General features: G+C 59.1%; 49 protein-coding genes and 1 pseudogene (2 of these 50 only partly in view). 29 read left to right on the forward strand and 21 right to left on the reverse strand.

Translation table 11 applies throughout. The annotated features are described in order from the left end of the window. On the reverse strand, nucleotides 1-491 hold the 5' portion of the coding sequence (locus AB4O40_RS23195; protein WP_056721017.1) for a TetR/AcrR family transcriptional regulator. It extends 148 nt beyond the left edge of the window; only the first 491 of its 639 coding nucleotides appear in the window; it begins with the start codon at nucleotides 489-491; its stop codon lies beyond the left edge, outside the window. A 93-nt stretch (nucleotides 492-584) separates the two neighbouring features. On the opposite strand from AB4O40_RS23195, the gene AB4O40_RS23200 reads away from it, so the two are divergent. Then, a complete protein-coding gene (locus AB4O40_RS23200; protein ID WP_056721015.1) occupies nucleotides 585-1,685 on the forward strand; it encodes an efflux RND transporter periplasmic adaptor subunit in 1,101 nt (366 codons plus the stop codon). Between the two features lie 6 nt (nucleotides 1,686-1,691). Further along, nucleotides 1,692-4,757, forward strand: a complete 3,066-nt coding sequence (locus AB4O40_RS23205) for an efflux RND transporter permease subunit (RefSeq protein WP_056721012.1) — start codon at nucleotides 1,692-1,694, stop codon at nucleotides 4,755-4,757. A 126-nt stretch (nucleotides 4,758-4,883) separates the two neighbouring features. On the opposite strand, the gene AB4O40_RS23210 is transcribed toward AB4O40_RS23205, so the two are convergent. From AB4O40_RS23210 to plsB, 7 genes and pseudogenes are all read right to left on the reverse strand, one after another. Further along, a complete protein-coding gene (locus AB4O40_RS23210; RefSeq protein ID WP_162252400.1) occupies nucleotides 4,884-5,234 on the reverse strand; it encodes a YbaY family lipoprotein in 351 nt (116 codons plus the stop codon). Between the two features lie 271 nt (nucleotides 5,235-5,505). Beyond that, nucleotides 5,506-5,646 (reverse strand): annotated as a pseudogene (locus AB4O40_RS23215) (DUF4197 family protein); the annotation flags it as partial. Nucleotides 5,647-5,695: 49 nt separating this feature from the next. After that, complete coding sequence (locus tag AB4O40_RS23220; RefSeq protein WP_056721008.1) at nucleotides 5,696-6,337, reverse strand: hypothetical protein; 642 nt, start codon at nucleotides 6,335-6,337, stop codon at nucleotides 5,696-5,698. A 237-nt stretch (nucleotides 6,338-6,574) separates the two neighbouring features. After that, nucleotides 6,575-7,264, reverse strand: a complete 690-nt coding sequence (locus AB4O40_RS23225; protein WP_460057866.1) for a DUF4197 domain-containing protein — start codon at nucleotides 7,262-7,264, stop codon at nucleotides 6,575-6,577. 27 nt (nucleotides 7,265-7,291) lie between these two features. Continuing rightward, nucleotides 7,292-7,693, reverse strand: coding sequence for a YbaY family lipoprotein (locus AB4O40_RS23230; RefSeq protein ID WP_056721006.1), 402 nt, complete (start codon nucleotides 7,691-7,693; stop codon nucleotides 7,292-7,294). Between the two features lie 246 nt (nucleotides 7,694-7,939). Further along, entirely contained in the window at nucleotides 7,940-8,284 is a 345-nt protein-coding gene (locus tag AB4O40_RS23235) for a hypothetical protein (protein ID WP_056721004.1), read from the reverse strand. 117 nt (nucleotides 8,285-8,401) lie between these two features. After that, nucleotides 8,402-10,897: a glycerol-3-phosphate 1-O-acyltransferase PlsB gene (gene plsB, locus AB4O40_RS23240; protein ID WP_056721002.1), complete on the reverse strand. Its 2,496-nt coding sequence runs from the start codon at nucleotides 10,895-10,897 to the stop codon at nucleotides 8,402-8,404. Between the two features lie 236 nt (nucleotides 10,898-11,133). On the opposite strand from plsB, the gene AB4O40_RS23245 reads away from it, so the two are divergent. Then, nucleotides 11,134-11,343: a cold shock domain-containing protein gene (locus AB4O40_RS23245; protein WP_007954750.1), complete on the forward strand. Its 210-nt coding sequence runs from the start codon at nucleotides 11,134-11,136 to the stop codon at nucleotides 11,341-11,343. A 92-nt stretch (nucleotides 11,344-11,435) separates the two neighbouring features. Here the strand turns inward: AB4O40_RS23245 and AB4O40_RS23250 are convergent, their stop codons facing one another. The 4 genes from AB4O40_RS23250 to AB4O40_RS23265 all read right to left on the reverse strand — a co-directional run bounded on the left by AB4O40_RS23250 (nucleotide 11,436) and on the right by AB4O40_RS23265 (nucleotide 16,706). Continuing rightward, nucleotides 11,436-11,813 (reverse strand): hypothetical protein, encoded by a 378-nt coding sequence (locus AB4O40_RS23250; protein WP_056721000.1) that lies wholly within the window; start codon nucleotides 11,811-11,813, stop codon nucleotides 11,436-11,438. A gap of 83 nt (nucleotides 11,814-11,896) precedes the next feature. Continuing rightward, on the reverse strand, nucleotides 11,897-12,706 hold the full coding sequence (locus tag AB4O40_RS23255; RefSeq protein ID WP_056720998.1) for a putative RNA methyltransferase: 810 nt from the start codon (nucleotides 12,704-12,706) through the stop codon (nucleotides 11,897-11,899). Continuing rightward, the gene (dapE, locus tag AB4O40_RS23260; RefSeq protein ID WP_057716181.1) at nucleotides 12,706-13,857 is read right to left on the reverse strand and encodes a succinyl-diaminopimelate desuccinylase; all 1,152 of its coding nucleotides are present in this window, start codon (nucleotides 13,855-13,857) and stop codon (nucleotides 12,706-12,708) included. Before dapE ends, AB4O40_RS23255 begins: the two co-directional genes overlap by 1 nt. Nucleotides 13,858-14,114: 257 nt before the next feature. Continuing rightward, nucleotides 14,115-16,706 carry a glycosyltransferase gene (locus AB4O40_RS23265; protein ID WP_223542167.1) on the reverse strand — a complete coding sequence of 864 codons (2,592 nt, stop codon included), beginning with the start codon at nucleotides 16,704-16,706 and terminating at the stop codon, nucleotides 14,115-14,117. Nucleotides 16,707-16,970: 264 nt separating this feature from the next. On the opposite strand from AB4O40_RS23265, the gene tcdA reads away from it, so the two are divergent. Then, nucleotides 16,971-17,783 (forward strand): tRNA cyclic N6-threonylcarbamoyladenosine(37) synthase TcdA, encoded by an 813-nt coding sequence (tcdA, locus tag AB4O40_RS23270; RefSeq protein ID WP_223542166.1) that lies wholly within the window; start codon nucleotides 16,971-16,973, stop codon nucleotides 17,781-17,783. An 81-nt stretch (nucleotides 17,784-17,864) separates the two neighbouring features. On the opposite strand, the gene AB4O40_RS23275 is transcribed toward tcdA, so the two are convergent. The 8 genes from AB4O40_RS23275 to map all read right to left on the reverse strand — a co-directional run bounded on the left by AB4O40_RS23275 (nucleotide 17,865) and on the right by map (nucleotide 27,267). Beyond that, complete coding sequence (locus AB4O40_RS23275) at nucleotides 17,865-18,272, reverse strand: SufE family protein (protein ID WP_056720991.1); 408 nt, start codon at nucleotides 18,270-18,272, stop codon at nucleotides 17,865-17,867. Next, nucleotides 18,269-19,474 carry an aminotransferase class V-fold PLP-dependent enzyme gene (locus AB4O40_RS23280; protein ID WP_056720990.1) on the reverse strand — a complete coding sequence of 402 codons (1,206 nt, stop codon included), beginning with the start codon at nucleotides 19,472-19,474 and terminating at the stop codon, nucleotides 18,269-18,271. The genes AB4O40_RS23275 and AB4O40_RS23280 overlap by 4 nt, the downstream gene beginning before the upstream one ends. An 84-nt stretch (nucleotides 19,475-19,558) precedes the next feature. Continuing rightward, complete coding sequence (gene dapD / locus AB4O40_RS23285; RefSeq protein ID WP_460057857.1) at nucleotides 19,559-20,593, reverse strand: 2,3,4,5-tetrahydropyridine-2,6-dicarboxylate N-succinyltransferase; 1,035 nt, start codon at nucleotides 20,591-20,593, stop codon at nucleotides 19,559-19,561. Between the two features lie 32 nt (nucleotides 20,594-20,625). Further along, nucleotides 20,626-20,934, reverse strand: a complete 309-nt coding sequence (locus AB4O40_RS23290) for an arsenate reductase (protein WP_236709756.1) — start codon at nucleotides 20,932-20,934, stop codon at nucleotides 20,626-20,628. Nucleotides 20,935-21,580: 646 nt separating this feature from the next. Further along, nucleotides 21,581-22,309, reverse strand: a complete 729-nt coding sequence (locus tag AB4O40_RS23295) for a M12 family metallopeptidase (protein ID WP_056720987.1) — start codon at nucleotides 22,307-22,309, stop codon at nucleotides 21,581-21,583. A gap of 164 nt (nucleotides 22,310-22,473) precedes the next feature. Next, nucleotides 22,474-23,673, reverse strand: a complete 1,200-nt coding sequence (gene dapC / locus AB4O40_RS23300) for a succinyldiaminopimelate transaminase (protein ID WP_056720986.1) — start codon at nucleotides 23,671-23,673, stop codon at nucleotides 22,474-22,476. A gap of 67 nt (nucleotides 23,674-23,740) precedes the next feature. Then, nucleotides 23,741-26,443: a [protein-PII] uridylyltransferase gene (locus tag AB4O40_RS23305; RefSeq protein WP_056720984.1), complete on the reverse strand. Its 2,703-nt coding sequence runs from the start codon at nucleotides 26,441-26,443 to the stop codon at nucleotides 23,741-23,743. Between the two features lie 41 nt (nucleotides 26,444-26,484). Next, on the reverse strand, nucleotides 26,485-27,267 hold the full coding sequence (map, locus tag AB4O40_RS23310) for a type I methionyl aminopeptidase (protein ID WP_008057306.1): 783 nt from the start codon (nucleotides 27,265-27,267) through the stop codon (nucleotides 26,485-26,487). A gap of 371 nt (nucleotides 27,268-27,638) precedes the next feature. Here map and rpsB point away from each other — a divergent pair, with 371 nt between their 5' ends. The 23 genes from rpsB (at nucleotide 27,639) to ispD (ending at nucleotide 53,791) form a co-directional block, all read left to right on the forward strand. Beyond that, a complete protein-coding gene (gene rpsB / locus AB4O40_RS23315; protein WP_008052780.1) occupies nucleotides 27,639-28,376 on the forward strand; it encodes a 30S ribosomal protein S2 in 738 nt (245 codons plus the stop codon). Nucleotides 28,377-28,565: 189 nt separating this feature from the next. Next, nucleotides 28,566-29,429 (forward strand): translation elongation factor Ts, encoded by an 864-nt coding sequence (gene tsf / locus AB4O40_RS23320; RefSeq protein ID WP_008052779.1) that lies wholly within the window; start codon nucleotides 28,566-28,568, stop codon nucleotides 29,427-29,429. Between the two features lie 210 nt (nucleotides 29,430-29,639). Continuing rightward, the gene (pyrH, locus tag AB4O40_RS23325; protein WP_056720982.1) at nucleotides 29,640-30,383 is read left to right on the forward strand and encodes a UMP kinase; all 744 of its coding nucleotides are present in this window, start codon (nucleotides 29,640-29,642) and stop codon (nucleotides 30,381-30,383) included. Then, complete coding sequence (gene frr / locus AB4O40_RS23330; protein WP_008000041.1) at nucleotides 30,380-30,937, forward strand: ribosome recycling factor; 558 nt, start codon at nucleotides 30,380-30,382, stop codon at nucleotides 30,935-30,937. The genes pyrH and frr overlap by 4 nt, the downstream gene beginning before the upstream one ends. 13 nt (nucleotides 30,938-30,950) lie before the next feature. Further along, nucleotides 30,951-31,706 carry a polyprenyl diphosphate synthase gene (uppS, locus tag AB4O40_RS23335; protein ID WP_046041127.1) on the forward strand — a complete coding sequence of 252 codons (756 nt, stop codon included), beginning with the start codon at nucleotides 30,951-30,953 and terminating at the stop codon, nucleotides 31,704-31,706. Further along, entirely contained in the window at nucleotides 31,706-32,512 is an 807-nt protein-coding gene (locus tag AB4O40_RS23340; protein ID WP_056720980.1) for a phosphatidate cytidylyltransferase, read from the forward strand. The genes uppS and AB4O40_RS23340 overlap by 1 nt, the downstream gene beginning before the upstream one ends. Beyond that, entirely contained in the window at nucleotides 32,509-33,699 is a 1,191-nt protein-coding gene (ispC, locus tag AB4O40_RS23345; RefSeq protein ID WP_056720978.1) for a 1-deoxy-D-xylulose-5-phosphate reductoisomerase, read from the forward strand. The genes AB4O40_RS23340 and ispC overlap by 4 nt, the downstream gene beginning before the upstream one ends. 53 nt (nucleotides 33,700-33,752) lie before the next feature. Continuing rightward, nucleotides 33,753-35,105 carry a sigma E protease regulator RseP gene (gene rseP / locus AB4O40_RS23350; RefSeq protein ID WP_223542165.1) on the forward strand — a complete coding sequence of 451 codons (1,353 nt, stop codon included), beginning with the start codon at nucleotides 33,753-33,755 and terminating at the stop codon, nucleotides 35,103-35,105. A gap of 74 nt (nucleotides 35,106-35,179) precedes the next feature. Beyond that, on the forward strand, nucleotides 35,180-37,570 hold the full coding sequence (gene bamA, locus AB4O40_RS23355; RefSeq protein WP_056720974.1) for an outer membrane protein assembly factor BamA: 2,391 nt from the start codon (nucleotides 35,180-35,182) through the stop codon (nucleotides 37,568-37,570). 45 nt (nucleotides 37,571-37,615) lie between these two features. Continuing rightward, nucleotides 37,616-38,119 (forward strand): OmpH/Skp family outer membrane protein, encoded by a 504-nt coding sequence (locus tag AB4O40_RS23360; RefSeq protein WP_056720972.1) that lies wholly within the window; start codon nucleotides 37,616-37,618, stop codon nucleotides 38,117-38,119. Between the two features lie 3 nt (nucleotides 38,120-38,122). Beyond that, nucleotides 38,123-39,178: a UDP-3-O-(3-hydroxymyristoyl)glucosamine N-acyltransferase gene (lpxD, locus tag AB4O40_RS23365; RefSeq protein WP_056720970.1), complete on the forward strand. Its 1,056-nt coding sequence runs from the start codon at nucleotides 38,123-38,125 to the stop codon at nucleotides 39,176-39,178. 108 nt (nucleotides 39,179-39,286) lie between these two features. After that, the gene (gene fabZ / locus AB4O40_RS23370; protein ID WP_007978374.1) at nucleotides 39,287-39,727 is read left to right on the forward strand and encodes a 3-hydroxyacyl-ACP dehydratase FabZ; all 441 of its coding nucleotides are present in this window, start codon (nucleotides 39,287-39,289) and stop codon (nucleotides 39,725-39,727) included. After that, nucleotides 39,724-40,500 carry an acyl-ACP--UDP-N-acetylglucosamine O-acyltransferase gene (gene lpxA, locus AB4O40_RS23375; protein WP_056720968.1) on the forward strand — a complete coding sequence of 259 codons (777 nt, stop codon included), beginning with the start codon at nucleotides 39,724-39,726 and terminating at the stop codon, nucleotides 40,498-40,500. Before fabZ ends, lpxA begins: the two co-directional genes overlap by 4 nt. A gap of 2 nt (nucleotides 40,501-40,502) precedes the next feature. After that, nucleotides 40,503-41,633 carry a lipid-A-disaccharide synthase gene (gene lpxB / locus AB4O40_RS23380; RefSeq protein WP_056720966.1) on the forward strand — a complete coding sequence of 377 codons (1,131 nt, stop codon included), beginning with the start codon at nucleotides 40,503-40,505 and terminating at the stop codon, nucleotides 41,631-41,633. Nucleotides 41,634-41,644: 11 nt separating this feature from the next. Beyond that, a complete protein-coding gene (gene rnhB, locus AB4O40_RS23385; protein ID WP_056720962.1) occupies nucleotides 41,645-42,271 on the forward strand; it encodes a ribonuclease HII in 627 nt (208 codons plus the stop codon). A 77-nt stretch (nucleotides 42,272-42,348) separates the two neighbouring features. Beyond that, nucleotides 42,349-45,870, forward strand: a complete 3,522-nt coding sequence (gene dnaE / locus AB4O40_RS23390) for a DNA polymerase III subunit alpha (RefSeq protein ID WP_056720961.1) — start codon at nucleotides 42,349-42,351, stop codon at nucleotides 45,868-45,870. 139 nt (nucleotides 45,871-46,009) lie between these two features. Beyond that, nucleotides 46,010-46,957, forward strand: a complete 948-nt coding sequence (locus tag AB4O40_RS23395; protein ID WP_008052761.1) for an acetyl-CoA carboxylase carboxyltransferase subunit alpha — start codon at nucleotides 46,010-46,012, stop codon at nucleotides 46,955-46,957. Nucleotides 46,958-47,105: 148 nt separating this feature from the next. After that, nucleotides 47,106-48,434 (forward strand): tRNA lysidine(34) synthetase TilS, encoded by a 1,329-nt coding sequence (gene tilS, locus AB4O40_RS23400; RefSeq protein ID WP_056720958.1) that lies wholly within the window; start codon nucleotides 47,106-47,108, stop codon nucleotides 48,432-48,434. A gap of 274 nt (nucleotides 48,435-48,708) precedes the next feature. Continuing rightward, a complete protein-coding gene (locus AB4O40_RS23405; protein WP_056720956.1) occupies nucleotides 48,709-50,340 on the forward strand; it encodes a CTP synthase in 1,632 nt (543 codons plus the stop codon). A gap of 5 nt (nucleotides 50,341-50,345) precedes the next feature. Further along, a complete protein-coding gene (gene kdsA, locus AB4O40_RS23410; protein ID WP_056720954.1) occupies nucleotides 50,346-51,191 on the forward strand; it encodes a 3-deoxy-8-phosphooctulonate synthase in 846 nt (281 codons plus the stop codon). A 156-nt stretch (nucleotides 51,192-51,347) separates the two neighbouring features. After that, nucleotides 51,348-52,637, forward strand: a complete 1,290-nt coding sequence (gene eno, locus AB4O40_RS23415; protein ID WP_056720952.1) for a phosphopyruvate hydratase — start codon at nucleotides 51,348-51,350, stop codon at nucleotides 52,635-52,637. Nucleotides 52,638-52,808: 171 nt separating this feature from the next. Beyond that, nucleotides 52,809-53,087, forward strand: coding sequence for a cell division protein FtsB (gene ftsB, locus AB4O40_RS23420; RefSeq protein WP_007996937.1), 279 nt, complete (start codon nucleotides 52,809-52,811; stop codon nucleotides 53,085-53,087). Continuing rightward, on the forward strand, nucleotides 53,084-53,791 hold the full coding sequence (gene ispD / locus AB4O40_RS23425) for a 2-C-methyl-D-erythritol 4-phosphate cytidylyltransferase (RefSeq protein ID WP_056720949.1): 708 nt from the start codon (nucleotides 53,084-53,086) through the stop codon (nucleotides 53,789-53,791). The genes ftsB and ispD overlap by 4 nt, the downstream gene beginning before the upstream one ends. Nucleotides 53,792-53,881: 90 nt before the next feature. Here ispD and AB4O40_RS23430 read toward each other — a convergent pair whose 3' ends face one another. Then, on the reverse strand, nucleotides 53,882-54,778 hold the full coding sequence (locus tag AB4O40_RS23430; RefSeq protein ID WP_056720947.1) for a LysR family transcriptional regulator: 897 nt from the start codon (nucleotides 54,776-54,778) through the stop codon (nucleotides 53,882-53,884). Between the two features lie 107 nt (nucleotides 54,779-54,885). Here AB4O40_RS23430 and AB4O40_RS23435 point away from each other — a divergent pair, with 107 nt between their 5' ends. After that, nucleotides 54,886-55,998, forward strand: coding sequence for an S-(hydroxymethyl)glutathione dehydrogenase/class III alcohol dehydrogenase (locus tag AB4O40_RS23435; RefSeq protein WP_056720945.1), 1,113 nt, complete (start codon nucleotides 54,886-54,888; stop codon nucleotides 55,996-55,998). Nucleotides 55,999-56,006: 8 nt separating this feature from the next. Further along, on the forward strand, nucleotides 56,007-56,796 hold the 5' portion of the coding sequence (gene fghA / locus AB4O40_RS23440; RefSeq protein WP_056720943.1) for an S-formylglutathione hydrolase. It continues 56 nt past the right edge of the window; 790 of the gene's 846 nt are visible here — the first part of the coding sequence; its start codon is at nucleotides 56,007-56,009; the stop codon falls past the right edge of the window.

Below are 56,796 nucleotides of genomic sequence, written 5' to 3' on the forward strand. Positions count from 1 at the left end.
TTGTGCGGTTTGTCGATGCTCAATGCGCCGCTTTCGTTGACCTTGCTCAACAAGCGTTCCATACCGTGCAGCATGCGCTGAGGCCCGGCCTCGAAGAAGATCAGTGAGAGTTTTGGGTCCTGACTGCCCAAGGCCATGATCAAACGGTGCAGGTTCAGCGATTCGTCACTGTTGATCAGTTGATGAAATCCGCGTGCGATGTTCAGCAGCACGGTTTCCACGGCCACGCCTTCCGGCAGTTCGAAGAACAGCGTCGGCAACTGTTCCTCGCACTTGGCCATCACGGCGGCGGAGAACAGCGTCTCCTTGTCGTTGAAGTGGCTATAGACCGTCAGCTTCGACACACCGGCCTCGGCCGCGACGGCATCCATGCTGGTATTGGCATAACCCTTACTCAGAAACAGCGCTTTGGCCGCATCGAGAATCGCCTGGCGCTTGACCAGATCCTTGGGTCTGCCTGGTCCATTGGGTGCTGAAAGATTGTTTGGCATATTCGTTTTTATTACTGGACTGGTGAGTTTGCTATTAATAACATACTGCTCAGTATAATTATTCAAAGCACCATTAGCGAAAGGTCCTTCACCATGTTCCGCTATGCCTTGCCCCTCGCGTTGCCAGTCACCCTGGCTTTTTTATTGTCTGCGTGCGGTCACGAAGAGGCACCGCAGGTCAGCGTGCGCCCGGCCATGGTGGTCCAGCCAGAGCCTTCGGCGCAGGCCATGGAAAGCTATCCCGGTGAAGTTCGCGCACGGTATGAGCCGGACCTGGCGTTCCGTATCGGCGGCAAAGTCAGCCGACGACTGGTCGATGAGGGGCAGCGGGTCAAGGCCGATCAACCCTTGGCGGAGCTCGACCCCCAGGACGTGCGCCTGCAACTGGAGGCCACCCGGGCTCAGGTCGCCGCCGCCGAAGCCAATCTGAACCTGGTGCGTTCCGAGCGTGATCGCTACAAGACCCTGATGGAGCGCCAACTGGTCAGCCGCTCGCAATACGACAACGCCGAAAACCTCTACCGCTCCGGTGAGGCACGTCTCAAGCAAATCAAAGCCGAATTCAACGTTTCCAATAACCAGGCCAGCTATGCCGTGTTGCGTGCGCCGCAGGACGGTGTCGTGGCCAAGCGCCTGGTGGAGGTCGGGCAAGTCGTGGCTGCGGGGCAAACGGTGTTCACCCTGGCAACCGATGGTGAGCGTGAAGTCTTGATCAGCCTGCCGGAGCAGAACTTCGGCCGTTTCAAGGTCGGTGAGCCGGTGTCGGTGGAGCTCTGGACCCAGCCCGATCAGCGATTCGAAGGGCGTATCCGTGAATTGTCGCCGTCGGCTGATCCAAAATCGCGCACCTTCGCGGCCCGCATTGCCTTCAGTTCCGGCAAGGTTCCTGTCGAACTGGGCCAGAGCGCCCGAGTGTTCGTGCAGGCCGTCGACGTGGTTCCGCTGTCCGTTCCGCTGTCTGCGCTGACAGCGGAAAACGGCGTGACCTATGTCTGGGTCGTCAGTGCCAACAACACCTTGAAGAAAACCCCGGTGCGAATCGGTGCCTTCGGCGAGAAAACCGTACCGGTGCTTGAAGGGCTCAACGCCAGCGACTGGGTGGTGGCCGCCGGTGTCCATGTGCTTCTCGAAGGGCAGCAGGTGCGCCCGGTGGATCGCTCCAATCGCGTGGTCAATCTGGCGGACAAGGAGTAAGCCCCGATGCGCTTCAACGTTTCCGAATGGGCGCTGCGTAATCGCCAGATCGTCCTGTTCCTGATGCTGTTGCTGGCCATCGTCGGCGCACTTTCCTACACCAAGCTCGGCCAGAGCGAGGACCCGCCGTTCACCTTCAAGGCCATGGTGATTCGCACCAACTGGCCGGGAGCGACCGCCGAAGAAGTCTCGCGCCAGGTCACCGAACGTATCGAAAAGAAGCTGATGGAAACCGGCGAATACGAACGCATCATGTCGTTCTCCCGCCCCGGCGAGTCCCAGGTGACCTTCATCGCGCGCGACTCCATGCACTCGGTGGAGATCCCGGAACTCTGGTATCAGGTGCGCAAGAAGATCAACGACATCCGCCATACCTTGCCACCGGGGATTCAGGGGCCGTTCTTCAACGATGAATTCGGCACCACGTTCGGCAATATCTACGCCCTGACCGGTGAGGGTTTCGACTACGCCGTGCTCAAGGATTACGCCGACCGCATCCAGATCCAGCTGCAACGGGTCAAGGATGTGGGCAAGGTCGAACTGCTGGGCTTACAGGACGAGAAAGTCTGGATCGAACTCTCCAACGTCAAGCTCGCCACCCTCGGCTTGCCGCTGGCGGCCGTCCAGCAAGCCCTTGAAGAACAGAACGCGGTGTCCACGGCGGGGTTCTTCGAAACCAGCAGCGAGCGCCTGCAGCTAAGGGTGACGGGGAATTTCCAGACGGTCGACGAGATCAAGAACTTCCCGATCCGTGTCGGTGATCGCACTTTCCGCATCTCCGACGTGGCCGACGTGCGCCGTGGTTTCAACGATCCACCGGCGCCGCGCATGCGCTTCATGGCGCAAGACGCCATCGGCCTGGCGGTGGCAATGAAGGACGGCGGTGACATCCTGGTGCTGGGCAAGGCGCTGGAAGTCGAGTTTGCCCGCGTCCAGAAAAACCTCCCGGCCGGCATGGAGCTGCGTAAAGTTTCCGACCAACCGGCGGCGGTGAAAACCGGTGTTGGCGAGTTCGTGCAAGTGCTGGTCGAGGCGCTGGCCATTGTGTTGCTGGTGAGCTTCTTCTCCCTCGGCGTGCGCACCGGCATGGTGGTGGCCCTGGCGATTCCGCTGGTGCTGGCGATGACGTTCGCGAGCATGTATTACCTTGGCATCGGCCTGCACAAGATCTCCCTCGGCGCGCTGGTACTGGCCCTGGGTTTGTTGGTGGACGACGCGATCATCGCCGTGGAAATGATGGCGATCAAAATGGAGCAGGGCTTCGACCGGGTCAAAGCGGCGAGTTATGCCTGGACCAGCACCGCGTTCCCGATGCTCACCGGTACGCTGATCACCGCGGCCGGCTTCCTGCCGATTGCCACGGCGCAATCGGGCACTGGCGAATACACCCGCTCGATCTTCGAGGTGGTCACCATCGCGCTGTTGGCGTCGTGGGTGGTCGCAGTGGTATTCGTGCCGTACCTGGGGGAAAAACTCCTGCCGGACCTGGCGAAGATTCACGCCGCCAAACACGGTGCCGGTCAACCCGATCCGTATGCCACGCCGTTTTACCAGCGCGTCCGGCGTCTGGTGGAGTGGTGCGTGCGCTGGCGCAAAACCGTGATTCTGGTGACCGTGCTGTTGTTCGTTGCCTCTATCGTGCTGTTCCGCTTTGTGCCGCAGCAGTTCTTCCCGGCATCGGGTCGCCTGGAGTTGATGGTCGACCTGAAACTGGCCGAAGGCGCTTCGCTGAGCAACACTGCCGACGAGGTCAAGCGCCTCGAAGCGCTGCTCAAGGACAAGACCGGGATCGACAATTATGTGGCCTACGTCGGCACCGGTTCGCCGCGTTTCTACCTGCCGCTGGATCAGCAACTGCCGGCGGCGAGCTTCGCCCAGTTTGTCGTCCTGGCGAAAACCATCGAAGAACGGGAAACCCTGCGCAGCTGGTTGATCTCGACCCTCAACGAGCAATTCCCGGCTCTGCGTTCGCGGGTCACGCGCCTGGAAAACGGTCCGCCGGTTGGCTATCCGGTGCAGTTTCGCGTGACCGGGGAGCACATCGAGGAAGTGCGGGCGCTGGCGCGCAAAGTCGCGGCCAAGGTTCGCGAGAACCCCCATGTGGTCAACGTCCACCTGGATTGGGAAGAACCGAGCAAGGTGGTGTACCTGAACATTGATCAGGACCGCGCGCGGGCGCTGGGCGTGAGCACGGCGAACCTGTCGAGGTTCCTGCAAAGCTCCCTGACCGGTTCCAGCGTCAGCCAGTACCGTGAAGACAACGAGTTGATCGAGATCCTGTTGCGCGGCACCTTGCATGAGCGCACCGAACTGTCATTGCTGCCGAGCCTGGCGGTGCCGACCGATAACGGTCGCAGTGTCGCGCTGTCGCAGATCGCGACCCTGGAATACGGCTTCGAGGAGGGCATCATCTGGCACCGCAACCGCCTGCCCAACGTGACCGTTCGCGCCGACATCTATGGCAAAGAACAACCGGCGACGCTGGTGCAGCAGATCATGCCGACCCTCGATCCGATCCGCGCTGAATTGCCCGATGGCTACTTGCTGGATGTCGGCGGTACGGTAGAGGACTCGGCGCGCGGACAGAACTCGGTGAAGGCCGGGGTGCCGCTGTTCATCGTGGTGGTGTTGACCTTGCTGATGCTGCAGCTGCGAAGTTTTTCGCGCACGGCGATGGTGTTCCTGACGGCGCCGCTGGGGTTGATCGGGGTGACGCTGTTTCTGTTGGTGTTCCGTCAGCCGTTCGGTTTCGTGGCCATGCTGGGGACTATCGCGTTGTCGGGGATGATCATGCGTAATTCGGTGATTCTGGTGGATCAGATCGAGCAGGATATCGCGGCGGGGCTCAAGCCTTGGGAGGCGATCATCGAGGCGACGGTGCGGCGGTTCCGGCCGATTGTGCTGACGGCGCTGGCGGCGGTATTGGCGATGATTCCGTTGTCGCGCAGTGTGTTTTTCGGGCCGATGGCAGTGGCGATCATGGGGGGGTTGATTGTGGCCACGGCGTTGACTCTGTTGTTTTTGCCTGCCCTTTATGCCGCCTGGTTTCGGGTTCGCAAAGAGTCGGTTTGAGGGTTTGATCTTGGCGGCCTTCGGGCCGACCAGGTTCATGGTTTTTTGTTGGTTGAGAGGGTAATACGGTTGTCGTTGGCACCTGGGGACAGGCGGCGCCAACGACAACTTCAGCAAAACTGCCGGTTATGCGCCTGGCGAAACACTAACGATGCTCACCACCACATCTTTGACCCACATCATATCCGCGCTCAAATCCACTGGTACAGGTTTCGTGGAGGTGAAGACCACTTGGTCTTCATAGAGGATGTTTGCACTGATGGAGTAGGTGTTCCCGTACTGCAGTTTTGCAAGGTCGTAACTCAATGTGTATTCCATGATGTCGTTATTCACATTGGAATAGATCTCTGTAGCCAGCGTTTTCAGAGCATTTGACTGAGTGGTATCCACTAAGCTGACATGGAGGGACGAGCCAGGTCGAAGGTCAACTTTTTCGAAATAAACCACGTTGCCGGTAATTTCTTTTTCCCTATTCATTTTGATTTCCCTTTCAAAGAATCGTCGGTATTGACGAGTGCTAACCATAGAGTCGACACCACGAATTTTATGTAGGGCAATTCCTGCAATCTGTGACGAAGAGTGTGTTTGATATAGCAGAAACGTTCTTACTTCTACTAAGTCCTTGAGGGGGCGGCCACGGTCCGCGGTAATAGAAAACAACGGAAGACGAAAAAGCCCGCTGACCTTCACAGATTCAGGGGGCTTCTTTGGTATTGCGGACAGATAATAATTACAAGGTTCCAAACACCTACTTCGCCAAACTGGTTGCCGCAGCCGCCGGGTTCTGGCGGATGGTTTCTTCCTGTTTGCCGATCATCTCGAACAAGCCATTCAACGCTTGCTCGGTGACGTAGTTTTCGACGTTGGCATTCGTCGTATCCACTACGCCTGTGGCATGAAATAAGTGGATCTTGCGTCAAGTGTCGATCCGCAGGCTTTCAGGTAGAGGCACCGAAATCTGCAAGATGAACAACATCATTAGGCTTCAGTATCAGTTTCGCTGGATGAAGCCCCAGCGACAGTCGGCGCTGGCCATAGGTCTCAAATGAGCCGACCAGCGTGTAAAGTCGGCCCGGTTTGATCATGGACGGGTCATATTTCAGATAGAAATTAGGCTCCCCGGTCAAGCCGACCCCTTCACACACAAGGGTCTCGTCGTTCTCATCGCTAACGGGTTCAATCAGCTTTACATACAGTTTCGAGTCGGCAGGGTAACCGATCCTCGGCATCCAGGTCTTTTCCACGGCGATGTAGCCCACGGGGCTCAAATAAATGTCTGCATCGTGATCCCCTCCTGCCCAGTGGAATTCTCGCTCTATATCCAGCAAGAGCGCGGTGTTCTGGTGGGAAATTTTTACGTTGATGACATAGCGACTTCCGACGGCATTCAGGTTTGAATCGACACTGACACCAAAATTGATGGGACGTGCCGAGGGTAGTGTGTTACTGCCCCATATGCCGTGAAGGATCGGCACAGTTCTGTTGGTAATGTTTTGTACTCTGATATTGATGTCGCAGCCTTCCGGTACTTCGTAGTCCGGAGGAAAGTGCAAGAGCGCGTTGATTCTATGTTGCGTCATAATGATTTCCTTATCCGTTGGTTCGTCGAAATGACGAGCGCTGAGCGTATCCCCAAAGCAATCAAGCCTTGCGTAGGAAAAACTCTCTGTGAGAAGGCGAATCGCAGACGGATTTGATCAGAAACGTCCTTGTTTCCGGGAAAGGTGAAGGTCAGTTGCGTTCGACAAAACCCGCCTCATCTTCACTGCTATGCAGCGCACCAGTTCAGGCTTGCTACCACAGCAGTTTCTCGGGGCTTAGAGCGTGCCAAACACCTTCTTCGCCAAACTGGTTGCCGCAGCCGCCGGGTTCTGGCGGATGGTTTCTTCCTGTTTGCCGATCATCTCGAACAAGCCATTCAACGCCTGCTCGGTGACGTAGTTTTCGACGTTGGCATTCTTCGCATCCACAACGCCCATTGTCGCTGCTTGCCCGGCGAACGAGTTGTACTGCTGGGCCAGGTCAACCTTGTCGGTGGCTTGCTTGACGATGGGCAGGAACTTGGTGCGGATTTGTTCGCGGCTGGTTTTGCTCAGGTATTGGGTGGCTGAATCGTTGCCGCCGCTGAGGATGCCCTTGGCGTCTTCCACGGTCATTTTCTTCACGGCATCCACAAGGATCGGCTGGGCCTGGATCACGGCGCTTTCCGCCGCTTTGTTCATGCTGGCTTCCAGTTCGTCGACCTGGTCACCCATGCCGAACTGTTTCATCTTGCTCGCGACTTTGCCCAGCTTGCCCGGCAGTTCGATTTTCACGTCGGGGTTGTTGCTGAAGCCGCCCGGGGTGCCGAGTTGTTTGACGGCCAGTTGCGCACCTTGGGTCAGTGCGTCCTTTAGCCCGCCGGTGGCGTCTTTCTGTGACAGGTCGGAGAGGGACAGCGCCAGGGCGTTGGCACAGATCATCAAGCCAGCGCACAGGCCGGCGAAGCGAAGGGTAGGGCGGAGCATGGCAGCTTCCTTTTTCGAAAAAGACACTTAGTAGCGGGCCGGATCGACGCGGACCTTCAGTGGTTGTGGATCGGTTCCGTCCAGGCGCACGGCATGATTCTCGGTGGTGATGAACTTCAGTTTGCCGTCGACTTCAATGCGCGCACTTACCGAGTATCGATGATTGGGTTCTACCTTCAACGGGTCGTAGCTGAGATGGAAGGCCTGTGGCACCTGGCCCTGGACTTGGCCGCGCTGTACGTCGATGACCTTCGCGGGGGCATCGGCGAGTGAAATGTCCTGCAGGCTGACGCTGAGGATCGCCGTCGGCGGCAGGGCGATGCGTTGCAGGTAGAAAACTTCGCCCTCGAGGCTGGCTTTCGGGGCAGGTTGCATGGATTGACAAGCGCTCAGTAAAGCGGCGAGTCCAAGGAGAGAGAGTTTTTTCATGAGGCGGATCCTTGTCATTGGCGCCCGAAGTGGGCCGGCGCCAATGACAATTTAGCGGATTTTTCCGGTAATAACCCCCGGCAATTTTTTGCCTCGCGCGTGAGGGGTTTCTTCAATTATATACTTGAGTATTCAGTCACTTGCGGAGCAAATTTTTTATAGCCGCTCTCATCATTGAAGAAGGTGCGGCTGCCGATAGATGTAGTGGCTCTTTGCTATTATCGGGTGGTTCGATGTGTTTATTAATTAAACAATGAATACAGGTTCGAGGTAGATGTCTTCGTGATGACGAGTGCCATATTGGAAATCGATCGATAGAAGTTCATCGGCCTTGGCGAGAAGCGTCCCGTCGGGAAGAAAAACTTCTGCGACAATTCGGTATGTACCGACAGGGCTTTCACTGGAGTCGCGTTCAATAATGAACTCAAATTCCCACCATTTATGCATCAGCGAGTTTTCTTTGTACGTTTTGATGAGCTTGGATTTATTGTCACTGAGATGTTTGTAAAGACTGGTTTTGGTAGTGTAGTCCGTTTGTATTTCGTATGGGGTTTTGCTGAAAAGAACTTTTCCAGAAATGTGTTTGTTCATCTAGCTATCCTTTTAGTTGAGCCTGGAATAGGCGAGAAGGATGCTAGCTGATCATTGAAGTCTGGTATTTCGCAGAAATACATCCTTTTATTTCTGCGTGGAAACTCAAGTTGTTGTTTATGTGTTCAGCGGGGCTTTTTCCGCCGCACTTTCATTACCGTGCAACGCCACCTGCCGAATCGACAGACGAATCTCTGCCGGCAACACCCGTTTGGCCGCGCCTTCGGCCAGTTCACCGAGCAGTTCGTGATAGCTCAGTTTGCCTGCCTCATCGCGCTTGAGCACGTCGAGGTCGAGCATGGTCTGGATGAAGTGGCGGAACAGGCTCTTGTCGAAGAACTCCGGGGCGTTCAGGCCATGCAGGATCGACAGGCGCTGGGCCATGACCGTGCACAGGTCTTCCAGTTCTTCGGCGCTGATGCTGTTCTGGCCGCTGTTGAGCAGCAGGGACACGGTCATGTAGAAGCGTTGCAAGGTCTGGGCGATGCTTTTCGACAGCAGCGTCAGCAGCACGAAATGCCGCGAGCTTGGCGCCGGGCGCAGGTACAGGTCATTCTCGAAGCGCAGCAGGCCTTGTTCGACGAAGGCCGCCAGCCATTGATCGATTACGGTATCCAGTTCGTCCAGCGACCAGCGAATGAACAACTCCGCTTGCAGGTAGGGATACAGCGCGCGGGTGTAGCGCAGGATCTGTTCACGGCTCATGCGCGAAGCGCTCTGGAAAAAGCTCGCCAGTAGCGCAGGCAGGGCGAAGATGTGCAAAACGTTGTTGCGGTAGTAGGTCATCAGGACGGCGTTCTGCTCGTCCAGATAGAGAATCTTGCCCAGGGCATCGCTCTGCTCGGACAGCAGGTCCATGTCCTTCACATGCTCGATCAGCGCCCGGCCATCGCCTTCCGGCAAGGTGGTGTGCGGCGAGTACGGGACCTTGCGCAGCAGCGCCAGGTACAGGTCCAGCACTCGCGCCATGGCCCGGTCATCCAGCGCCAGCCGGGTGGTCGACAGCAGCGCCAGTGCCACCAGATTGACCGGGTTGATCGCCGCCGCTTCGTTCAAGTGCCGGGCGACTTTCTCGCCGAGGCGGTTGGTGGTTTCGTTGAGCCAGGCGGGTCTGAACTGCGGGCCGAGCTCCTGTTGGCGCCAGTCCGGCTGTTCGCCGTCGAGGAATTCCGCCAGCTTGATCGGCTCGCCGAAGTTCACCGCCACCTGGCCGAAGCGCTGCTTGAGCGCACCAATCACTTTGAAGATATCGAAGATCGACTCTTTCTTCTTGGCCGCACCGCGCAACTCGCCAAGATAGGTTCGACCTTCCAGTACGCGCTCGTAGCCGATGTACACCGGCACGAAGACGATGGGCATGCGCGACGAACGCAGGAAGCTGCGCAGCGTGATCGCCAGCATCCCGGTCTTCGGTTGCAGCATGCGCCCGGTGCGCGAACGGCCGCCCTCGACGAAATACTCCACCGGGAAGCCCTTGGTGAACAGAGTGTGCAGGTATTCGTTGAACACCGAGGTGTACAGCGGGTTGCCCTTGAACGTGCGGCGCATGAAAAACGCGCCGCCGCGACGCAGCAGGCCGCCGATCACCGGCATGTTCAGGTTGATGCCGGCGGCAATGTGCGGCGGGGTCAGGCCGTTGCGAAACAGCAGATAGGACAGCAGCAGATAGTCGATGTGGCTGCGGTGGCACGGCACATAGATCACTTCGTGACCCGGGGCGACCTTCTGCACACCTTCGATGTGATTGACCTTGATGCCGTCGTAGATCTTGTTCCAGAACCAGCTCAGCACCACTTCCATAAAACGGATCGCCGTGTAGGTGTAGTCCGAGGCGATTTCGTTGCCGTAGCGCAGCGCCTGGGCTTTGGCTTTCTCAGGCGAGATGTTCTCGCGCTCGGCTTCGTCGAGAATCGCTTGTTTGACCTGTGGCTGGTTCAGCAGGCCTTTGACCAGGTTGCGGCGGTGGGAAATGTCCGGGCCGATCACCGCGGCCTTCAGGTTGCGAAAGTGCACCCGCAGGATGCGCTGGGCCATGCGCACGGTGCGTTCGTGGCCCTTGTCGTGCTCGATCAGTTCGCGCAGGTGAATCGGCGCGGAGAATTGCACGCGGGTCTTGCGTCCCAGCACGATGACGCTCAGCAAGCGACGCAGGCGCCCGGTAACGGCCCAGCTGTCGGCGAACAGGAGTTTCCATGGGCTGTTTTCGCTGTCTGGCGACTGGCCCCAGAACACACTGACCGGAATGATCTGCGCATCTTCTGCGGCGTTCTGGCTCAGGGCACTGACCAGGCGGGTCAGTGTCGGCGGCGCGCCGCGCTTGTCCTGACGGCCGAGCCAGTCGGGGTCCGGTGTCAGGTAGAAGAACGCGGCAGGTTCCAGCAGGTTGCCCACCGATACCGGCAGTACCGGACGTGGCAGGCCGGCCTTGCTGCATTCGGTGTCGACCACGGCGAGGTCGGTCAGCGAAGGGTTTTGCAGGACGTAGAACACCGGACGACTGCGGTCGAGGTTGAGGGTGAACGACGACTGGTTGATCGTCTCGGAGCGAACCCAGATGTACAACAGTCGGCGCAGGGTGCCAAACACAAGACGGCGGAACGGGGAGCGGGTCATACGGCTTCTGCGTGAGTGAATAAAACCAAGCGTTTGCTCGGGAGGGCGATAGTGTGCCGGATTCGCTTAAAATCGGCAAAAAAGCGGCGAAGTAAACTCCTGTTGAGAGTTTTAACGTCTGTCATATACTCGGCGCTCTGTCGCCGTTGCCCTCATGGGACCGGTATGCGCAGGCTGACGTTCCCGAGGCTTTCCTGCGAAAAGCCCGATCAATAATAAAAAGGGAGTATGAACAAATGGCAACACGCGAAACCGGCAATGTGAAGTGGTTCAACGACGCCAAGGGCTACGGCTTCATTCAGCGCGAGGACGGGGTGGACGTGTTCGTGCACTACCGCGCGATTCGCGGTGAAGGCCACCGTTCGCTGACCGAAGGCCAGCAGGTTGAATACGCGGTGGTGGAAGGGCAGAAGGGGTTGCAGGCTGAGGATGTGGTGGGGTTGTAACTTTCAAGATCAAAAGATCGCAGCCTGCGGCAGCTCCTACAGGTGTACACATAACCTTGTAGGAGCTGCCGCAGGCTGCGATCTTTTTGCTTTTATGCGGTTTTCCAGGTGATTTCTTCTTCACCATCGACACTGATGCGAATCCAGCGGTCCGCTGTCTCTTCACCTTCTTCCTCGACCCAGGTGCCCGGTGCGCAACGCACTTCCACGTTCAGCGCGGCAAACGCAGCGCGAGCGCAGGCGATGTCGTCGTCCCACGGGGTCTGGTCGCTTTCCAGGTACAGGCTGTTCCACTTGCCGACGGCTTTTGGCAGCCAGGTCACTGGCACGTTGCCAGCCGTGCACTTGTAGGTCTGGCCCTTCTGGACCCAATCGGTGCACGGGCCCAATGCCGCACCCAGCCAGGCGGAAATGGCCTTGTGGTCGACGTCGGCGTCTTTCAGGTAAATCTCGATATCGGGTTGGCGCATGGATGTCCTCACTGCGGGTCTGAAAAATCCATTCGCGGATTTAGCCGGTCTTGAGCATTTGCCCGAGACCAAAAGATAGAAAGTTATTGAAGAACGAAATAATCGTAGCGCATCGACACGGTGACCTCGAACGGCTCGGCCTGTTCGATAACGGCAGCACGACGCTCGGCACTGGCGCGCCAGCCGTGGGGCGTCATGGCCAGCAGGTTGGCGCGGTCCTGACCGCTGACCAGCGTCAGCTTGAACGTCAGCGTCTCGCTGTGCGCCAATGCCATGCCTTCCGGCACCAGGTCCAGGTGCTTGTCGTCAATGTACTCGCGCACTTCGTCGTACAGCCGCTCACGCAGTTCCATCAGGTGGCCGCTGGTTGGCCCGACTTTCATCAGGCCGCCGCCAACACTGAGCAGGCGCTTGGCTTCTTCCCAGTCCAGCGGGCTGAAGACACTGGCCAGGAACTGGCAACTGCCGGAAGCCAGCGGCACCCGCGCCATGCTGGCGATCAACCAGGTCAGCTTCGGGTTGCGTTTGCAGGCGCGTTTGACCGCTTCCCGGGAGATGTCCAGGGCATAACCTTCGGCATATGGCAGTGCCTCGGCGATTTGCGCGGTGTAGTAACCCTCGCCACAACCGATGTCCAGCCAGTGCTGCGGTGCATAACCAGCAGCCAGTTCCGCCAGACGCTTGGCCACCGGGGCGTAGTGCCCGGCGTTCAGGAAGTCGCGGCGGGCTTCGACCATCGCCTGGTTATCCCCAGGGTCGCGGCTGTTTTTGTGCTGCACCGGCAACAGGTTCAAGTAACCCTGGCGAGCGCGGTCGAAACGATGCCCGGCGGGGCAGGCCACGCCGTTGTCCACCGCATTGAGCGGCTCACTGCAGATCGGGCACGCAAGCATCAGGCGAGCAACTTGATCAGGGTCTGGTAGTAGATCTCGGTCAGCACGTCGAGATCGGCGGCCAGTACGCGCTCGTTGACCTGGTGGATGGTCGCGTTGACCGGGCCCAGTTCAACCACTTGGGTGCCCATGGTCGCGATGAAGCGGCCATCGGAGGTACCACCGCTGGTGGACGCCTTGGTTTCACGACCGGTGATGTCCTTGATGCTCGCCGACACCGCGTCGAGCAGCGCGCCCGGTTCGGTGAGGAACGGCAGGCCAGACAGCGCCCAGTCGATGTGCCAGTCCAGGCCATGCTTGTCGAGGATGTCGGCGACGCGCTTTTGCAGGCCTTCGACTGTCGACTCGGTAGAAAAGCGGAAGTTGAACACCGCCACCAGGTCACCCGGGATCACGTTGGTCGCGCCGGTACCGGAGTTGACGTTGGAGATCTGGAAACTGGTTGGCGGGAAGAAGTCGTTGCCGTGGTCCCAATGCTCGGCAGCCAGTTCCGCCAGGGCAGGGGCTGCGAGGTGGATCGGGTTCTTCGCCAGGTGCGGGTAGGCCACGTGGCCCTGCACACCGCGCACGGTCAGCTTGGCGCCGAGGGAGCCGCGACGGCCGTTCTTGACCACGTCACCCACCAGGGTGGTGCTCGACGGTTCGCCGACGATGCACCAGTCCAGACGTTCCTTGCGCGCGGCCAGGCGCTCAACAACGGCCTTGGTGCCGTGGTGCGCCGGGCCTTCTTCGTCGCTGGTGATCAGGAAGGCGACTTTGCCCTTGTGATTCGGGTAGTCGGTGACAAAGCGCTCGGAGGCGACGGTCATGGCGGCGAGGCTACCTTTCATGTCGGCGGCGCCACGGCCACAGAGCATGCCGTGTTCGTCGATCAGCGCGTTGAACGGCTCGATCTGCCAGGCCGCCACCGGGCCGGTCGGGACCACGTCGGTGTGGCCGGCGAAGCACAGCACCGGACCGTCGTCCTGGCCGTGGGTGGCCCAGAAGTTATCCACATCTTCGATGCGCATCGGTTCCAGGGTGAAACCGGCATCGCCCAGGCGCTGCATCATCTGCTTCTGGCAATCGGCGTCGATCGGCGTCACGGACGGACGGCGGATCAGGTCGATGGCGAGTTGGAGGGTCGGCGAAAGGTCGGCGTGGGCCGTCATGGAAAACTCCGGAAATCATTAGATATGGGCTTTGGCTTTTAATATGGGGGCGGCGGTTCGACGCTTCGACTTGCTCGCGAATGCGGTGTGTCAGTCAACATACTCCTGGACTGTTACAACGCATTCGCGAGCAAGCCCGCTCCCACAGGAATTGTGTGCGGTCAGTACGACCTGTATCACGCCAAGCCCCGCAAAATGGCGCTTATCTTAAAGCAAAACGGCGACCATTGGCCGCCGTTTAGTGCATCCGCAGAGATTTAGACGACAGGTGCCGTTTCAGGTTCGGCGGTCGGTTTCGGCAGCGACGACAGGAACGCCATGATCAGCGCCGCGACGTACGGCAGCGACTGCACCAGCAGCATGGTGACCCAGAAGCGCATGTCGTTGCTCGGCAGGCCCTGCACCAGGAAGATCCCCAGCGCCGCGCCCCACAACAGCAGCATGATGAACATCTCTTCCCGTGCTTCGGAAATCGCCACCCAGAAGCCGTGGTTGTCGGCATTCTTCGGCGTACGGAAGAACGGAATGCTGCTGGTGAAGAAGCCGTACAGCACCGCTTTGGCGATGGTGTGGGACAACGCCAGACCGGCCAGCGCCGCGCAGAAGGCATCCTTCAAATTCACTCCGACCGCACGACGGTAGAGGAAGATGATTTTGGCGACTTTGAACACGAACAGCGCCAATGGCGGGATTGCGAAGATCAGCAGCGGCGGATCGACCCGTTGCGGCACGATGATCATCGCCGCCGACCACAACAGCGCGCCGACGGTGAAGAAGATGTTCATGCCGTCCGCCACCCACGGCAACCACCCTGCGAGGAAGTGGTAGCGTTGGCCGCGGGTCAGTTCGGTGTCCTTGCCGCGCAGCAGGCTGGCGGTGTGACGCTTGATGATCTGGATCGCTCCGTAGGCCCAGCGGAAACGCTGTTTCTTGAAGTCGATGAAGGTATCGGGCATCAGGCCCTTGCCATAGCTGGTGTGGTAATACGCCGCCGACAGGCCTTTTTCGAATACCCGCAGGCCCAGTTCGGCGTCTTCACAGATGCACCAGTCGGCCCAGCCCAGTTCTTCGAGCACCGAGCGACGGGTCATGGTCATGGTGCCGTGCTGGATGATCGCGTCACGGTCGTTGCGGGTGACCATGCCGATGTGGAAGAAGCCTTTGTATTCCGCGTAGCAGAGCTTCTTGAAGGTGCTTTCGTTCTGGTCGCGGTAATCCTGCGGCGACTGCACCACGGCGATTTTCGGGTCGGCGAAGTGCGGCACCATGTGCTTGAGCCAGTTCGGGTGCACGCAGTAATCGGAGTCGATCACCGCGATCACTTCGGCATCCTTGGCGGTGTGCGGGATCAGGTAGTTCAGCGCGCCGCCCTTGAAGCCGGCCAGCGGTGCGACGTGGAAGAACTTGAAGCGCGGGCCGAGGGTTTCGCAATAATCGCGCACCGGTTCCCAGACCGCCGGGTCCTTGGTGTTGTTGTCGATGATCAGGACTTCGAAGTCCGGATAGTCGAGGTTGGCCAGGGCGTTGAGGGTCTGTTTGACCATCTCCGGCGGTTCGTTGTAGCAGGGCACGTGAATCGACACTTTCGGGCGGTAGCTGGAGTCGCCTTCCACCGGCAGGAACTCGCGCCGGCGCTTGTGCACCCACACCGCTTCGGCCAGTTCATGGGCTTCGGTCAGCAGCACGATAAACACCCCGAGCGCACCGAGGGCGAGCAAGAAGCCCACGGTCAGGCTGAACCAGGTGCTGTATTGCTGGCTGTAGTCGTAACCGATCCACACCAGCACCGAACCGCACAGGAACGCAATGAAGGTCAGGAAGGTGCGACCGCGCTGGCGCAGGGCCGATCCGTCGATCATCAGCAGGGTCAGCGACAACAGCGCCAATACCACCGAGCCAATGGCCAATACGCGCCATTGCGGAATCGCTACCACCGGGCCTTCGAAGTTGAATTTCTGCTGGCGCGCGGCGTTGAACACGCCCCAGTAGGCGCCGACGGAACCTTCGTCGCTGACTTTCCACGGCTGGTCAAACGCTTCGATCACGAAGTAGTTGAAGCCCTGGCGGTTGAGCTTGTTGACCAGGGTTCGCAGGTAGATCGCCTGGTCTGCCGGTGAGGCATCGGCGCCACCGCGCATGCGGCCGTTGCTCGGCCAGCCCACCTCGGACAGCAGCAGTGGTTTTTTCGGGAACATCTTTTTCAAGTCGCGGGCGCGATCCAGGACGAACTGCCCGGCCTTGTCCATCGGGACGAACTCCCAGTAAGGCAAGATGTGCGCGGCGATCAGGTCGACGTGCCTGGCCAGTTCCGGATGTTCTTCCCACACGTGCCACTGTTCGGACGTGGTCACCGGCACTTTCACGGCAGCGCGCACGCGATCGAGCATGACGCTGAGTGCCTGGGCGGTGATTTCCTTGCGGTAAATGGCCTCGTTGCCGACCACCACGCGAACCACGCTGCGCGAGGAATTGGCGATTTCAATGGCGCGGGTGATTTCCCGTTCGTTGCGTTCCTGGTCCGGGCTGATCCAGATCCCCAAGGTCACCCGCAAGCCGAACTCTTCCGCCAGTTTCGGGATGTTTTGCAGGGTGCCATCGACCGAGTAGATGCGGATGTTGTCCGTCAGCTTGCTCATGATCTCCAGGTCGCGACGCATTTGATCGTCGGTCGGGAACTGGTCCTTCTGCGGGAACTGGCCCTGCTGGAAGGGCGAGTACGAGAAACCGGAGATCTGTTCAGGCCAGTTGGGGGCGGTGACCGGGCGATTGATCAGCGCCCAGAAGCCGGTAAACAAGGCGGCGATGGCGAGCACCACGACCAGGTTGAGTCCAAATTTACGCGATGACATAGTTATTTCGGGTTCCAAAGACTGTGGAACGAAGGAACGGTTGGCGGTCGCCAAGGGGCGCGCATCCTACACCGGGCATTCTCTAGTCGTACAGCGGACACGGAATTGCCGGACATTGGGCAATCCAAGTCGGTTTAAGTTCTTTCGTTAGAGCGTGTAGGGCGAATCTTTGTTCGATGTAGTTTTCGTGGATGTTGCCCGTTCATAGCGCAATGATGCTCTTGGGCGCCGACGGCCCTATAATGCGCGCCGGTTTTTGGGGTAATGGTCATGAGTACAGAAGATCCGCGGTTTGCTGGCATCGCCCGTTTGTATGGCATCGAAGGCCTTGAGCGCCTGCGCGCGGCCCATGTGGCGATCGTCGGCGTCGGTGGTGTCGGTTCCTGGGCGGCGGAAGCCATGGCCCGTTGTGGCGTGGGCGAGATTTCGCTGTTCGACCTCGACGACGTCTGCGTCAGCAACGCCAACCGTCAGTTGCACGCGCTGGACAGCACTGTGGGCAAGCCCAAGGTCGAGGTGATGGCCGAGCGTCTGCGCGGGATCAACCCGGGCTGCACGGTGCACGCGGTGCCTGACTTCGTGACCCGCGACACCATGGCCGAGTACATCACGCCGAACATCGACTGCGTAATCGACTGCATCGACAGCGTCAACGCCAAGGCCGCGCTGATCGCCTGGTGCAAGCGGCGCAAGATCCAGATCATCACCACCGGCGGCGCGGGCGGGCAGATTGACCCGACGTTGATCCAGGTCTGCGACCTCAATCGCACGTTCAATGATCCATTGGCTTCGAAAGTACGTTCCACGCTGCGCCGCGACTACGGCTTCTCACGCACGGTGACCCGCCATTACAGCGTGCCGTGCGTGTTTTCCACCGAGCAACTGCGCTACCCAAAACCGGACGGCAGCATTTGCCTGCAGAAAAGTTTTGTCGGTGATGGGGTCAAGCTCGATTGTGCCGGCGGGTTTGGCGCGGTGATGATGGTGACGGCGACGTTTGGTATGGTCGCGGCGACCAAGGCTGTGGACAAGATTGTCGCGGGTGTGCGGCGGCCGGCGGAGCGGGTCAAGCCGTAGGAGCTGCCGAAGGCTGCGATCTTTTGATCTTCAAGAGCTGTTGTGCCCAAAGGCGCCAAGGATCGCAGCCTTCGGCAGCTCCTACGCGTCGCTTAGGCTACGCATTCGCTGAAGCACCGCATTCAAACCATTGCTGCGGGACTCGGACAACTGCCGCCCCAGCCCCAACTGATTGAACCAGTCCGGCAAATCCACCTGCTGCAACTCGGCCGCCGACAAGCCGTTGACCCGCGCCAGCAGCAACGCCACCAACCCGCGAATCAACCGTGCATCGCTGTTGGCGCTGAATTGCCAGTGGCCATCGCGCAATTCGCCCACCAGCCACACCTGGCTTTCACAGCCGTGCACCCGGTTGGCATCACACATCTGCGCCTCACTCAACGCCGGCAGGCGCTCGCCCCATTGCATCAGCAGGCGTGCGCGTTGTTCCCAGCCGGCCGCTTTCTGAAAGGTGTCCAGTGCCGTCACGGCATCGGCGGGCAGGTTCATCGCAATAGCTCCAGTGCCTGATCCAGGGCTTCGAAGAACCGCTCCAGGTCTTCGGAATCGTTGTACAGCGCCAGCGACACCCGAATCGCTCCGGCCAGTTCGAAGCGTTTGAGCAGCGGCATCGCACAGTGATGGCCAGCACGCACCGCGATCCCTTGTTCGGTCAGCAAATGCGCGAGATCGGAGTTATGCACACCCTCGACGGTGAAACTGGCCAGCGCCACTTGTGGCTTGCCCAGCAGGCGGATGCCGTTGCGCGCCTCCAGGCCCTTGAGCAGGCAGGCATGTAGCGCAGCTTCATGGGCGGACACGGCGTCCTGATCGAGTCCGGCGAGGTAATCCAGTGTCGCGCCAAGGCCGATCACGCTGGCAATCGGCGGCGTCCCGGCCTCGAAACCCAGCGGTGCCGGGCGAAAGCGTGCGTCTTGATAATTGGCATCGAGCACCATTTCACCGCCGAACTGCCAGGGACGCAGTTGTTGCAGCGCCGTATTGCGACCGAACAGCACCCCCAACCCATCGGGGCCGTAGAGCTTGTGGCTGGAGAACACATAAAAGTCGCAGCCCAGCGCTTGCACGTCGTGGCGACCATGAACCACGCCCTGGGCGCCGTCGATCACGGTCAGGGCGTTGTGCGCCTTGGCCAGTGCCAGTAATTCAGGCAGCGGCTGCCACGCGCCAATCACGTTGGAAAGTTGACTGACCGCCAGCAGACGCGTGCGTGGGCCGATCAGACCGGCCGCGGCTTCAAGGTCGATCACGCCCTCGGCATCCAGCGGCAGGATCACCAGTTTCAGCTCGCGACGGTGCGCCAGTTGCTGCCACGGCAGCAGGTTGGCGTGATGCTCCAGGGCGCTGATGACAATCTCGTCGCCCGGATTGAAAAGATGTTCCAGGCCATAGGCCAGTAGATTCAGCGCGGATGTCGCACCGTGGGTAAAAATGATCTGCCCGCAATCGCCAGTATTGAGCCATTGCGCAACCTTGCGGCGGCTGTCCTCGAACGCCTGGGTGGCGTGGGCGCCGGGCAAATGCTGCGCCCGATGCACGTTGGCCGCGCCATTGGCGTAGTAGTGCGCCAGGGCATCGAGCAGGGCTTGAGGTTTTTGCGTGGTGGCGGCGTTGTCCAGATAGGTCTGGTCTTGCCGTTGCAGGGCGGCGATAGCCGGAAAATCGGCACGCCAGGGAGAGAGAATCATCATGTGTTCAGCCCTGTGAACTTGGGCGGATGTACACCGGACCTTGTGGGAGCGACGCACCGTCGTTCCCACAGGTGCCTGCGGCACTTAGTTGTGAGCGTGCAGCGCTTCGTTCAGTTCGATGGCCGATTTGTGGGTTTTGCATTCCACGGCACCGGTCTCCGAATTGCGACGGAACAGCAGGTCCGGCTGGCCAGCCAGTTCACGGGCCTTGACCACTTTGACCAGTTGATTGTTCTCGTCCAGCAGCGCCACCTTGGTGCCGGCGGTCACATACAGGCCCGACTCGACGGTGTTGCGGTCGCCCAACGGAATACCGATACCGGCGTTGGCGCCGATCAGGCAGCCTTCGCCGACCTTGATCACGATGTTGCCGCCGCCCGACAGGGTGCCCATGGTCGAGCAGCCGCCGCCCAAGTCAGAACCCTTGCCGACGAATACGCCGGCGGATACGCGGCCTTCGATCATGCCCGGGCCTTCGGTGCCGGCGTTGAAATTGATGAAACCTTCGTGCATCACGGTGGTGCCTTCGCCCACGTAGGCGCCCAGGCGCAGCCGTGCAGCGTCAGCGATACGCACGCCGGCCGGAACCACGTAGTCGGTCATTTTCGGGAATTTGTCTACCGAGAACACTTCCAGCAGTTCGCCGCGCAGACGGGCTTCGAGTTGCAGCTCGGCCAGTTCGCTCAGGTCGATAGCGCCCTGGCTGGTCCAGGCAACGTTCGGCAGCAGCGGGAAGATCCCGGCCAGGTTCAGGCCGTGTGGCTTGACCAGGCGATGGCTCAGCAGGTGCAGCTTGAGGTAGGCCTCAGGGGTGGACGACAGCTGGGCATCTTCGGCCAGCAGGGTGGCGACCAGCGGCTTGTGGCTTTCGGCCAGACGGGTCAGCAGGGCTGCCTGGGCAGCGTCGACGCTTTTGAGCGCTTCGGCCAGTTGCGAGGCCTGGGCGGTGCTGAACGCGATGGCCTGATTGCCTTCGCTGTAACCCAGGATCGGGGCGATAGCGGCGACGATTTCAGCCGATGGCTTGAGCAGCGGGGCGGCGTAGAACACTTCCAGCCATGCGCCTTGACGGTTTTGAGTGCCGACACCGAAGGCCAGGCTGAACAGGGTAGTGGACATGTGTATACCTCTAACAAAATTGAACGGGCTGCTTACTTGAGCGCGGCCGCGTAGATATCTGGCTTGAAGCCAATCAGGGTTCGGTCACCGAGATCGAGCACCGGGCGCTTGATCATCGAGGGTTGTGCGAGCATCAGTTCGATGGCTTTCGTCTGGTCGAGATCGGCTTTGCGTTCGTCGTCGAGCTTGCGAAAGGTCGTGCCTGCACGGTTCAACACCACTTCCCAACCGTGCTCGCTGCACCATTGGGTCAGGTGTTCACGGTCGATACCGACCGCCTTGTAATCATGAAAGTCATAGCTGACAGCGTGTTCATCGAGCCAGGTGCGCGCCTTTTTCATGGTGTCGCAGGCTTTGATGCCGAAAAGGTGCAACGTTTTGCTTGAAACGGTCAAGGATTTGCCCCCTTTGCAGGTGCTGGAAATAATTGGTCCGGGATTATGCCATGGCCTTTCAGTTAAAACGCAAAACCTGTGGGAGCGAGCCTGCTCGCGATTGGGCCATGACATCCAGCATCATGGTTGGCTGATGCGCAGCCATCGCGAGCAGGCTCGCTCCCACAGGGGTTGCGGTGTTTCAGGGCACTCTGTACCTGTGCGACGTAGGTGCAAGGGACACCCGTAGTCTAAGCGGCCAATATGGCACTTCAATGCTGTCGATTTTCCGGGAACCACTGTTTATGCAAACCGCCGCTGGGGCCTTACTCGCCTGGCGACGCTGGGTTTGCATGTGGCAATCGACCCTGAACTGTTTCTGTTTCTGTTTCTGTTTCTGTTTCTGCCGCCGCTGTTGTTCTTCGACGGCCGCAGAGCTCAAGGCGCGAATGATGTCCGAGTATCGCCATCAATTGGAGTTGTACAGCCTCAGCCGTCATCACCAGATGGGTGATGACGTGTTGCGCGAGGTGTTGGGGGGAATTGGACCGAAGTGAGGCCAGGCTTGGAGCGGTAAAGTGAGTTGGTAAGTAATGTCTTGAATCCGGCTGCATTATTGTTTTGGGTAAATCTTGCGCATCAGGCGACGATCATTTTGACTAAGTATCGTATTTTTTTGTACCGACCAATCGCCCGTCGTAAGTTCGTTGGATATGGGGTAGTGCATGATTGAAGTTGGATCGTAGACCGTCGTGCGGGTGAGTTTGTCTTCAAGTAATTTGAATAAGTTGTGATCGACCTCTTCTTTGCTCCACTGATAGGCGGATAAGTAAAAATCATAGACGGCGGGTTTGTTCCATGGAATATCGGCTTTTGGATGTTGATGTTCATGTTGCATCCCCAGCGCATGGCCAAATTCATGTAGAACAGTGGCTTCGAATCCGGGGTGCTCTGGATCCGTGCCGATGTTCATTGTGTTTTCATCAGGACCGCGCAACATGGCATCAGTGCCAATGGCGGAGTAGTTAAGGGGGGGCTCCATGGTGATACGGATATCGCCCTCTGTGCCGTTGACAAAATCCAGTTTGAGATTGATGGAGGGTTGCCATACTTTGATGGCCTTTATCGCTGCCTCACGGTGTGTGCTGGATGGCGGGTTGAGGAAAGCAATTTTCAGCGTTCTGTGGCTAGCCCAGAACTTGGAATGAATGGCGACGCCGCGTTTGTTTCGACCACCTGGTGATGCGGTGGGGGCATTGCTGGGGTTTTCATTGATGGCCGTCTCGTATGAATCTTGCTCATTTAATGGGCCGATAATTTTGCAGGGCTGTTCATTCAGCATTGACTATCTCCTTGTCGATAACTTCCTAAGGTTGAAAAAACGCTTGGGTTCGGCGTGGAGATTAGTTTTTTAGTTATTCGAAGGTAAAGTTTCTGACTATTAGAGAGTGTTGCGCTAGTTGAAGGTCGCCCGCACTGCATTGCACAGTGCGGGTGGTTTTTGAATTATCGATTACGAGTGACAAAATCACGAATGCGCTCGGCAGCCTCGACACACTCCGCCAACGGCGCAACCAACGCCATGCGCACGCGTCCGGCTCCCGGATTGACGCCATCGACATCCCGCGACAGATAAGAACCCGGTACCACGGTCACGTGCTCCTCCTCGAACAGGTCGCGGCAGAACGCAGCGTCGTCACCGGCTACATTCGGCCACAGATAGAAGCTGCCATCCGGCCGCTGTACGTCAATGACCGGGCTGAGGATTTCCAGCACCGCATCGAACTTCTCGCGATACAGCGCCCGGTTGGCGCGCACGTGCACTTCGTCATTCCAGGCGGCAACGCTGGCCAGTTGGGTTTGAACCGGCATCGCGCAGCCGTGGTAGGTGCGGTAGAGCAGGAATCCCTTGAGGACGTCGGCATCACCGGCCACAAAGCCCGAACGCAGGCCTGGCAGGTTTGAACGCTTGGACAGGCTGTGGAACACCACGCAGCGTTTGAAGTCCTTGCGGCCTAATTCCGCGCAAGCGCTGAGCAGGCCTGGTGGTGGAGTCTGTTCGTCGAAATACAGTTCGCTGTAGCACTCGTCCGCGGCGATTACGAAATCGTGTTCATCGGCCAGGGCGATCAGTTTTTTCAGGGTGTCGACCGGGATCAAGGCGCCGGTCGGGTTGCCTGGCGAGCACAGGAACAGGATCTGGCAGCGCTTCCAGATGTCCGGCGACACGGCGTCGAAATCCGGGTTGAAGCCGTTTTCGTCCAGGCACGGCAGGTAATGCGGCTTGGCCCCGGCGAGGAACGCCGCGCCTTCGTAGATCTGGTAGAAGGGGTTCGGGCTGACTACCAGCGCGTCATCGCCACGGTTGACTACGGTCTGGGTGAAGGCAAACAAGGCCTCGCGGGTACCGTTGACCGGCAGCACGTTGCGCGCCGGGTCGATCCAGCCCTTGGGGACATCGAAGCGCCGCTCGCACCATGCCGCGATGGCTTCACGCAGCTCCGGGATACCGAGTGTGGTCGGGTACACGGCCATTTTTTCCAGATTGCTGGCCAAAGCCTCAGCGACAAAGCTTGGCGAACGGTGTTTCGGCTCGCCGATGGACAGCGCGATCGGACGCTTGTCCGGGTTTGGCGTCACGCTGCCGAGCAGGGCGCGGAGTTTCTCGAACGGGTAGGGCTGGAGCTGGGACAGAGCGTTGTTCATCGGGGGCCTCTTTCAATGTGGGAGCGAGCTTGTGGCTAGGGGGCTCCCACAGGGGAAATATGTTGATTCAGATGCTGATGCGCGACAGTTTGATATCAGGTTCCTGGTTGACGCTCAGCTGTTCGACGATCGCATCCTGCAGGCGGCTGCACAGCAGCGGGTCGGACAGCGGCTGATTGTTGGCGTCGGTGATGAAGAACACGTCTTCCACGCGCTCGCCGAGGGTGGCGATCTTGGCGTTCTGCAACGACAGGTCGAACTCCAGGAAGATCGTGCCAATGCGCGCCAGCAGGCCCGGGCGGTCGGGCGCCGTGAGTTCCAGCACCGTCACCGGGCGCTGGGCGTCGTTGTGGATCGTCACCTGTGGCGCAAAGGCGAAATGCTTGAGCTGACGCGGTACCCGGCGCTGGATGATGGTCGGGTAGTTGTCCGGGTTGCGCAGGGCTTCGGTCAGGCCCTCGCGGATCTGTTTTACCCGCGCCGGGTTATCGCCAATCGAGTCGCCGTCGGTGTCGAGCACGATATAGGTGTCGAGGGTGAACTGGCTGCTGGAGGTGATGACCCGGGCGTCGTGGATGTTCAGGTTGAGCTGGTCCATCGCGGCCACGGTCACGGCAAAGAAGTCGTGCTGGTCAGGGGCGTAGATGAAGATCTGCGTGCCACCTTCGAACTCGCGCTGGGTGGTTTCCTTGATCAGCACCAGTGGTCCGCCGTCGGCCGGTTGCTGGAGGATCGCGTCACTGTGCCAGGCGACGTCGCCGGCGGTGTGGCGCAGGAAATAGTCGTCACCCAGCTGCGCCCACAACTGCTCGACGTCGTCCGGGTCGGTGCCGCCGCGCACCAGGATATCCAGGGCGGCGCTCTGGGTCTGGCGGATCTGCTCTTCGCGATCCACCGGGTTCTCCAGGCCGCGACGCAGGGCGCGCTTGGTCTCGGTGTAGAGCTGGCGCAGCAGGCTGGCGCGCCAGGAGTTCCACAGGGTCGGGTTGGTGGCGTTGATGTCGGAGACGGTGAGCACATACAGGTAGTCGAGGCGGGTTTCGTCGCCGACGATCTGGGCGAAATCGTGGATCACCTGCGGGTCGGACAAGTCCTTGCGCTGGGCGGTGGTCGACATCACCAGGTGGTTTTGCACCAGCCACACGATCAGGCGGCTGTCCCACACTGGCAGCTGATGGCGCTGGCAAAACGCCTCGGCATCGACCGCTCCGATGTCCGAGTGGTCGCCATGTCGGCCTTTGCCGATGTCGTGGTACAGGCCTGCCATGTAGATCAGCTCGGGTTTGGGCAGTTTTCCCATGAGCTTGCTGGCCAGCGGGAATTTTTCCGACACCTGGGTGTACTGCAACTTACGCAGGTGCTTGATCAGGTTCAGGGTGTGGGCATCGACCGTATAGATGTGGAACAGGTCGTGTTGCATCTGCCCGACGATGAAACCGAATTCGGGCAGGTAACGCCCCAGGATGCCGTAACGATTCATGCGCCGCAGGTTGCGGTGGATGCCGATCTTGCATTTGAACAATTCGATAAACAGGCTGGTGTTGCGAATATCGTTGCGGAAGTCGTCGTCGATCAGGTGGCGGTGTTCCCGCAGCAGGCGAATGGTGTCGGCGCGCACGCCCTTGATTTCCGGCTGCTGGGCCATCAGCACGAAGATTTCGAGCATGGCGAACGGCGTGCGGCGGAAAACGTTGTCGTTGCGTGCCTCGATGTAGCCGTCATGCAACTGGAAACGCGAGTTGATCGGCTGCGGTGGCGATTCGTCTTCCGGTGCGAGGATGACTTCCTCGAAGTGCTGGATGATCAGGTCGCTGAGCTGGGCGATGCTCATGACCACCCGGTAATACTGCTGCATGAAGTTTTCGATGGCTTGCTTGGCGTCGTCGCCTTTGAAGCCCAGCAGCCCGGCAATGGTGCGCTGGTGATCGAACAGCAGGCGGTCTTCGGAGCGGCCAGCCAACATGTGCAGGGCATAGCGAACCTTCCACAGGAACTCCTGGGAGGAGGCGAGCAGGGCGTTTTCACTCTCCACCAGGAACCCTTCCCCAGCCAGTGCCCGCAGGTTCAGGGTGCCGTACTCGCGACGGGCTACCCACAGAATCGTCTGGATATCCCGCAGGCCGCCGGGTGAGCCTTTGACGTTGGGTTCCAGGTTGTATTCGGTGTCGTTGTACTTGTGGTGGCGAGCCTTTTGTTCGGCACGCTTGGCCAGGAAGAAGTCCTTGCTCGGCCACATGTGCCCGGTACCGGTGACGTCCAGCATGCGCTGGCGCAAATGCTCGGGGCCGGCGATGGTGCGGCTTTCCATCAGGTTGGTGACGACCGTCAGGTCGGCGCGGGCCTCGACGGCGCACTCGTCGACCGAACGAACGCTCTGACCGACTTCCAGGCCGATGTCCCACAACAGCGTCAGAAAACGCTCGATGGAATCGCGGAAAACCTCGTGGTCGGCGCTGTCCAGCAGGATCAGCAAGTCGATGTCGGAATAGGGGTGCAATTCGCCACGGCCGTAGCCGCCGACCGCGACCAGTGCGATGTCGGCGTCCTCGCTCCAGCTGAACTGCTCCCAGGCCTTTTGCAGGATGTTGTCGACGAACCAGGCGCGATCCTCGATCAGCCGGCGAATGTCCCGGCCGTTGCGAAAGCGCGTGTCGAGCACTTCGCGGGCCTGGCGGATCGCCTTCTTGAAGGCCGAGATCGGGCTTGCCTTCAGGGCCAGTTCAGCCTGGAACTGGCCGCGGTCGAAGAGTTCGGGATCCACCTGCGGCATCGATTGGCTTTCCTTTCTATAGGCGATGTACGGTAACGGGATCAGGCCGAAACGCGAGGGATGGTGTCATCGCTGCGCAAGGTGAAGATCTCGTAACCGGTTTCGGTCACCAGCAGGGTGTGTTCCCACTGTGCCGAGAGCTTGCGGTCCTTGGTGATCGCGGTCCAGCCATCGCCCAGTACCTTGGTGTCGGCACGGCCCTGGTTGATCATCGGCTCGATGGTGAAGGTCATGCCAGCCTTGAGTTCCATTCCGGTGCCGGCTCGGCCGTAGTGCAGGATCTGCGGCTCTTCGTGGAACACCTTGCCGATACCATGGCCGCAGAATTCACGAACCACCGAGAAGCCGTTCTTTTCCGCGTGCTTCTGGATGATTTCGCCGATGTCGCCCAGGCGGCAGCCGGGCTTGACGATCTCGATCGCCTTGTACATGCATTCCTGGGTCACCTGGGACAGGCGCTCGGCCCAGACCGGCACGGTGCCGACGTGGAACATGCGGCTGGTATCGCCGTGGTAACCGTCCTTGATGACGGTGACGTCGATGTTCAGGGTGTCGCCATCCTTGAGCGGCTTGTCGTTCGGGATGCCATGGCAGACCACATGGTTGATCGACGTGCAGATCGACTTTGGATAGCCCTTGTAGTTGAGCGGGGCAGGGATGGCTTTCTGCTCATTGACGATGTAGTCGTGGCAGATCTGGTTCAGTTGGTCGGTGGTAACGCCCGGCTTGACGTATTCGGCAATCATTTCCAGCACATCGGCGGCCAGTTTGCCGGCGATACGCATTTTGGCGATATCCTCGGGGGTTTTGAGGGTGACGGTCATACAGGCTCTCTCTGCGCCAGGCGGCGCTTTCTAAACGGAAAGGGCATTGCGCGATCGAACTTCGCGGCCCTGAAAAATGCGATTCTACCAGACGAGCAGCGCAAATCTGCGCCTGTGTGCATCGCTTCTCTCTATAGAATGGTGCATTCTTGGCGGATTCCAAGGGATTGAGCAAAACGCTCGCCAGGATTTCAGAATCCGGGTTCCGTTTTGCCCTGCCTTATGGTATAAAATGCGCCGCTTTCCGGGGATGTCCCGTAAAGCCTAAATCCACACACGTGTCGACACGATGACCTGGGTGCCTTCAGCTGATGCTGCTGGTTGGTCATTGGGATACGTGGAGGCCAAACCCGACTTATTAAGGAACTATCATGTCCCAAGTCAACATGCGCGATATGCTGAAGGCCGGTGTGCACTTCGGTCACCAGACCCGTTACTGGAACCCGAAAATGGGCAAGTACATTTTCGGCGCGCGTAACAAGATCCACATCATCAACCTTGAAAAAACCCTGCCAATGTTCAACGAAGCTCTGACTTTCGTAGAGCGTCTGGCCCAGGGCAAAAACAAGATTCTGTTCGTCGGCACCAAGCGTTCCGCTGGCAAGATCGTTGCTGAAGAAGCAGCACGTTGCGGTTCGCCGTACGTCGATCACCGCTGGTTGGGCGGCATGCTGACCAACTTCAAGACCATCCGTGCTTCCATCAAGCGTCTGCGTGACCTTGAAGTTCAAGCCGAAGACGGTACTTTCGCCAAGCTGACCAAGAAAGAAGCGCTGATGCGCACTCGTGACCTGGAAAAGCTGGATCGTTCCCTGGGTGGTATCAAGGACATGGGCGGTCTGCCAGACGCTCTGTTCGTTATCGACGTTGATCACGAGCGCATCGCGATCACCGAAGCCAACAAGCTGGGCATCCCGGTTATCGGCGTAGTCGATACCAACAGCAGCCCGGAAGGCGTTGACTACATCATCCCAGGCAACGATGACGCAATCCGCGCTATCCAGCTGTACATGGGTTCGATGGCTGACGCTGTCATCCGCGGTCGCAACAATGTTGCCGGCGGCACCGTTGAGTTCGCAGCTGAAGAAACTCAGGCTGCAGCTGAGTAATTGACGCCCTGGCGTTGACTCAGTAAGCAAAAAGGGGGCTTGGCCCCCTTTTTGCCACCTCGAAAACCATTTGTCGGCGCCCACTGCTCTATCTGTAACGTGCGGCAGCTAACAAGGGTGGTTGGGGAAGAATTGATCGCCCGTTCGATCGGGTGGAATGGTTGAAAACCTATCCAAGAGGATTTTGAAATGGCAGAGATTACTGCAGCGTTGGTCAAAGAACTGCGCGAGCGTACTGGCGAAGGCATGATGGACTGCAAAAAGGCCTTGACCAAGGCTGGCGGCGACATCGAGAAAGCCATTGATGACATGCGTGCTTCGGGCGCCATCAAGGCTGCCAAGAAAGCCGGCAACGTTGCCGCTGAAGGCGCTATCGCCATCAAGGCTGACGACAAGGCAGCCGTGCTGCTGGAAGTCAACTCGCAGACCGACTTCCTGGCCCTGCAAGACGACTTCAAGAACTTCGTTGCTGCCTGTGTAGAAAAAGCTTTCGACGAAAAACTGACCGACGCAGCTCCGCTGATCGCCGCTCAGGAATCGGCTCGTGAAGCACTGGTTGCCAAAGTAGGCGAGAACGTCAACATTCGTCGCCTGGTGCGCGTAGAGGGCGACGTTGTCGGCACCTACCTGCACGGTAACAAGATCGGTGTTGCTGTTGTTCTCAAGGGCGGCGATGTTCAGCTGGCCAAAGAGATCGCCATGCACGTGGCGGCAAGCAATCCTGAGTTCCTGCTGCCATCGCAGGTTTCGCCAGAGGCCATCGAGCGCGAGAAGGGTGTTTTCCTGACCCTGAACGAAGACAAGATGAAAGGCAAGCCGGCAGAAATCGTCGAGAAGATGATCGCTGGCCGCATCACCAAGTTCCTGGCTGAAGCCAGCCTGGTCGAGCAAGCTTTCGTCATGAACCCGGAAGTCACCGTAGGTGCCCTGGCCAAGAAAGCCGGCGCTGAAATCGTTTCCTTCACTTACTTCAAAGTAGGCGAAGGCATCGAGAAGCCAGTGGACAACTTCGCAGAAGAAGTTGCTGCCCAGCTGGCTGCCGCCAAGCAATAAGACGGTTTTTTAACTGTCGCCCAGAAGAGGCTGCCCGCTCACGCGCGCAGCCTCTTTTCAGATGGGGTATCAATTTTTATTTGGTTTCCCTTTGGAACTGGCTTACAAAGCCATGTTCCGATGGCGCTGAAGCAGCGCCAAGCTAGATTGAACGCCAGCTGTAAACAGCTCGCAAAGAATTTTTAAAATACGCCGCAGGAGAGATTCGCAATGGCTCAGCAGGGCAGTGGTTATCAGGCTCGCTATAAACGCATTCTACTCAAGCTTAGCGGCGAGGCCCTGATGGGCTCGGAAGAGTTCGGGATCGATCCGAAAGTTCTGGATCGCATGGCATTGGAAGTTGGCCAGTTGGTCGGCATCGGTGTTCAGGTCGGTCTGGTTATCGGTGGTGGCAACCTGTTCCGCGGTGAAGCGCTGAGCAAGGCTGGCATGGACCGTGTCACCGGCGACCACATGGGCATGCTGGCCACTGTGATGAACGCCCTGGCCATGCGCGACGCTCTCGAGCGCGCCAACATCTCGGCCATCGTGATGTCCGCTATTTCCATGGTTGGCGTGACCGATCACTACGATCGTCGCAAGGCCATGCGCCACCTGAACTCCAAGGACGTGGTGATTTTCGCGGCCGGTACCGGCAACCCGTTCTTTACGACGGATTCGGCAGCCTGCCTGCGTGCAATCGAAATCGATGCCGACGTCGTGCTCAAGGCGACCAAGGTCGATGGCGTCTACACCGCTGACCCGTTCAAAGACCCGCATGCCGAGAAGTTCGATCATCTGACTTATGATGAAGTGCTGGATCGCAAGCTGGGTGTGATGGATCTGACGGCCATTTGCTTGTGCCGCGACCACAAGATGCCACTACGCGTATTTAACATGAACAAGCCCGGCGCCCTGCTGAATATCGTACACGGCGGCGCGGAAGGGACCCTGATCGAGGAAGGCGCACAATGATCAACGAAATCAAGAAAGACGCTCAAGAGCGCATGCAGAAATCCGTGGAATCGCTGGCGCACAACTTCGGCCGCATTCGTACCGGCCAGGCGCACCCGAGCATCCTGGAAGGCGTGATGGTGCCGTACTACGGCTCCGACACCCCGATCAAGCAAGTGGCCAACATCACCGTCAAGGACGCCCGTACCCTGCAAGTCGTTGCTTTCGAGCGCAACATGCTGGGTGCCGTCGACAAGGCGATCGGTAGCGCGGGTCTGAACCTGAACCCGACCAACCTCGGCGAACTGCTGCTGATCTCCATGCCTGCCCTGACCGAAGAAACCCGCAAGGGCTTCACCAAGCAGGCTCGTGACGTCGCTGAAGATGCCCGTGTTGCCGTGCGCAACATCCGTCGCGATGCCAACAGCCAGCTCAAGGATCTGGTCAAGGAAAAAGAGATCAGCGAAGACGAGGAGCGTCGTGCGACTGGCGAGATCGACGATCTGACCAAGAAGTTCGTGGCTAAAATCGACGCGGACCTGGCGCAGAAAGAAAAAGACCTGATGGCCGTATAAGGGTCGCGTTTTCATGGAAAAGACCAAGCAGTCTGCACCGTCCGCGGTGCCGCGCCATGTCGCGATCATCATGGATGGTAACAATCGCTGGGCGAAAAAACGCTTTATGCCGGGTGTCGCCGGGCATAAAGCGGGCGTGGATGCGGTGCGTGCCGTCATTGAAGTTTGTGCCGAGGCCAAGGTCGAAGTGCTGACCCTGTTCGCCTTTTCCAGCGAGAACTGGCAGCGTCCGGCCGATGAGGTCAGCGCTTTGATGGATCTGTTCTTCAAGGCGCTGCGTCGAGAGGCCAAGCGCCTCAACGACAACAACATCAGCCTGCGCATCATTGGCGATCGCTCGCGTTTTCATCCAGAGCTGCAGGCTGCCATGCGTGAAGCCGAGGCCATGACGGCCGGCGCCAATCGATTTGTCCTGCAGATAGCCGCCAATTACGGCGGTCAGTGGGATATCGCGCAAGCAGCGCAACGACTGGCGCGAGAGGTCCAGGCCGGACACCTGCGTCCGGAAGACATCACGCCCGATCTGCTGCAGACCTGTCTGGCCACGGGCGACCTGCCGCTGCCGGACCTGTGTATCCGTACCGGTGGCGAGCACCGCATCAGCAACTTCCTGCTCTGGCAGTTGGCCTATGCCGAGCTGTATTTCTCCGACCTGTTCTGGCCGGACTTCAAACACGATGCCATGCGCAATGCGCTGGCCGATTACGCTTCCCGCCAGCGCCGCTTCGGTAAAACGAGCGAGCAGGTCGAGGCTGGAGCCCGGGTTTAATGCTTAAACAACGAATCATCACCGCGCTGATCCTGCTACCGATTGCCCTGTGCGGGTTTTTCCTGCTTGAAGGTTCCGGTTTTGCACTGTTCATCGGGCTGGTCGTGACCCTCGGTGCCTGGGAATGGGCGCGTCTGGCGGGTTTCGCCGCTCAAGCGTTCCGCGTCGGCTATGCCGCTGTGGTCGCTTTGGCGCTGTTCCTCATGTACATCCTGCCCGGCCTCGCGCCTTGGGTATTGGGCGCTTCGGTGCTGTGGTGGGCAGTGGCGACGTATCTGGTGCTGACCTATCCGCGTTCGAGCGAGCATTGGTCCAATGCGGCGACCAAGTTGGTGATCGGCCTGCTGATTCTCCTGCCGGCCTGGCAAGGCTTGGTGCAGATCAAGCAATACCCGCTGGGTAATTGGCTGATCATGGCAGTGATGGTGTTGGTTTGGGGGGCCGATATTGGCGCCTACTTCTCCGGTCGTGCTTTCGGCAAGCGCAAGCTCGCACCGCAGGTCAGTCCGGGCAAAAGCTGGGAAGGCGTGTACGGTGGTCTGGCGTTGAGCCTGGTGATTACCACAATCGTTGCTCTGGTGCGCGACTGGACGGTGGCCGAACTGTTCAAGGGGTTGATCGGTGCCGCGCTGATCGTGTTCATTTCGGTGGTGGGTGATCTCACTGAAAGCATGTTCAAGCGTCAATCCGGGATCAAGGACAGCAGCAATCTGCTTCCGGGTCACGGCGGCGTGCTGGATCGTATCGATAGCCTGACGGCAGCGATTCCGCTGTTTGCGGTGCTGCTGTGGATGGCGGCCCCATGAGCCGCCCGCAACAGATTACCGTTCTGGGCGCGACCGGCTCGATTGGCCTGAGTACGCTCGACGTCATCGCTCGTCACCCGGATCGATATCAGGTCTTTGCCTTGACTGGCTTCACCCGCTTGAGTGAATTGCTGGCGCTTTGCGTGCGCCATGTCCCGCGATTTGCCGTGGTACCTGAAGTCGCAGCTGCCCGTACCCTGCAGGATGATTTGCGCGCGGCGGGTCTTTCGACCCGTGTCCTGGTGGGCGAGGAGGGTTTGTGCCAGGTCGCTTCCGATCCGGAAGTCGATACGGTCATGGCGGCCATCGTCGGTGCGGCGGGATTGCGTCCGACACTGGCGGCGGTCGAGGCTGGCAAGAAGATCCTCCTGGCTAATAAAGAAGCGCTGGTCATGTCCGGCGCGCTGTTCATGCAGGCCGTGCGCAAGAGTGGTTCGGTGTTGCTGCCGATCGATAGCGAGCACAACGCGATTTTCCAGTGCATGCCGCTGGATTATGCCCGTGGCCTTGAGTCGGTCGGTGTGCGCCGGATTTTGCTGACGGCTTCAGGCGGTCCGTTCCGGCAGACGCCAATGGCTGAGCTGGCGCATGTTTCTCCCGATCAGGCGTGTGCTCATCCGAACTGGTCCATGGGGCGAAAAATCTCCGTGGACTCGGCCAGCATGATGAACAAGGGGCTTGAGTTGATCGAAGCCTGCTGGCTGTTCGATGCCAGGCCATCCCAGGTCGAGGTGGTGATTCACCCGCAAAGTGTGATCCATTCGCTGGTCGACTACGTCGACGGTTCCGTTCTGGCACAGCTGGGTAATCCGGACATGCGCACGCCCATCGCCAATGCCCTGGCCTGGCCGGAGCGGATCGATTCGGGTGTGGCGCCGCTGGATCTGTTTGCCATTGCGCGACTGGACTTCCAGGCGCCCGATGAAGAGCGTTTTCCTTGCCTGCGTCTGGCCCGTCAGGCGGCCGAAGCGGGTAACAGCGCGCCGGCCATGCTCAATGCGGCGAACGAGGTGGCGGTGGCGGCATTTCTCGACGAACGGGTTCGTTACCCGGAAATCGCGAGTATCATCGAGGAAGTACTGAATCTGGAGCCCGTAGTGGCTGTGGATGATCTCGATGCAGTGTTCACGGCAGACGCGAAGGCGCGATTGCTGGCCGGACAATGGTTGAGCCGTCACGGGCGGTAAATGCTGTGGATAGTTGGCCCACGCAGCAGCGGATAGGAATGCGGAGAAAGTAGATGAGCGCGCTCTATATGATTGTCGGCACCCTGGTCGCTCTGGGTGTGCTGGTTACCTTCCACGAGTTCGGCCATTTTTGGGTTGCGCGTCGCTGTGGGGTCAAGGTGCTGCGCTTCTCCGTAGGCTTCGGCATGCCTTTGCTGCGCTGGCATGACAAGCAGGGCACCGAATTTGTCGTCGCCGCCATCCCGTTGGGTGGCTACGTCAAGATGCTCGACGAGCGCGAAGGTGAAGTGCCGCTCGATCAGCTTGATCAATCCTTCAATCGCAAATCCGTTCGTCAGCGCATTGCCATCGTAGCCGCGGGACCGATAGCCAACTTCCTGCTGGCGTTGGTGTTCTTCTGGGCATTGGCAATGCTCGGCAGCGAGCAGGTGCGCCCGGTCATCGGCGCTGTCGAGTCCGGCAGTATTGCAGCCAAGGCGGGTTTGAGCCCCGGCCAGGAAATCGTGGCCATTGATGGCGAGGCGACTTCCGGCTGGGCGGCGGTGAATCTGCAACTGGTGCGTCGCCTGGGCGAGAGCGGTTCATTGCAGGTGTTGGTGCGCGAACAAGGCTCCACGACCGATTCTCCTCGTGAACTTGCGCTGGACAAATGGCTCAAAGGGGCTGATGAGCCCGATCCTATCCATTCATTGGGGATTCGTCCGTGGCGTCCGGCATTGCCGCCTGTCCTGGCCGAACTCGATCCAAAGGGGCCGGCTCAGGCTGCCGGCCTGAAGACCGGTGACCGGTTGCTGGCGCTTGATGGCCGTGCTCTGGATGACTGGCAGCAGGTTGTCGATACCGTCCGTAAGCATCCCGATACCAAAATCATGCTGCGGGTTGAGCGCGACGGTGCTCAAATCGACGTCCCTGTGACGCTTGCCGCTCGCGGCGAGAGCAAATCGCCCAGCGGTTATTTGGGGGCAGGGGTGAAAGCGATCGACTGGCCGCCGGAGATGATCCGCGAGGTCAGCTACGGGCCATTGGCAGCAATTGGCGAAGGGGCACGACGCACCTGGACCATGAGCGTGCTGACCCTCGATTCACTGAAGAAAATGTTGTTCGGTGAGCTCTCGGTAAAAAACTTGAGTGGACCGATAACCATTGCTAAAGTGGCGGGCGCTTCGGCCCAGTCGGGTGTTGCTGATTTCCTGAATTTCCTTGCTTATCTGAGTATTAGCTTGGGTGTTCTGAATTTGTTGCCCATTCCGGTACTGGATGGGGGGCATTTGTTGTTTTATCTGATCGAGTGGGTGCGTGGTCGTCCCTTGTCAGATCGGGTGCAAGGTTGGGGGATACAGATCGGCATCAGTTTGGTGATTGGGGTGATGTTGCTTGCTCTTGTCAATGATCTGGGTCGACTGTAACGCTTCGCTGAATTGCGAATCTGCCGCATTTTGCGGCAGTTTGTTTATTGCCAGTTGGAATAAGAAAGGACTTCATGAAACGTCTGCTGCTAACTGCGGTTCTCACCGTATTGATGATCGCCGAAGTTCACGCCGAGTCCTTCACTATCTCTGATATTCGCGTCAATGGCCTCCAGCGGGTCTCCGCGGGTAGCGTCTTTGGTGCTTTGCCGTTGAACGTCGGTGAACAGGCGGATGATCGTCGCCTGGTGGAATCCACTCGTGCGTTGTTCAAAACCGGTTTCTTTCAAGATATCCAGCTGGGCCGCGATGGCAACGTCCTGGTCATCACGGTAGTCGAGCGTCCGTCGGTCGCCAGTATCGAGATCGAAGGTAACAAGGCGATCTCTACCGAAGACTTGATGAAAGGCCTCAAACAATCCGGTCTGGCCGAAGGCGAGATCTTCCAGCGTGCCACCCTTGAAGGTGTGCGTAACGAACTGCAACGCCAGTACGTCGCCCAGGGTCGCTACTCGGCTACCGTCGACACCGAAGTGGTGCCACAGCCGCGTAACCGCGTCGGCCTGAAGGTCAACATCAACGAAGGCACCGTTGCGGCTATCCAGCACATCAACGTTGTGGGCAACACGGTTTTCCCTGATGAAGACCTGATCGACCTGTTCGAACTCAAGACCACCAACTGGTTGTCGTTCTTCAAGAACGACGACAAGTACGCCCGTGAGAAACTGTCCGGTGACCTGGAGCGCCTGCGTTCCTACTACCTGGACCGTGGCTATATCAACATGGATATCGCTTCGACCCAGGTCTCCATTACGCCGGACAAGAAGCACGTCTACATCACCGTCAACGTCAACGAAGGCGACAAGTACACCGTTCGTGACGTCAAGCTCAGCGGTGACCTGAAAGTCCCTGAAGACCAGGTCAAGTCCCTGCTGCTGGTGCAAAAAGGCCAGGTGTTCTCGCGCAAGCTGATGACCACCACCTCCGAACTGATCACCCGTCGCCTGGGGAACGAGGGTTACACCTTCGCCAACGTCAACGGCGTGCCTCAACCGCACGAAGAAGATCACACCGTAGACATCCTGTTCGCGGTCGATCCGGGCAAGCGTGCCTACGTGAACCGCATCAACTTCCGTGGCAACACCAAGTCCGAAGACGAAGTGCTGCGTCGTGAAATGCGCCAGATGGAAGGCGGCTGGGCTTCGACCTACCTGATCGATCAGTCCAAGACCCGTCTGGAACGTCTGGGCTTCTTCAAGGAAGTCAACGTTGAGACTCCGGCCGTGCCGGGTGTCGATGACCAGGTGGACGTCAACTACAGCGTTGAAGAACAAGCCTCCGGTTCGATTACCGCCAGCGTCGGTTTCGCCCAGAGCGCCGGTTTGATCCTCGGTGGTTCGATCACCCAGAACAACTTCCTGGGTACCGGTAACAAGGTCAGCGTCGGCTTGACCAAAAGCGAATACCAGACCCGCTATAACTTCGGTTTTGTCGACCCCTACTGGACCGCCGACGGCGTGAGCCTGGGTTACAACGCGTTCTACCGCACCACTGACTATGACGAACTCGATACCGACGTCGCCAGCTACGCCGTGGACAGCCTGGGTGCCGGTGTGAGTGTCGGTTATCCAATCAGCGAGACTTCGCGTCTGACCTTCGGCCTGAATGCGCAACAGGACACGATCAAGACTGGCGTTTACACCGTCGACGAGATCTTCGACTTCGTTAACCAGGAAGGCGACAAGTACCTGAACTTCAAGGCTTCGGCCGGTTGGTCCGAGTCCACCCTGAACAAAGGCGTTTTGGCGACTCGTGGTCACTCCCAAAGCTTGACGGCGGAAGTCACTGTGCCGGGTAGTGACTTGTCGTTCTTCAAACTCGACTACCGTGGTCAGTTGTTCCAGCCGCTGAGTGAAAACTACACCATGCGCCTGCACACCGAATTGGGTTATGGCGACGGCTACGGTTCGACCGAAGGCTTGCCATTCTATGAAAACTACTATGCTGGTGGTTTCAACTCGGTTCGTGGCTTCAAGGACAGTACACTGGGGCCGCGTAGTACTCCGAGCCGCGGCGCACTCGAAACGGGCAACCCGGGTACTCTTGCTGACCCGGACCAGGATCCACTGCCGTTCGGTGGTAACGTCCTGATCCAGGGTGGTGCAGAGATTCTGTTCCCGCTGCCGTTCGTCAAGGATCAACGATCCCTGCGTACCTCGGTATTCTGGGATGTGGGTAACGTATTCGACTCCAAATGCGAGCAGACGACCAACACCAACCCTGCGTCGAAGTCCAATACGCAGTGTAACGATGTCAGTCTGAGCAACATGGCCAGTTCTGTCGGTGTGGGAGTGACCTGGGTCACCGCACTGGGGCCTCTGAGTTTCGCCCTGGCCATGCCAGTCAAGAAACCGGATGACGCTGAAACTCAAGTGTTCCAATTCTCTCTCGGCCAGACGTTCTAAGCGTCTGACCCAAGATAACGACAATGAATTTTGTAGGAGTGCATCGTGCGTAAGTTGACTCAATTGGTTCTCCTGGCCAGCGTACTGGTCGCTGGTCCGGCGTTCGCCGACATGAAAATTGCTGTTCTGAACTATCAGATGGCTCTGCTGGAGTCCGACGCGGCCAAGAAATACGCCGTGGATGCCGAGAAGAAGTTCGGTCCTCAACTGACCAAGCTCAAGTCGCTGGAAACCAGCGCCAAGGGCATTCAGGATCGTCTGATGGCCGGTGGCGACAAAATGCAGCAGGGCGAGCGTGAGCGTCTGGAGCTTGAATTCAAGCAAAAGGCCCGTGACTTCCAGTTCCAGTCCAAGGAGCTGAACGAAGCCAAAGCCGTTGCCGACCGTGAAATGCTGAAGCAGCTCAAGCCGAAACTGGACAGCGCTGTGGAAGAAGTCATCAAGAAAGGTGCTTTTGACCTGGTCTTCGAGCGTGGCGCAGTGATTGATGTCAAACCTCAGTACGACATCACTCGCCAGGTTATCGAGCGCATGAATCAGCTGAAGTAACCCATGACCGTGACCATTAAGCTCGGCCAGCTGGCCGAGTTCCTCGGCGCCACGCTACGTGGCGACCCCGAGAAAGCAATTACTGGGCTAGCCACCTTGCAGGAGGCTGGCCCAGCTCAGTTGAGCTTTCTTGCAAACCCCCAATATCGCAAGTACCTGGCAGGCAGTCAGGCAGCAGCCCTGTTGCTCAAGGCCGCTGACGCCGAAGGTCATGGCGGGGATGTGCTGGTGGTGCCGGATCCGTATGCAGCCTACGCGCGTGTTTCTCACCTGTTCGATCCCAAGCCCAAGGCGGCAGCCGGGATTCATCCGACGGCGGTGATCGCGGCGGATGCGGTTGTCGACCCGGCGGCGAGTATCGGCGCTTTTGTGGTGATCGAAAGCGGTGCGCAGGTGGCAGCCGGTACGACTGTCGGCGCGCATTGCTTCATTGGCGCTCGCAGCGTGGTGGGCGAGGGTGGCTGGCTCGCGCCGCGAGTGACCTTGTATCACGACGTGCGCGTCGGCAAGCGTGTCGTCATTCAGTCCGGTGCGGTGCTCGGCGGCGAAGGCTTCGGTTTTGCCAATGAAAAAGGTATCTGGCAGAAAATCGCCCAGATCGGTGGTGTGCTGATCGGCGATGATGTTGAAATCGGCGTGAACACGGCTATAGATCGCGGTGCGTTGGCCGATACCGTCATCGGTAACGGCGTGAAGCTCGATAACCAGATTCAGATTGCCCACAACGTTCAGGTGGGCGATCACACCGCCATGGCGGCGTGCGTCGGGATCTCCGGCAGCACCAGAATCGGCAAGCATTGCATGCTCGCCGGTGGCGTAGGCCTGGTGGGACACATCGACATTTGCGACAACGTTTTCATTACCGGGATGACCATGGTGACCCACTCGATTACCGAGCCTGGCGCCTATTCTTCCGGTACGGCCATGCAGCCGGCAGCCGAGTGGCGCAAAAGCGCGGCACGTATCCGTCAGCTCGATGACATCGCGCGACGTCTGCGACAGCTGGAAAAGCAGGCAGGGGAAGTGACCCCTGACGGTAATGCTTCATCAGATGGCTGATACCATTTCCATATCAAGTGCGCGCAGTCGCTAGACTGCGTCCCTGATTTGCTAGTGGAGCGTGCGCCCGTCGCGCGCCCCCAATCTTTACATAGGCTTCCCCCCGAAATGATGGACATCAACGAGATTCGCGAATACCTGCCTCACCGTTACCCGTTCCTGCTGGTGGACCGGGTAGTGGAGCTGGATGTTGAAGGCAAGCGCATTCGTGCCTACAAGAATGTCAGCATCAACGAACCGTTCTTCAATGGTCACTTCCCTGCGCATCCAATCATGCCGGGCGTATTGATCATCGAGGCAATGGCTCAGGCTGCCGGAATCCTTGGTTTCAAAATGCTTGACGTGAAACCGGCCGACGGCACGCTCTATTACTTCGTCGGTTCCGACAAGCTGCGCTTCCGCCAGCCGGTATTGCCGGGTGATCAGTTGATCCTTGAAGCCAAGTTCATCAGCTGCAAGCGTCAGATCTGGAAGTTCGAATGCCAGGCTTCGGTCGATGGCAAGCCTGTCTGCTCGGCTGAGATCATCTGTGCGGAACGCAAGCTATGAGTTTGATTGACCCTCGTGCAATCATCGATCCGACAGCCGTTCTGGCTGACGGCGTCGAGGTCGGCCCGTGGTCGATCGTCGGCGCAGGTGTGGAAATCGGCGAGGGGACAGTCATCGGGCCGCACGTGATTCTCAAGGGCCCGACCCGAATCGGTAAGCACAATCGCATCTACCAGTTTTCCTCGGTGGGCGAAGATACACCTGACCTTAAGTACAAGGGCGAGGAAACCCGCCTGGTGATCGGTGATCACAACGTCATCCGTGAAGGCGTGACGATTCACCGTGGCACCATCCAGGACCGCTCGGAAACGACCCTGGGCGATCACAACCTGATCATGGCCTATGCCCACATCGGCCACGACAGCGTTATCGGCAACCACTGCATCCTGGTCAACAACACCGCACTGGCGGGCCATGTGCATGTGGAAGACTGGGCGATCCTCTCCGGTTTTACCCTGGTTCACCAGTATTGCCACATCGGCGCCCACAGCTTTTCAGGCATGGGTACGGCGATCGGCAAGGATGTTCCTGCCTATGTCACGGTGTTCGGCAACCCGGCTGAAGCCCGGAGCATGAACTTCGAGGGCATGCGCCGTCGGGGCTTCAGCGAAGATGCGATCCACGCGCTGCGTCGTGCCTACAAGATTGTCTACCGCCAGGGCCTGACCGTGGAGCAGGCGCTTGCCGAACTCGCCGAGCCTTCTGCGCAATTCCCGGAAGTAGCGGTGTTCCGCGACTCCATCCAGTCTTCGACTCGCGGCATCACTCGCTAACCATGGCCAATCTGCGTATTGCGCTGGTAGCGGGTGAAGCTTCCGGTGACATTCTGGGTGCGGGCCTCATGCGTGCGCTCAAGGCTCGTCACACTGCCGTCGAATTCATTGGTGTTGGCGGTCCGTTGATGCAGGCAGAAGGCCTGACCTCGTATTTTCCGATGGAACGTCTGTCCGTCATGGGCCTGGTGGAAGTGCTGGGCCGGTTGCGCGAGCTGCTTGCAAGGCGCAAGAAGCTGGTCGCCGACCTGATCGACGCGAAACCCGATGTGTTCATCGGTATCGACGCGCCCGACTTCAACCTCAATATCGAACTCAAGTTGCGCCAGGCCGGGATCAAGACCGTGCATTACGTCAGCCCGTCGGTCTGGGCCTGGCGGCAGAAACGCGTGCTGAAGATTCGCGAAGGCTGCGACCTGATGCTCACGCTGTTCCCGTTTGAAGCCAGATTCTACGAAGAGAAAGGCGTGCCGGTGCGGTTCGTCGGCCATACCCTGGCCGACGCCATTCCACTCCAGGCCGATCGCGCTGCTGCGCGGGCCGAACTTGGCTTGCCCGACGGGCCGCTGGTGGCGTTGATGCCCGGCAGCCGCGGCGGTGAAGTTGGCCGGCTCGGTGCGTTGTTTCTCGATACGGCCCAGCGCTTGCGTGCGCTGCGCCCGGGGGTGCGGTTTGTCATGCCTTGCGCCAGTGCGCAACGTCGTGCACAGCTGGAAGAACTGTTGGCCGGTCGCGATCTGCCGCTGACCCTGCTCGATGGCCAGTCTCATCTGGCCCTGGCAGCGTGCGATGCGGTGTTGATTGCCTCCGGCACTGCAACGCTTGAAGCGCTGCTGTACAAGCGGCCGATGGTGGTCGCCTATCGCCTGGCGCCGCTGACGTTCTGGATTCTCAAGCGTATGGTGAAAAGCCCCTATATTTCGTTGCCGAACCTGTTGGCCCAGCGTCTGCTGGTGCCCGAGTTGTTGCAGGACGATGCCACGGTCGAAGCGCTGGCCCAGACCTTGTCGCCGCTGATCGAGGGTGGCGAAGAGCAGACCCGCGGTTTTGACGAGATACACCGGACCCTGCGTCTGGATGCCTCCAACCAGGCTGCGGACGCAGTGCTGAACCTGATCGGCCAAGTAAAATGAGTAAACCGAATATGCAGATGGGGCTGGATTTCACCTTGGTCGCTGAAATCGAAGAGTTGGTTGCCGGTGTCGATGAAGTGGGTCGCGGCCCGCTCTGTGGCGCGGTGGTGACGGCGGCAGTGATCCTTGATCCGAATCGCCCGATCCTCGGCCTGAACGACTCGAAGAAACTCACCGAAGCCCGTCGCGAAAAGCTCTACGACGAAATCTGCGAAAAAGCCCTGAGCTGGTGCATCGCTCGCGCCGAGGTCGAAGAAATCGATGAGCTGAATATCCTGCACGCCACCATGCTGGCCATGCAGCGCGCGGTCGCCGGGCTGCACGTTCAGCCGAAGCTGGCGATGATCGACGGCAACCGTTGCCCGAAACTGCCGATGCGTTCCGAAGCCGTGGTCAAGGGCGATAGCAAGGTTCCCGCTATCGCCGCCGCATCGATCCTGGCCAAGGTCAGCCGTGATCGTGAAATGGCCGCATTCGAATTGATCTACCCGGGCTACGGCATTGGTGGGCACAAAGGCTACCCGACCCCCGTTCATCTGGAAGCGCTGGCACGGCTCGGGCCGACCCCGATTCATCGGCGTTCGTTTGCCCCGGTGCGTCTGGCGTATGAGGCGCTAGAGAGCGTCGTAGAGAGTTAGTCGCAAGGCTGATTTTTTTTACCAAGGCCCGGTACAATCCGGGCCTTGTTGTCTTCATGTTTACAGACAGGATCACTATGCCGGCTTCATTCGTTCACCTACGCCTGCACACTGAATACTCCCTGGTCGACGGTCTGGTGCGGATCAAACCGCTGGTCAAGACCCTGGTTGGCATGAACATGCCTGCCGTAGCGGTCACCGACCAGAACAACATGTGTTCCCTGGTCAAATTCTATAAAAACGCCATGGGTGCCGGGATCAAGCCGATCTGCGGCGCTGACCTGTGGCTGTCGAACAAGGATCCGGACAACCCGCTGAGCCGGATCAGCCTGCTGGTGATGAACGCCGAAGGCTATCGCAACCTTACCGAGCTGATTTCCCGCGGTTTCATCGATGGTCAGCGCAATGGCGCGGTCATCATCGAGCGCGAATGGGTTGCTGAAGCCAACTCGGGCTTGATCATGCTGTCGGCGGCCAAAGAAGGCGAGATCGGCCAGGCCATGCTCAGCGGCAACCCCGCCGAGGCCGAAACCCTGGCGCGGGAATGGATGGAAGTGTTTCCGGATCGTTTCTATCTGGAAATCCAGCGCACCAATCGCCCCAACGATGAAGAGCAGCTGCACGGCGCCGTGGCCCTGGCCGAGAAGCTCGGTGCGCCGCTGGTGGCGACCAACGATGTGCGCTTCATCAAGCAGGAAGACTTCGCCGCCCACGAAACCCGTGTGTGCATCGGTGAGGGCCGTGCCCTGGACGACCCGCGGCGTTCGAAGAACTACAGCGATCAGCAGTACCTCAAAAGCGCCAAGGAAATGGCCGAGCTGTTCAGCGACATTCCCGAGGCGCTGGAAAACACCGTCGAGATCGCCAAGCGCTGCAACATCGAAGTGAAACTGGGGACGCACTTCCTGCCCAACTTCCCGATCCCCGATGGCATGACCATCGACGAGTACTTCCGCAAGGTGTCCTTCGACGGCCTGGAAGAGCGCCTTAGTGTTCTGCTGCCCAAAGACACCACCGAAGACTACGAAGCCAAGCGTCAGGTCTATGTCGACCGACTGAATTTCGAACTGGATATCATCATCCAGATGGGGTTCCCCGGTTACTTCCTGATCGTGATGGACTTTATCCAGTGGGCCAAGAACAACGGCGTACCGGTAGGTCCTGGCCGGGGGTCGGGTGCCGGATCGCTGGTGGCCTACGTACAGAAGATCACCGACCTCGATCCGCTGGAATACGACCTGCTGTTCGAACGCTTCCTCAACCCGGAACGGGTATCGATGCCCGACTTCGACGTCGACTTCTGCATGGACGGTCGTGACCGGGTAATCGACTACGTAGCCGAGAAGTACGGCCGCAATGCCGTAAGCCAGATCATCACCTTCGGTTCCATGGCGGCGAAGGCTGTGGTCCGCGACGTGGCACGGGTGCAAGGCAAGTCCTATGGCCTGGCGGATCGTCTGTCGAAGATGATTCCGTTCGAAGTCGGCATGACCCTGGAAAAAGCCTATGAGCAGGAAGAGATCCTGCGCGACTTCATCAAGGTCGATGAAGAGGCCGCGGAAATCTGGGAGATGGCCCGCAAGCTCGAAGGTGTTGTGCGTAACGTCGGCAAGCACGCCGGTGGTGTGGTTATCGCGCCGACCAAGCTGACCGACTTCTCGCCGATCTATTGCGACGAAGCCGGTGACGGCCTGGTAACCCAGTTCGACAAGGATGACGTCGAGGCGGCTGGCCTGGTGAAGTTCGACTTCCTCGGCCTGCGAACGCTGACGATCATCGACTGGGCGCTGAAAACCATCAACCGCGACCGCGCCAAGGTCAACGAGCCGCCGCTCGACATCGCGTTCATCCCGCTGGACGACAAGCCGACTTACACACTGCTGCAAAAAGCCGAAACCACGGCGGTGTTCCAGCTTGAATCCCGCGGCATGAAAGAGCTGATCAAAAAGCTCAAGCCCGACTGCCTGGAAGACTTGATCGCACTGGTGGCGCTGTTCCGTCCGGGCCCGCTGCAATCGGGCATGGTGGACGACTTCATCAACCGTAAGCACGGTCGCGCCGAGTTGGCGTATCCGCACTCGGACTACCAGTACGAAGGCCTCAAGCCGGTACTGGCACCGACTTACGGCATCATTTTGTATCAAGAACAGGTGATGCAGATTGCCCAGGTCATGGCCGGTTACACCCTCGGTGGTGCGGACATGCTGCGTCGAGCCATGGGTAAGAAAAAACCCGAGGAAATGGCCAAGCAGCGCGGTGGCTTCATTGAAGGTTGCGCCACCAACAATATCGACGCGGACCTCGCCGGTAACATCTTCGACCTGGTGGAAAAGTTCGCCGGTTACGGCTTCAACAAATCCCACTCCGCCGCCTATGGCCTGGTGTCGTACCAGACCGCATGGCTGAAGGCGCACTACCCGGCGCCGTTCATGGCCGCGGTACTCTCGGCGGATATGCACAACACCGACAAGGTCGTGACCTTGATCGAAGAAGTGCGGACCATGAAGCTGCGTCTCGACGCGCCGGACGTGAACACGTCCGAATTCAAGTTCACGGTGAACGACGAAGGCCGGATCATTTACGGCCTGGGCGCCATCAAGGGCGTGGGTGAAGGCCCGGTCGAGGCGATCACCGAAGCGCGTCTGGCCGGTCCGTTCAAGGATCTGTTCGATTTCTGCGCACGGGTCGACCTCAAGCGTATCAACAAGCGCACCCTCGACGGTTTGATCCGCAGCGGTGCACTGGATCGCCTCGGGCCGTATTTCCACGACGAGCAGAAAGCCTACCAGGCCAACATCGACCGCAATCGGGCGGTGCTGCTGACCGCCATGGAAGAGGCGATCAAGGCGGCCGAACAGACCGCGCGTACGCAGGACAGCGGTCACTCCGACCTGTTTGGCGGTCTGTTTGTCGAAGAAGACGCCGACGTCTACGCGAACCACCGCAAGGCCAAGGAACTGACCCTCAAGGAGCGCCTGAAAGGGGAGAAAGATACCCTCGGCCTGTACCTGACCGGTCACCCGATCGACGAATACGAAGGTGAAATCCGTCGCTTCGCCCGCCAGCGCATCATCGACCTGAAACCGGCGCGTGATACCCAGACTGTTGCCGGGATGATCATCGCCTTGCGGGTGATGAAGAACAAAAAGGGCGACAAGATGGGGTTCATCACCCTCGACGACCGCTCCGGAAGGATCGAGGCCTCGCTGTTTTCCGAAGCGTTCCATTCCGCGCAGTCGCTGTTGCAGACCGACGCGATGGTGGTGGTCGAAGGCGAAGTCAGCAACGATGACTTCTCCGGTGGCCTGAAGTTGCGGGTCAAGCGGGTGATGAGCATGGAGGATGCGCGTACCAATCTGGCCGAAAGCTTGCGCCTGAAGTTGCATGCCAAGGACCTCAAGGGCGATCAGCTACGCTGGCTGGGTGAACTGTTGAAGCGTCACCGCGGCGCGTGCCCGGTCACCATGGACTACACCAGCCCCGATGCGAAGGCCATGTTGCAGTTCGGCGAAGGCTGGCGAATCGACCCGGCGGATGCGTTGATTCAAGCCCTGCGTGACCAGTTCGGGCGAGACAACGTCTTCCTCCAATACCGTTGACGGTCAGTGCTATCAGATTGCCCTGACCTCGACCTGAATTTTTAATCTCGACCTCAACGCGCCTGTCCCTTAAGGTAGGGCGCGAATAGACAACCGGCCGGCCCAAGAACCCTTGGGACTCGACCCAAGACGGACGCCTATGAACCCGAATTTTCTAGATTTCGAACAGCCGATCGCCGACCTGCAAGCCAAGATCGAAGAGTTGCGCTTGGTCGGTAATGACAATTCGCTGAATATCGGCGATGAGATCTCCCGCCTGCAGGACAAGAGCAAAACGCTGACCGAAGACATCTTCGGCAAGCTGACCAGCTGGCAGATCGCACGTCTGGCGCGTCACCCGAAACGTCCGTATACCCTGGACTACATCGAACACATCTTCACCGAGTTCGACGAACTGCACGGTGACCGTCACTTCTCGGACGACGCTGCCATCGTTGGCGGCATTGCCCGTCTGGACGACAAGCCGGTGATGATCATCGGCCACCAGAAAGGCCGTGAAGTGCGCGAGAAAGTTCGCCGCAACTTCGGCATGCCGCGTCCGGAAGGCTACCGCAAGGCGTGTCGCCTGATGGAAATGGCCGAACGTTTCAAAATGCCGATCCTGACCTTCATCGACACCCCGGGCGCTTACCCCGGCATCGACGCTGAAGAGCGCAACCAGAGCGAAGCGATTGCCTGGAACCTGCGTGTCATGGCTCGCCTGAAAACCCCAATCATCGCCACCGTGATCGGTGAGGGTGGTTCCGGTGGTGCACTGGCGATCGGTGTCTGCGACCAGCTGAACATGCTGCAATACTCGACCTACGCGGTGATCTCGCCGGAAGGTTGCGCTTCGATTCTGTGGAAAACCGCCGAGAAAGCGCCGGATGCCGCAGAAGCGATGGGCATTACCGCCGAGCGCCTCAAGGGGCTGGGCATCGTGGACAAGGTGATTGGCGAGCCATTGGGCGGCGCGCACCGTGACCCGGCTGCCGCAGCCGCATCGATCCGCGCCGAACTGAGCTCGCAACTGGCGATGCTCAAGAAGTTCGATAACAATGCGCTGTTGAAGCGTCGTTATGATCGACTGATGAGCTACGGTCTCTGATCGAATACCGATTCGGCCAGCGACGCAAACCACTGTGGGAGCGAGCTTGCTCGCGATGAGGGGATGACAGTCGACGAGTATGTTGAATGTCAGGCCGCTATCGCGAGCAAGCTCGCTCCCACATTTGATTTGTGCATAGGAGGCAGATATGGGGCGGTCCGCATTTGATTTGCCTTCCAGGCTTTTGCTGAATCTGAAACCATGGCGCAATGCTGCGACCTGGCGCATTGCCTTCTCCGGCGGCCTTGACTCCACTGTCCTGCTGTACCTTCTGGCAACACTCTCCAAAACTGAATCCCTGCCGGCGCTGAGCGCCATCCATGTCCATCATGGCCTTCAAGCCGTGGCCGGTGCGTGGCCGGAACATTGTCGTGCCGTGTGCACTGCGCTGGGTGTGCCGCTGCAAGTGGTTCGCGTGCAGGTGCAGCCGGGTGCCAGCCTTGAACGTGCAGCCCGGGATGCGCGTTATCAGGCCTTCACTGAAACCGTTCAGGACAACGAAGTGCTACTGACGGCCCAGCACCGCGACGATCAGGCGGAAACCCTGCTGTTTCGCTTGTTGCGCGGAGCCGGGGTGCGCGGATTGTCCGGGATGCCGCGTCAGCGCCCGTTGGGCAAGGGGCATCTGCTGCGGCCATTGCTTGATGTCACGCGGGCTGAACTGGAGGCTTATGCCAATGAGCATGGCTTGAGCTGGATCGAAGATCCCTCGAACCAGGATCGGCAGTACTCGCGCAATTACCTTAGGCATCAAGTCTTCCCCGTGCTGATCCAGCGCTGGCCGCAAGCGGTGGCGACCATGGCCCGCAGCGCGGCGCATTTGACTGAAGCGCAGGGGCTGCTCGAAGAACTGGCGGAATTGGATCTGCATAAGGCCAGTTCTGCCAGTGAGTTCGCTTGGCTGGGATTGCGATCCCTTGAACTGGCGCCCCTTGCGCAATTGTCTGATGCCCGGCAGCGCAACGCCTTGAGTCATTGGCTCGGACCGTTGAGCCGCTTGCCGGATACTGACCATTGGTCGGGTTGGGAGGACTTGCGCGATGCCACCGGTGATGCCTGCCCGGTGTGGCGGCTGGCCGATGGCGAACTGCATCGGTCGGACGGGCGGATCTGGTGGCTGTCCGGCCACTGGATGCGGCCTCTGCCCGTCGCCGGGGCGTGGCTGGATCCGGCGTCACCGCTGGCTATCCCGGGCAATGGAATGCTTTGGCTCACCGGCCAAATCCCCGATGGCCCGCTGCATATCCGCTATCGTGAAGGGGGAGAGATCATGGCATTGCCAGGCCGCGGCCATCGGGACTTGAAACGTTTGCTCAATGAAAGCGCTGTACCGTCCTTCGTACGCGGCAGATTGCCGCTGCTCTACAAAGACGGGCAACTGCTGGCGGTAGCGAACCTCAAGGGGCTCGATGGTGGTGCACTCGGCGACTGGCATTTGCATTGGCGGCCACTGAACGAAGATCAAGGTTTGAGCTGAAAGGGGCTTTCCGGTAGACTACGCTCCCTTCTTGATACAACTTCTGTGGATTCGCCTGAATTGCAGGAGTTGCCGATTACCAAGCAGTCTTTGCTGGGCGATTCCAAAAAATGTGTAGCGAGCAACGAACCGGTGTTTCATTTTCCGGTCTGTCCCAACGCGGCGGTTTTTTTGAAAGGTGCACTGTGATTAATGCAGGTGATCGGGGGCTTCGGCCTTCCTTCGCTTTCCCCGGCGGCTCGGACCGCTTTAACGCAGACTTCTAGGGTTTTTCATGACGCGCTACATATTCGTCACGGGCGGTGTTGTTTCTTCATTGGGGAAAGGCATTGCATCGGCATCATTGGCGGCCATCCTGGAGGCGCGGGGACTTAAGGTCACCATGCTGAAGCTGGACCCGTACATCAACGTCGACCCGGGCACCATGAGCCCGTTCCAGCACGGTGAAGTGTTCGTCACCCACGACGGCGCCGAGACCGACCTGGACCTGGGCCACTACGAGCGGTTCATCCGCACGACCATGACCCAGAACAACAACTTCACCACCGGCCGTGTCTACGAACACGTCCTGCGCAAGGAGCGCCGTGGTGACTACCTGGGCGCAACCATCCAGGTGATCCCGCACATCACCGACGAAATCAAGCGCCGCATCATCAAGGGCGCGGGCGATGCTGACGTGGCAATGGTCGAGATCGGTGGCACCGTGGGTGACATCGAGTCGCAACCGTTCCTCGAAGCCATCCGCCAGCTGCGTTTCGAAGTCGGCGCCAAGCGCGCGATGCTGATGCACCTGACTCTGGTGCCGTACATCGCCACTGCCGGCGAAACCAAGACCAAGCCTACCCAGCACTCGGTGAAGGAACTGCGTTCCATCGGTCTGCAGCCAGATGTGCTGGTGTGCCGCTCCGATCACCCGATCGATATTTCCTCGCGTCGCAAGATTGCGCAGTTCACCAACGTTGAAGAACGTGCGGTGATCGCGCTGGAAGACGCCGACACCATCTACAAGATCCCGGGCATCCTGCACTCCCAGGGCCTGGATGATTTCGTCGTCGAGCGTTTCGGCCTGCAATGCGGCGGTGCCGATCTGTCCGAGTGGGAAGCAGTGGTCGACGCCAAGCTCAACCCTGAGCACGAAGTCACCATCGCCATGGTCGGCAAGTACATGGAGCTGCTGGACGCCTACAAGTCGCTGATCGAAGCGATGAGTCATGCCGGCATCAGCAACCGTACCAAGGTCAACCTGCGCTACATCGATTCCGAAGACATCGAAAACCAGGGCACCGCGCTGCTCGAAGGCGTCGACGCCATCCTGGTACCGGGCGGCTTCGGTCTGCGTGGCGTTGAAGGCAAGATCACTGCCGTTCAATACGCTCGCGAAAACAAGGTTCCGTACCTGGGTATCTGCCTGGGCATGCAAGTGGCCGTTATCGAGTTCGCACGTAACGTGATGGGCTGGAAAGACGCCAACTCCACCGAGTTCGATCGTGCAAGCGGTCACCCGGTCGTGGGCCTGATCACCGAGTGGGAAGATGCCACCGGCGCTGTCGAAACCCGCACCGAAACCTCCGATCTGGGCGGCACCATGCGTCTGGGCGCGCAGGATTGCCTGCTGGAGCCGGGTTCCCTGGTCCACGGTTGCTACGGCAAGGACGTGATTGTCGAGCGTCATCGTCATCGCTATGAAGTGAACAACAACCTGCTGCCGCAAATCATGGAGGCTGGCTTGAAAATCTCCGGTCGTTCCGGTGATGGCGCACTGGTCGAAGTGGTTGAAGCACCGGATCATCCATGGTTCGTGGCTTGCCAGTTCCACCCTGAGTTCACCTCGACGCCACGCGACGGTCACCCGCTGTTCAGCGGTTTCGTCAAGGCAGCGTTGGCTCAACACCAGAAGAAGGCGTAACCCCGATGGCACAGAAGATCATCCGCGTCGGCGACATCGAGATTGCCAACGACAAGCCCATGGTGCTGTTCGGCGGCATGAACGTGCTGGAAAGCCGTGACATGGCCATGCAGGTTTGCGAAGAGTATGTGAAGGTCACCGAAAAGCTCGGTATCCCTTACGTGTTCAAGGCCAGTTTCGACAAGGCCAACCGGTCTTCTGTGACCTCCTATCGTGGTCCTGGCCTGGAAGAAGGCATGCGCATCTTCCAGGACATCAAGCAAGCCTTCGGCGTGCCGATCATCACCGACGTCCACGAACCGGACCAGGCCGCGGTCGTCGCTGAAGTCTGCGACATCATCCAGTTGCCGGCCTTCCTGTCGCGCCAGACCGACCTCGTGGTCGCGATGGCCAAGACCGGCGCTGTGATCAACATCAAGAAAGCCCAGTTCCTCGCGCCTCAGGAAATGAAACACATCCTGAACAAATGCGTGGAAGCGGGTAACGATCAGTTGATCCTCTGCGAGCGTGGTTCGAGCTTCGGCTACAACAACCTGGTCGTCGACATGCTTGGCTTTGGCATCATGAAGCAGTTCGAATACCCGGTGTTCTTCGACGTGACCCACGCGCTGCAAATGCCTGGTGGTCGCTCCGATTCGGCCGGCGGTCGTCGCGCCCAGGTCCTCGACCTGGCAAAAGCCGGTATGAGCCAGTCCCTGGCTGGCCTGTTCCTGGAAGCCCACCCGGATCCGGACAACGCCAAATGCGACGGTCCTTGCGCCTTGCGCCTGGACAAACTGGAGCCATTCCTGGCCCAGCTCAAGGCTTTGGACGAACTGGTGAAGAGTTTTCCGACGGTAGAAACCGCGTAATCTTCAATTCTCCGGTAAAGTACCGCACGATTTAATGCCCAGGCCCTCGGGCCTGAGCCTTGTCGTCTGCAAGACTGCCCGCTGCACCTCACTTGCCGACGATCAAAGATTTCCTACAGCTGCGTCGTTTTCGTCAACTTTGGAGTGTTTACAACAATGGCTAAAATCGTCGACATCAAAGGTCGTGAAGTTCTCGACTCCCGTGGCAATCCCACCGTGGAAGCGGACGTGCTTCTCGACAACGGCATCATCGGCAGTGCCTGCGCGCCGTCCGGTGCTTCCACTGGCTCGCGTGAAGCGCTCGAGCTGCGTGATGGCGACAAGAGCCGTTACCTGGGCAAGGGCGTTCTGAAGGCCGTAGCCAACATCAATGGTCCGATCCGCGACCTGTTGAAAGGCATGGATCCAAGCGACCAGAAAGCACTCGATCTGGCAATGATCAAGCTCGACGGTACTGAAAACAAAGGTTCCCTGGGCGCCAACGCGATCCTCGCCGTTTCCCTGGCCGCGGCCAAGGCAGCAGCACAGGACCAGGACCTGCCGCTGTACGCTCACATCGCCAACCTGAACGGCACCCCGGGTGTCTACTCGATGCCGGTTCCGATGATGAACATCATCAACGGTGGCGAGCACGCCGATAACAACGTCGACATCCAGGAGTTCATGGTTCAGCCGGTTGGTGCCAAGTCTTTCTCGGAAGGCCTGCGCATGGGCACCGAGATTTTCCACCACCTCAAGGCTGTACTGAAGGCCCGTGGCCTGAGCACTGCCGTGGGTGACGAAGGTGGTTTCGCACCGAACCTGGCTTCCAACGAAGACGCTTTGAAAGTGATCTCCGAAGCCGTGGCCAACGCCGGTTACAAACTGGGCACCGACGTGACCCTGGCTCTGGACTGCGCAGCCAGCGAATTCTACGAAGACGGCAAGTACAACCTGTCCGGCGAAGGCCAGGTGTTCACCGCCGAAGGTTTCGCTGATTACCTGAAAGGTCTGACCGAGCGTTACCCGATCATCTCCATCGAAGATGGCCTGGACGAGTCCGACTGGGCTGGCTGGAAGATCCTCACCGACAAGATCGGCGAGAAGACCCAGCTGGTAGGCGACGACCTGTTCGTCACCAACACCAAGATCCTGAAAGAAGGCATCGACAAAAAGATCGCCAACTCGATCCTGATCAAGTTCAACCAGATCGGTACCCTGACCGAAACCCTGGAAGCCATCCAGATGGCCAAGGCTGCCGGTTACACTGCCGTGATCTCGCACCGCTCCGGCGAAACCGAAGATTCGACCATTGCCGACCTGGCCGTGGGCACCTCGGCTGGCCAGATCAAGACCGGCTCCCTGTGCCGTTCCGACCGCGTTTCCAAGTACAACCAACTGCTGCGTATCGAAGAGCAGTTGAACGGCAAAGCCAAGTACAACGGTCGCAGCGAGTTCCGCGGCTGATTGTTAAATGGTAAATAGTCAGCGGATTGTGTCGAAAAAATCGCAACGGCGACGTTTTTTGCCACTAATCTGATGCCTTATATGCACAAGCCTGGTTCTTCCAGGCTTCGTGCTATCAGAAGCTTCACGTTTTGGCATGGCTGTCTTTTTTCACTGGATACCTGATATTCGATGCGCAGTCCCAATTGGTTGTTCCTCGTCTTGCTCCTGCTGCTGGCTGGCCTGCAGTACCGTCTGTGGGTGGGTAATGGCAGCCTGGCGCAAGTGGCCGAGTTGACTCAGCAGATTGCCGATCAGCAAGCTGAGAACCAGGCGTTGCTGGAGCGCAACCGGGTGATGGACGCCGAAGTCAGTGAGTTGAAAAAGGGCATGGAGACCGTCGAAGAGCGGGCTCGCCATGAGTTGGGCATGGTCAAGGATGGTGAAACCCTTTACCAGCTGGCCCAATGATTAATTCGTTACCGGCCTTCTGGGCCGTGATTCCTGCCGCGGGCATCGGTGCCCGTATGGCCGCGGACCGTCCCAAGCAATACCTGCAACTGGGCGGGCGCACTATTCTCGAACACAGCCTTGGCTGTTTCCTTGACCACCCATGCCTGAAAGGTCTGGTGGTCAGTGTTGCTGTTGACGATCCTTATTGGCCGAACCTGGCGTGTGCGAATGATCCGCGTATTGCCCGGGTCGAGGGCGGCGCCGAACGTTCCGGCTCGGTGCTCAATGCCTTGCTGCATTTGCATGCGCAGGGTGCCGACGATGAGGATTGGGTACTGGTTCACGATGCCGCGCGGCCGAACCTCAGTCGTGACGATCTGGACAAGTTGCTGGCTGAACTGGCTGACGATCCTGTCGGCGGACTGCTGGCGGTTCCGGCGCGGGATACGCTCAAGCGGGTCGACAAACACGGTCGTGTGGTCGAAACCGTGGACCGCAGTGTGATCTGGCAGGCCTACACGCCGCAGATGTTTCGCCTTGGGGCGTTGCATCGCGCACTGGCTGACAGTCTGGTGGCCGATGCCGTTATTACCGACGAAGCCTCGGCGATGGAGTGGGCCGGTTCTGCGCCACGGCTGATCGAAGGGCGGTCCGATAACCTCAAGGTTACGCGTCCTGAGGATCTTGAATGGTTGAGACAGCGTTGGGCTAATCGTCGCTAGTAGATCGCAGCCTGCGGCAGCTCCTACAAAGATCGATTACGTATCACCTGAAGTCCTGTAGGAGCTGCCGCAGGCTGCGATCTTTTGATCTTAAATCCTGTACTCGGGCCTTTGAGCCAACCCCTCCTTCAAAAAGTCCACCAACTTGCGCACCTTCGGCGACAAATGCCGCTGCTGCGGATACAGCGCCCAAACCGCCGTATTCGGTGGTTGATGTGCTTCCAGCAATGAAATCAACGCGCCGCTATTCAAATGCTCCAGCACGTAATAGTCCGGCAACTGACACAGCCCTACGCCTTGCAGTGCGGCATCGAGTACCGCTTGCCCACTGTTGCAACGCCAGTTTCCCTGGACCCTTTGCGAAAATTCCCGTCCGTTCTGTTCCAGTTGCCACAGGTCCGAACTGCCGATTAGGCAGTTGTGGCGGCTCAGTTCCGACAGGCTGTGCGGGCGACCGTAGCGCTCAAGGTAGGAGGGCGATGCACAGAGAAACATGCGGCGCGGTGCGAGGCGGGTGGCGACCAGCCGTGAATCCTGTAAGCGCCCGAGGCGAATCGCCAGGTCGAGGCCTTCGTGTACCAGCTCAAGCTGGCGATTGGTCAGTTCGATGTCGATACGCAGTTGCGGATACAGTCCCATGAAGCGGGTCACCAGCGGCACGATGAAACGCTCGCCGTAAGCCACGGCGCAGGTCATGCGCAGCATGCCCTTGGGTTCGCTGGTCAGGTCACCGACCGCGCGCAACGCCTCTTCGCGGCCGTCCTGTAAACGCTGGCAATGTTGCAGGAAGGTTTGCCCGGCTTCGGTCAGCGTGACCCGACGGGTACTGCGGTAGAGCAGACGGGTTTGCAGGCGTTCTTCAAGGCGTACGATTTGTCGACTGACGTGGGAGGAGGAAACCCCCAGGCGCTGCGCCGCAGCGGTGAACTGGCTGCATTCGGCAACGGCGACAAACTCGTCGATCCCTTCCCAGCGATTTTCGGACATCGAAGATTATCCCTGTACAGCAATAATATTTTGCATTTACATCGATTATTCATCGTTGAGCCATGTATTACACTCCCTGTCTCGTTTTTATTCACTGGAGAGTCATCATGATCAAGTCGCGCGCCGCCGTTGCCTTCGAGGCCAAGAAGCCCCTTGAAATCGTTGAAGTCGATGTCGCCATGCCCAAGGCCGGCGAAGTCTTGCTGCGCGTGGTGGCCTCCGGTGTTTGCCATACCGATGCCTACACATTGTCAGGCGCAGATCCGGAAGGCATTTTTCCGTCAATTCTCGGCCACGAAGGTGGTGCGATCGTGGAAGCGATTGGCGAGGGCGTGACCTCCGTTGCGGTCGGCGATCATGTGATCCCGCTGTACACCCCGGAATGCCGTCAGTGCAAATTCTGCCTGTCGGGTAAAACCAACCTCTGCCAGGCGATTCGCGCGACCCAGGGCAAAGGCCTGATGCCGGACGGCACTTCGCGTTTTTCCTACAAGGGCCAGCCGATTTTCCATTACATGGGCACTTCCACTTTTTCGGAGTACACCGTGCTGCCGGAAATTTCCGTGGCGAAAATTGCCAAGCAAGCACCGCTGGAAAAAGTCTGCCTGCTGGGCTGCGGCGTCACCACCGGCATTGGTGCAGTGCTCAACACCGCCAAGGTGAAACCGGGTGATACCGTGGCCATTTTCGGCCTCGGCGGCATCGGTCTGTCGGCTGTCATCGGCGCCGTAAAAGCCAAGGCTGCCCGCATCATCGCCATCGACATAAACCCGGCCAAATTCGAGATCGCCAAACAGCTGGGCGCAACCGACTGCGTGAACCCGAAAGACTTCGATCGTCCGATCCAGGAAGTCATCGTCGACATGACTGATGGCGGGGTCGATTTTTCCTTCGAGTGCATCGGCAATGTGCAGCTGATGCGCGCGGCACTGGAGTGCTGCCACAAGGGCTGGGGCGAGTCGGTCATCATCGGCGTTGCCGGTGCCGGCCAGGAAATCTCGACCCGTCCGTTCCAGTTGGTCACCGGTCGCGTCTGGCGGGGTTCGGCGTTCGGCGGTGTGCGCGGCCGTACCGAGTTGCCAAGCTATGTGGAGATGGCCGAGACCGGTGAGATTCCGCTGGATACCTTCATCACCCACACCATGGGCCTGGAAGATATCAACAAGGCGTTTGACCTGATGCACGAAGGAAAAAGCATCCGCTCCGTCATCCATTTCTGAGGTCCGCCATGAGCCTGGAAAACATCTCCTGCCAGAAAAGCTTCGGCGGCTGGCACAAGCGCTATCGCCATCGCTCGGAAGTGCTCGGCTGCGACATGGTGTTTGCCGTGTACCTGCCGCCGCAGGCGGAGCAGGGCGGCAAGCTGCCGGTGCTGTACTGGTTGTCCGGCCTGACCTGTACCGATGAGAACTTCATGCAAAAGGCCGGCGCCATGCGCATGGCCGCCGAGCTGGGGCTGATCATCGTCGCACCGGATACCAGCCCTCGCGGTCCTGAAGTGCCGGGCGATCCGGATGGCGCCTGGGACTTTGGCCTCGGCGCCGGTTTTTACCTGAATGCCACCCAGGAACCGTGGTCGCGGCATTATCGGATGCATGACTATGTCGTGCAGGAATTGCCGACATTGGTCGAAGCCCATTTCCCTGCGTCGGACAAGCGCGGTATCAGCGGACATTCCATGGGCGGCCACGGTGCGCTGGTCTGTGCCTTGCGCAATCCGGGGCGTTATCAGTCGGTGTCGGCGTTCTCGCCGATCAACAATCCGATGGATTGCCCGTGGGGGCAGAAGGCCTTCTCCCGCTTTCTGGGAGAGGACCGTTCGAAATGGCGCGAATGGGATGCCTGCGCGTTGATTGCCGAGGTCGATGAAAAGCTGCCGCTGTTGGTCGACCAGGGTGATCGCGACGATTTCCTCGCTAACCAGCTCAAGCCGGAAGCCTTGCAGCAGGCGGCCAAACAGGCGGGTCACCCATTGACGTTGCGTCTGCAACCGGGCTACGACCACAGCTATTTCTTCA

The organism is Pseudomonas sp. S2_F07, assembly GCF_054668325.1.

What these genes read in the sequence shown, in the direction of transcription:
- uppS (WP_046041127.1), top strand. Translation starts at nt 30,951, where the DNA reads ATGGAAAAGACCAAGCAGTCTGCACCGTCCGCGGTGCCGCGCCATGTC.
- AB4O40_RS23235 (WP_056721004.1), bottom strand. Translation starts at nt 8,284, where the DNA reads ATGAACAAACACATTTCTGGAAAAGTTCTTTTCAGCAAAACCCCATAC.
- AB4O40_RS23340 (WP_056720980.1), top strand. Translation starts at nt 31,706, where the DNA reads ATGCTTAAACAACGAATCATCACCGCGCTGATCCTGCTACCGATTGCC.
- AB4O40_RS23305 (WP_056720984.1), bottom strand. Translation starts at nt 26,443, where the DNA reads ATGCCGCAGGTGGATCCCGAACTCTTCGACCGCGGCCAGTTCCAGGCT.
- ispC (WP_056720978.1), top strand. Translation starts at nt 32,509, where the DNA reads ATGAGCCGCCCGCAACAGATTACCGTTCTGGGCGCGACCGGCTCGATT.
- AB4O40_RS23290 (WP_236709756.1), bottom strand. Translation starts at nt 20,934, where the DNA reads ATGAAAAAGGCGCGCACCTGGCTCGATGAACACGCTGTCAGCTATGAC.
- dapD (WP_460057857.1), bottom strand. Translation starts at nt 20,593, where the DNA reads ATGTCCACTACCCTGTTCAGCCTGGCCTTCGGTGTCGGCACTCAAAAC.
- map (WP_008057306.1), bottom strand. Translation starts at nt 27,267, where the DNA reads ATGACCGTCACCCTCAAAACCCCCGAGGATATCGCCAAAATGCGTATC.
- AB4O40_RS23220 (WP_056721008.1), bottom strand. Translation starts at nt 6,337, where the DNA reads ATGACGCAACATAGAATCAACGCGCTCTTGCACTTTCCTCCGGACTAC.
- AB4O40_RS23200 (WP_056721015.1), top strand. Translation starts at nt 585, where the DNA reads ATGTTCCGCTATGCCTTGCCCCTCGCGTTGCCAGTCACCCTGGCTTTT.
- AB4O40_RS23435 (WP_056720945.1), top strand. Translation starts at nt 54,886, where the DNA reads ATGATCAAGTCGCGCGCCGCCGTTGCCTTCGAGGCCAAGAAGCCCCTT.
- AB4O40_RS23230 (WP_056721006.1), bottom strand. Translation starts at nt 7,693, where the DNA reads ATGAAAAAACTCTCTCTCCTTGGACTCGCCGCTTTACTGAGCGCTTGT.
- AB4O40_RS23275 (WP_056720991.1), bottom strand. Translation starts at nt 18,272, where the DNA reads ATGAACCTGCCCGCCGATGCCGTGACGGCACTGGACACCTTTCAGAAA.
- AB4O40_RS23245 (WP_007954750.1), top strand. Translation starts at nt 11,134, where the DNA reads ATGGCAACACGCGAAACCGGCAATGTGAAGTGGTTCAACGACGCCAAG.
- AB4O40_RS23265 (WP_223542167.1), bottom strand. Translation starts at nt 16,706, where the DNA reads ATGTCATCGCGTAAATTTGGACTCAACCTGGTCGTGGTGCTCGCCATC.
- fabZ (WP_007978374.1), top strand. Translation starts at nt 39,287, where the DNA reads ATGATGGACATCAACGAGATTCGCGAATACCTGCCTCACCGTTACCCG.
- AB4O40_RS23250 (WP_056721000.1), bottom strand. Translation starts at nt 11,813, where the DNA reads ATGCGCCAACCCGATATCGAGATTTACCTGAAAGACGCCGACGTCGAC.
- kdsA (WP_056720954.1), top strand. Translation starts at nt 50,346, where the DNA reads ATGGCACAGAAGATCATCCGCGTCGGCGACATCGAGATTGCCAACGAC.
- dapE (WP_057716181.1), bottom strand. Translation starts at nt 13,857, where the DNA reads ATGACGGCCCACGCCGACCTTTCGCCGACCCTCCAACTCGCCATCGAC.
- rseP (WP_223542165.1), top strand. Translation starts at nt 33,753, where the DNA reads ATGAGCGCGCTCTATATGATTGTCGGCACCCTGGTCGCTCTGGGTGTG.
- AB4O40_RS23225 (WP_460057866.1), bottom strand. Translation starts at nt 7,264, where the DNA reads ATGCTCCGCCCTACCCTTCGCTTCGCCGGCCTGTGCGCTGGCTTGATG.
- dnaE (WP_056720961.1), top strand. Translation starts at nt 42,349, where the DNA reads ATGCCGGCTTCATTCGTTCACCTACGCCTGCACACTGAATACTCCCTG.
- tilS (WP_056720958.1), top strand. Translation starts at nt 47,106, where the DNA reads ATGGGGCGGTCCGCATTTGATTTGCCTTCCAGGCTTTTGCTGAATCTG.
- lpxA (WP_056720968.1), top strand. Translation starts at nt 39,724, where the DNA reads ATGAGTTTGATTGACCCTCGTGCAATCATCGATCCGACAGCCGTTCTG.
- eno (WP_056720952.1), top strand. Translation starts at nt 51,348, where the DNA reads ATGGCTAAAATCGTCGACATCAAAGGTCGTGAAGTTCTCGACTCCCGT.
- AB4O40_RS23205 (WP_056721012.1), top strand. Translation starts at nt 1,692, where the DNA reads ATGCGCTTCAACGTTTCCGAATGGGCGCTGCGTAATCGCCAGATCGTC.
- lpxB (WP_056720966.1), top strand. Translation starts at nt 40,503, where the DNA reads ATGGCCAATCTGCGTATTGCGCTGGTAGCGGGTGAAGCTTCCGGTGAC.
- lpxD (WP_056720970.1), top strand. Translation starts at nt 38,123, where the DNA reads ATGACCGTGACCATTAAGCTCGGCCAGCTGGCCGAGTTCCTCGGCGCC.
- dapC (WP_056720986.1), bottom strand. Translation starts at nt 23,673, where the DNA reads ATGAACAACGCTCTGTCCCAGCTCCAGCCCTACCCGTTCGAGAAACTC.
- frr (WP_008000041.1), top strand. Translation starts at nt 30,380, where the DNA reads ATGATCAACGAAATCAAGAAAGACGCTCAAGAGCGCATGCAGAAATCC.
- AB4O40_RS23280 (WP_056720990.1), bottom strand. Translation starts at nt 19,474, where the DNA reads ATGATGATTCTCTCTCCCTGGCGTGCCGATTTTCCGGCTATCGCCGCC.
- AB4O40_RS23255 (WP_056720998.1), bottom strand. Translation starts at nt 12,706, where the DNA reads ATGCTTGCGTGCCCGATCTGCAGTGAGCCGCTCAATGCGGTGGACAAC.
- tcdA (WP_223542166.1), top strand. Translation starts at nt 16,971, where the DNA reads ATGGTCATGAGTACAGAAGATCCGCGGTTTGCTGGCATCGCCCGTTTG.
- rpsB (WP_008052780.1), top strand. Translation starts at nt 27,639, where the DNA reads ATGTCCCAAGTCAACATGCGCGATATGCTGAAGGCCGGTGTGCACTTC.
- AB4O40_RS23210 (WP_162252400.1), bottom strand. Translation starts at nt 5,234, where the DNA reads ATGAATAGGGAAAAAGAAATTACCGGCAACGTGGTTTATTTCGAAAAA.
- AB4O40_RS23395 (WP_008052761.1), top strand. Translation starts at nt 46,010, where the DNA reads ATGAACCCGAATTTTCTAGATTTCGAACAGCCGATCGCCGACCTGCAA.
- AB4O40_RS23295 (WP_056720987.1), bottom strand. Translation starts at nt 22,309, where the DNA reads ATGCTGAATGAACAGCCCTGCAAAATTATCGGCCCATTAAATGAGCAA.
- plsB (WP_056721002.1), bottom strand. Translation starts at nt 10,897, where the DNA reads ATGACCCGCTCCCCGTTCCGCCGTCTTGTGTTTGGCACCCTGCGCCGA.
- ftsB (WP_007996937.1), top strand. Translation starts at nt 52,809, where the DNA reads ATGCGCAGTCCCAATTGGTTGTTCCTCGTCTTGCTCCTGCTGCTGGCT.
- rnhB (WP_056720962.1), top strand. Translation starts at nt 41,645, where the DNA reads ATGCAGATGGGGCTGGATTTCACCTTGGTCGCTGAAATCGAAGAGTTG.
- tsf (WP_008052779.1), top strand. Translation starts at nt 28,566, where the DNA reads ATGGCAGAGATTACTGCAGCGTTGGTCAAAGAACTGCGCGAGCGTACT.
- pyrH (WP_056720982.1), top strand. Translation starts at nt 29,640, where the DNA reads ATGGCTCAGCAGGGCAGTGGTTATCAGGCTCGCTATAAACGCATTCTA.
- AB4O40_RS23430 (WP_056720947.1), bottom strand. Translation starts at nt 54,778, where the DNA reads ATGTCCGAAAATCGCTGGGAAGGGATCGACGAGTTTGTCGCCGTTGCC.
- AB4O40_RS23405 (WP_056720956.1), top strand. Translation starts at nt 48,709, where the DNA reads ATGACGCGCTACATATTCGTCACGGGCGGTGTTGTTTCTTCATTGGGG.
- bamA (WP_056720974.1), top strand. Translation starts at nt 35,180, where the DNA reads ATGAAACGTCTGCTGCTAACTGCGGTTCTCACCGTATTGATGATCGCC.
- ispD (WP_056720949.1), top strand. Translation starts at nt 53,084, where the DNA reads ATGATTAATTCGTTACCGGCCTTCTGGGCCGTGATTCCTGCCGCGGGC.